The sequence below is a fragment of the Gammaproteobacteria bacterium genome, from assembly GCA_029881255.1.
GTDB lineage: Bacteria > Pseudomonadota > Gammaproteobacteria > S012-40 > S012-40 > JAOUMY01.
In genome coordinates this window covers 57,672-115,342 of sequence record JAOUMY010000013.1, presented here as the reverse complement: position 1 = coordinate 115,342, position 57,671 = coordinate 57,672, and the positions used below count along the sequence as shown (strand labels likewise).

54 protein-coding genes, 1 tRNA gene and 1 other RNA gene (2 of these 56 cut by a window edge) are annotated in these 57,671 nt (G+C 48.1%); 27 read left to right on the top strand and 29 right to left on the bottom strand.

Annotated elements, in window-relative coordinates; translation table 11 throughout:
* Together glgB and OEZ43_19005 are read left to right on the top strand one after the other, a co-directional pair.
* Positions 1 to 86, top strand: the final stretch of a protein-coding gene (gene glgB / locus OEZ43_19010; protein MDH5547673.1) for a 1,4-alpha-glucan branching protein GlgB. It extends 2,074 nt beyond the left edge of the window; only the last 86 of its 2,160 coding nucleotides appear in the window; the start codon falls outside the window, past its left edge; its stop codon occupies positions 84 to 86.
* A 67-nt stretch (positions 87 to 153) separates the two neighbouring features.
* A complete protein-coding gene (locus OEZ43_19005) occupies positions 154 to 1,476 on the top strand; it encodes a glucose-6-phosphate isomerase (protein MDH5547672.1) in 1,323 nt (440 codons plus the stop codon).
* Between the two features lie 34 nt (positions 1,477 to 1,510).
* Here OEZ43_19005 and OEZ43_19000 read toward each other — a convergent pair whose 3' ends face one another.
* Positions 1,511 to 1,732, bottom strand: a complete 222-nt coding sequence (locus OEZ43_19000) for an RND transporter (GenBank protein MDH5547671.1) — start codon at positions 1,730 to 1,732, stop codon at positions 1,511 to 1,513.
* 174 nt (positions 1,733 to 1,906) lie between these two features.
* On the opposite strand from OEZ43_19000, the gene OEZ43_18995 reads away from it, so the two are divergent.
* On the top strand, positions 1,907 to 2,068 hold the full coding sequence (locus OEZ43_18995; protein MDH5547670.1) for a DUF3330 domain-containing protein: 162 nt from the start codon (positions 1,907 to 1,909) through the stop codon (positions 2,066 to 2,068).
* 170 nt (positions 2,069 to 2,238) lie between these two features.
* Here the strand turns inward: OEZ43_18995 and lnt are convergent, their stop codons facing one another.
* The 5 genes from lnt to miaB are packed head-to-tail and all read right to left on the bottom strand — an operon-like array spanning position 2,239 to position 7,480.
* Entirely contained in the window at positions 2,239 to 3,765 is a 1,527-nt protein-coding gene (gene lnt / locus OEZ43_18990) for an apolipoprotein N-acyltransferase (GenBank protein ID MDH5547669.1), read from the bottom strand.
* Positions 3,766 to 3,769: 4 nt separating this feature from the next.
* A complete protein-coding gene (locus OEZ43_18985; protein ID MDH5547668.1) occupies positions 3,770 to 4,639 on the bottom strand; it encodes a CBS domain-containing protein in 870 nt (289 codons plus the stop codon).
* Complete coding sequence (ybeY, locus tag OEZ43_18980; protein ID MDH5547667.1) at positions 4,636 to 5,055, bottom strand: rRNA maturation RNase YbeY; 420 nt, start codon at positions 5,053 to 5,055, stop codon at positions 4,636 to 4,638. The genes OEZ43_18985 and ybeY overlap by 4 nt, the downstream gene beginning before the upstream one ends.
* 44 nt (positions 5,056 to 5,099) lie before the next feature.
* Positions 5,100 to 6,110 carry a PhoH family protein gene (locus tag OEZ43_18975; GenBank protein MDH5547666.1) on the bottom strand — a complete coding sequence of 337 codons (1,011 nt, stop codon included), beginning with the start codon at positions 6,108 to 6,110 and terminating at the stop codon, positions 5,100 to 5,102.
* Entirely contained in the window at positions 6,107 to 7,480 is a 1,374-nt protein-coding gene (gene miaB, locus OEZ43_18970; protein ID MDH5547665.1) for a tRNA (N6-isopentenyl adenosine(37)-C2)-methylthiotransferase MiaB, read from the bottom strand. The genes OEZ43_18975 and miaB overlap by 4 nt, the downstream gene beginning before the upstream one ends.
* Positions 7,481 to 7,922: 442 nt before the next feature.
* Here miaB and OEZ43_18965 point away from each other — a divergent pair, with 442 nt between their 5' ends.
* On the top strand, positions 7,923 to 8,144 hold the full coding sequence (locus tag OEZ43_18965; GenBank protein ID MDH5547664.1) for a hypothetical protein: 222 nt from the start codon (positions 7,923 to 7,925) through the stop codon (positions 8,142 to 8,144).
* A 270-nt stretch (positions 8,145 to 8,414) separates the two neighbouring features.
* Complete coding sequence (locus tag OEZ43_18960; protein ID MDH5547663.1) at positions 8,415 to 10,226, top strand: caspase family protein; 1,812 nt, start codon at positions 8,415 to 8,417, stop codon at positions 10,224 to 10,226.
* Positions 10,227 to 10,335: 109 nt separating this feature from the next.
* On the opposite strand, the gene OEZ43_18955 is transcribed toward OEZ43_18960, so the two are convergent.
* Entirely contained in the window at positions 10,336 to 10,659 is a 324-nt protein-coding gene (locus OEZ43_18955) for a hypothetical protein (protein ID MDH5547662.1), read from the bottom strand.
* Positions 10,660 to 10,949: 290 nt separating this feature from the next.
* On the opposite strand from OEZ43_18955, the gene OEZ43_18950 reads away from it, so the two are divergent.
* A complete protein-coding gene (locus OEZ43_18950; GenBank protein MDH5547661.1) occupies positions 10,950 to 11,789 on the top strand; it encodes a hypothetical protein in 840 nt (279 codons plus the stop codon).
* Here the strand turns inward: OEZ43_18950 and OEZ43_18945 are convergent, their stop codons facing one another.
* The 7 genes from OEZ43_18945 to OEZ43_18915 form a co-directional block, all read right to left on the bottom strand.
* Positions 11,790 to 12,665: a fructosamine kinase family protein gene (locus OEZ43_18945; protein MDH5547660.1), complete on the bottom strand. Its 876-nt coding sequence runs from the start codon at positions 12,663 to 12,665 to the stop codon at positions 11,790 to 11,792.
* Positions 12,666 to 12,668: 3 nt separating this feature from the next.
* Positions 12,669 to 12,995 (bottom strand): hypothetical protein, encoded by a 327-nt coding sequence (locus OEZ43_18940; GenBank protein ID MDH5547659.1) that lies wholly within the window; start codon positions 12,993 to 12,995, stop codon positions 12,669 to 12,671.
* Positions 12,996 to 13,017: 22 nt separating this feature from the next.
* The gene (locus OEZ43_18935) at positions 13,018 to 13,476 is read right to left on the bottom strand and encodes an EVE domain-containing protein (protein MDH5547658.1); all 459 of its coding nucleotides are present in this window, start codon (positions 13,474 to 13,476) and stop codon (positions 13,018 to 13,020) included.
* 17 nt (positions 13,477 to 13,493) lie between these two features.
* Positions 13,494 to 14,087 (bottom strand): 5-formyltetrahydrofolate cyclo-ligase, encoded by a 594-nt coding sequence (locus tag OEZ43_18930; GenBank protein MDH5547657.1) that lies wholly within the window; start codon positions 14,085 to 14,087, stop codon positions 13,494 to 13,496.
* Positions 14,088 to 14,133: 46 nt separating this feature from the next.
* Positions 14,134 to 14,316, bottom strand: a non-coding RNA gene (gene ssrS / locus OEZ43_18925) — 6S RNA.
* A gap of 23 nt (positions 14,317 to 14,339) precedes the next feature.
* A complete protein-coding gene (locus OEZ43_18920) occupies positions 14,340 to 14,648 on the bottom strand; it encodes a cell division protein ZapA (GenBank protein ID MDH5547656.1) in 309 nt (102 codons plus the stop codon).
* A gap of 5 nt (positions 14,649 to 14,653) precedes the next feature.
* Positions 14,654 to 14,896 (bottom strand): TIGR02449 family protein, encoded by a 243-nt coding sequence (locus tag OEZ43_18915; GenBank protein ID MDH5547655.1) that lies wholly within the window; start codon positions 14,894 to 14,896, stop codon positions 14,654 to 14,656.
* A gap of 122 nt (positions 14,897 to 15,018) precedes the next feature.
* On the opposite strand from OEZ43_18915, the gene OEZ43_18910 reads away from it, so the two are divergent.
* From OEZ43_18910 to OEZ43_18885, 6 genes are all read left to right on the top strand, one after another.
* A complete protein-coding gene (locus OEZ43_18910) occupies positions 15,019 to 15,309 on the top strand; it encodes a hypothetical protein (protein MDH5547654.1) in 291 nt (96 codons plus the stop codon).
* Positions 15,306 to 15,878 (top strand): UPF0149 family protein, encoded by a 573-nt coding sequence (locus tag OEZ43_18905; protein ID MDH5547653.1) that lies wholly within the window; start codon positions 15,306 to 15,308, stop codon positions 15,876 to 15,878. Before OEZ43_18910 ends, OEZ43_18905 begins: the two co-directional genes overlap by 4 nt.
* Positions 15,879 to 15,886: 8 nt before the next feature.
* Complete coding sequence (gene pepP, locus OEZ43_18900; GenBank protein ID MDH5547652.1) at positions 15,887 to 17,197, top strand: Xaa-Pro aminopeptidase; 1,311 nt, start codon at positions 15,887 to 15,889, stop codon at positions 17,195 to 17,197.
* Complete coding sequence (gene ubiH / locus OEZ43_18895) at positions 17,194 to 18,420, top strand: 2-octaprenyl-6-methoxyphenyl hydroxylase (GenBank protein ID MDH5547651.1); 1,227 nt, start codon at positions 17,194 to 17,196, stop codon at positions 18,418 to 18,420. The genes pepP and ubiH overlap by 4 nt, the downstream gene beginning before the upstream one ends.
* Positions 18,417 to 19,634: a UbiH/UbiF/VisC/COQ6 family ubiquinone biosynthesis hydroxylase gene (locus OEZ43_18890; protein ID MDH5547650.1), complete on the top strand. Its 1,218-nt coding sequence runs from the start codon at positions 18,417 to 18,419 to the stop codon at positions 19,632 to 19,634. The genes ubiH and OEZ43_18890 overlap by 4 nt, the downstream gene beginning before the upstream one ends.
* A gap of 113 nt (positions 19,635 to 19,747) precedes the next feature.
* Positions 19,748 to 19,960, top strand: coding sequence for a hypothetical protein (locus tag OEZ43_18885; protein ID MDH5547649.1), 213 nt, complete (start codon positions 19,748 to 19,750; stop codon positions 19,958 to 19,960).
* Here the strand turns inward: OEZ43_18885 and malQ are convergent.
* From malQ to glgC, 3 genes are read right to left on the bottom strand one after another with little or no spacing between them, the layout of a single operon-like run.
* The gene (malQ, locus tag OEZ43_18880; GenBank protein MDH5547648.1) at positions 19,955 to 21,439 is read right to left on the bottom strand and encodes a 4-alpha-glucanotransferase; all 1,485 of its coding nucleotides are present in this window, start codon (positions 21,437 to 21,439) and stop codon (positions 19,955 to 19,957) included. The two genes, OEZ43_18885 and malQ, sit on opposite strands and share 6 nt — an antisense overlap.
* Complete coding sequence (locus tag OEZ43_18875; GenBank protein ID MDH5547647.1) at positions 21,435 to 23,150, bottom strand: glycoside hydrolase family 57 protein; 1,716 nt, start codon at positions 23,148 to 23,150, stop codon at positions 21,435 to 21,437. The genes malQ and OEZ43_18875 overlap by 5 nt, the downstream gene beginning before the upstream one ends.
* A complete protein-coding gene (gene glgC, locus OEZ43_18870; GenBank protein ID MDH5547646.1) occupies positions 23,140 to 24,405 on the bottom strand; it encodes a glucose-1-phosphate adenylyltransferase in 1,266 nt (421 codons plus the stop codon). Before glgC ends, OEZ43_18875 begins: the two co-directional genes overlap by 11 nt.
* A 269-nt stretch (positions 24,406 to 24,674) precedes the next feature.
* On the opposite strand from glgC, the gene OEZ43_18865 reads away from it, so the two are divergent.
* Positions 24,675 to 27,458: a hypothetical protein gene (locus OEZ43_18865; protein ID MDH5547645.1), complete on the top strand. Its 2,784-nt coding sequence runs from the start codon at positions 24,675 to 24,677 to the stop codon at positions 27,456 to 27,458.
* A 10-nt stretch (positions 27,459 to 27,468) separates the two neighbouring features.
* Here OEZ43_18865 and OEZ43_18860 read toward each other — a convergent pair whose 3' ends face one another.
* From OEZ43_18860 to OEZ43_18850, 3 genes are all read right to left on the bottom strand, one after another.
* A complete protein-coding gene (locus OEZ43_18860) occupies positions 27,469 to 29,400 on the bottom strand; it encodes a response regulator (protein MDH5547644.1) in 1,932 nt (643 codons plus the stop codon).
* A gap of 198 nt (positions 29,401 to 29,598) precedes the next feature.
* Positions 29,599 to 30,009 carry a C40 family peptidase gene (locus OEZ43_18855; GenBank protein ID MDH5547643.1) on the bottom strand — a complete coding sequence of 137 codons (411 nt, stop codon included), beginning with the start codon at positions 30,007 to 30,009 and terminating at the stop codon, positions 29,599 to 29,601.
* A gap of 105 nt (positions 30,010 to 30,114) precedes the next feature.
* A complete protein-coding gene (locus OEZ43_18850; protein MDH5547642.1) occupies positions 30,115 to 30,993 on the bottom strand; it encodes an alpha/beta hydrolase in 879 nt (292 codons plus the stop codon).
* A 145-nt stretch (positions 30,994 to 31,138) separates the two neighbouring features.
* On the opposite strand from OEZ43_18850, the gene OEZ43_18845 reads away from it, so the two are divergent.
* On the top strand, positions 31,139 to 32,743 hold the full coding sequence (locus OEZ43_18845; GenBank protein ID MDH5547641.1) for a chemotaxis protein CheW: 1,605 nt from the start codon (positions 31,139 to 31,141) through the stop codon (positions 32,741 to 32,743).
* A gap of 25 nt (positions 32,744 to 32,768) precedes the next feature.
* On the opposite strand, the gene glgP is transcribed toward OEZ43_18845, so the two are convergent.
* The 5 genes from glgP to mutS form a co-directional block, all read right to left on the bottom strand.
* A complete protein-coding gene (glgP, locus tag OEZ43_18840) occupies positions 32,769 to 35,363 on the bottom strand; it encodes an alpha-glucan family phosphorylase (GenBank protein ID MDH5547640.1) in 2,595 nt (864 codons plus the stop codon).
* Between the two features lie 158 nt (positions 35,364 to 35,521).
* A tRNA-Leu gene (locus OEZ43_18835) sits at positions 35,522 to 35,608 on the bottom strand.
* A gap of 321 nt (positions 35,609 to 35,929) precedes the next feature.
* Positions 35,930 to 38,797 (bottom strand): PD-(D/E)XK nuclease family protein, encoded by a 2,868-nt coding sequence (locus OEZ43_18830; GenBank protein ID MDH5547639.1) that lies wholly within the window; start codon positions 38,795 to 38,797, stop codon positions 35,930 to 35,932.
* Positions 38,798 to 38,867: 70 nt separating this feature from the next.
* On the bottom strand, positions 38,868 to 39,191 hold the full coding sequence (locus OEZ43_18825) for a ferredoxin family protein (GenBank protein ID MDH5547638.1): 324 nt from the start codon (positions 39,189 to 39,191) through the stop codon (positions 38,868 to 38,870).
* A gap of 81 nt (positions 39,192 to 39,272) precedes the next feature.
* Positions 39,273 to 41,852 (bottom strand): DNA mismatch repair protein MutS, encoded by a 2,580-nt coding sequence (mutS, locus tag OEZ43_18820; protein ID MDH5547637.1) that lies wholly within the window; start codon positions 41,850 to 41,852, stop codon positions 39,273 to 39,275.
* Positions 41,853 to 42,214: 362 nt separating this feature from the next.
* Here mutS and OEZ43_18815 point away from each other — a divergent pair, with 362 nt between their 5' ends.
* Positions 42,215 to 42,859, top strand: coding sequence for a hypothetical protein (locus tag OEZ43_18815; GenBank protein ID MDH5547636.1), 645 nt, complete (start codon positions 42,215 to 42,217; stop codon positions 42,857 to 42,859).
* Positions 42,860 to 42,894: 35 nt separating this feature from the next.
* Here OEZ43_18815 and OEZ43_18810 read toward each other — a convergent pair whose 3' ends face one another.
* The 3 genes from OEZ43_18810 to OEZ43_18800 all read right to left on the bottom strand — a co-directional run bounded on the left by OEZ43_18810 (position 42,895) and on the right by OEZ43_18800 (position 45,762).
* Positions 42,895 to 43,710 (bottom strand): sulfurtransferase, encoded by an 816-nt coding sequence (locus OEZ43_18810; protein ID MDH5547635.1) that lies wholly within the window; start codon positions 43,708 to 43,710, stop codon positions 42,895 to 42,897.
* A gap of 112 nt (positions 43,711 to 43,822) precedes the next feature.
* The gene (locus OEZ43_18805; GenBank protein MDH5547634.1) at positions 43,823 to 44,911 is read right to left on the bottom strand and encodes a PilT/PilU family type 4a pilus ATPase; all 1,089 of its coding nucleotides are present in this window, start codon (positions 44,909 to 44,911) and stop codon (positions 43,823 to 43,825) included.
* Between the two features lie 71 nt (positions 44,912 to 44,982).
* Positions 44,983 to 45,762, bottom strand: coding sequence for an inositol monophosphatase (locus OEZ43_18800; GenBank protein MDH5547633.1), 780 nt, complete (start codon positions 45,760 to 45,762; stop codon positions 44,983 to 44,985).
* A gap of 104 nt (positions 45,763 to 45,866) precedes the next feature.
* Between OEZ43_18800 and OEZ43_18795 the strand changes: the two genes are divergently transcribed.
* From OEZ43_18795 to iscX, 10 genes are all read left to right on the top strand, one after another.
* A complete protein-coding gene (locus tag OEZ43_18795) occupies positions 45,867 to 46,646 on the top strand; it encodes an RNA methyltransferase (protein MDH5547632.1) in 780 nt (259 codons plus the stop codon).
* 21 nt (positions 46,647 to 46,667) lie between these two features.
* Positions 46,668 to 47,456 carry a serine O-acetyltransferase gene (gene cysE, locus OEZ43_18790; GenBank protein ID MDH5547631.1) on the top strand — a complete coding sequence of 263 codons (789 nt, stop codon included), beginning with the start codon at positions 46,668 to 46,670 and terminating at the stop codon, positions 47,454 to 47,456.
* Positions 47,457 to 47,613: 157 nt separating this feature from the next.
* Positions 47,614 to 48,108 (top strand): Fe-S cluster assembly transcriptional regulator IscR, encoded by a 495-nt coding sequence (iscR, locus tag OEZ43_18785; GenBank protein MDH5547630.1) that lies wholly within the window; start codon positions 47,614 to 47,616, stop codon positions 48,106 to 48,108.
* A gap of 37 nt (positions 48,109 to 48,145) precedes the next feature.
* Positions 48,146 to 49,279 carry a cysteine desulfurase gene (locus tag OEZ43_18780; protein ID MDH5547629.1) on the top strand — a complete coding sequence of 378 codons (1,134 nt, stop codon included), beginning with the start codon at positions 48,146 to 48,148 and terminating at the stop codon, positions 49,277 to 49,279.
* 24 nt (positions 49,280 to 49,303) lie between these two features.
* Positions 49,304 to 50,518, top strand: coding sequence for an IscS subfamily cysteine desulfurase (locus tag OEZ43_18775; GenBank protein MDH5547628.1), 1,215 nt, complete (start codon positions 49,304 to 49,306; stop codon positions 50,516 to 50,518).
* 12 nt (positions 50,519 to 50,530) lie between these two features.
* A complete protein-coding gene (iscA, locus tag OEZ43_18770; protein ID MDH5547627.1) occupies positions 50,531 to 50,854 on the top strand; it encodes an iron-sulfur cluster assembly protein IscA in 324 nt (107 codons plus the stop codon).
* 104 nt (positions 50,855 to 50,958) lie between these two features.
* Positions 50,959 to 51,516 carry a Fe-S protein assembly co-chaperone HscB gene (gene hscB / locus OEZ43_18765; protein ID MDH5547626.1) on the top strand — a complete coding sequence of 186 codons (558 nt, stop codon included), beginning with the start codon at positions 50,959 to 50,961 and terminating at the stop codon, positions 51,514 to 51,516.
* 6 nt (positions 51,517 to 51,522) lie between these two features.
* Complete coding sequence (gene hscA, locus OEZ43_18760; protein ID MDH5547625.1) at positions 51,523 to 53,394, top strand: Fe-S protein assembly chaperone HscA; 1,872 nt, start codon at positions 51,523 to 51,525, stop codon at positions 53,392 to 53,394.
* An 11-nt stretch (positions 53,395 to 53,405) separates the two neighbouring features.
* Complete coding sequence (gene fdx, locus OEZ43_18755; protein ID MDH5547624.1) at positions 53,406 to 53,744, top strand: ISC system 2Fe-2S type ferredoxin; 339 nt, start codon at positions 53,406 to 53,408, stop codon at positions 53,742 to 53,744.
* 13 nt (positions 53,745 to 53,757) lie between these two features.
* A complete protein-coding gene (gene iscX, locus OEZ43_18750) occupies positions 53,758 to 53,958 on the top strand; it encodes a Fe-S cluster assembly protein IscX (protein ID MDH5547623.1) in 201 nt (66 codons plus the stop codon).
* Between the two features lie 57 nt (positions 53,959 to 54,015).
* Here the strand turns inward: iscX and OEZ43_18745 are convergent, their stop codons facing one another.
* Entirely contained in the window at positions 54,016 to 56,517 is a 2,502-nt protein-coding gene (locus tag OEZ43_18745; GenBank protein MDH5547622.1) for an Ig-like domain-containing protein, read from the bottom strand.
* A gap of 366 nt (positions 56,518 to 56,883) precedes the next feature.
* Between OEZ43_18745 and ndk the strand changes: the two genes are divergently transcribed.
* Positions 56,884 to 57,315: a nucleoside-diphosphate kinase gene (gene ndk / locus OEZ43_18740; GenBank protein ID MDH5547621.1), complete on the top strand. Its 432-nt coding sequence runs from the start codon at positions 56,884 to 56,886 to the stop codon at positions 57,313 to 57,315.
* Between the two features lie 20 nt (positions 57,316 to 57,335).
* Positions 57,336 to 57,671 carry the 5' portion of a 23S rRNA (adenine(2503)-C(2))-methyltransferase RlmN gene (gene rlmN, locus OEZ43_18735; GenBank protein ID MDH5547620.1) on the top strand. Its footprint extends 762 nt past the window's final position, so 336 of the gene's 1,098 nt are visible here — the first part of the coding sequence; it begins with the start codon at positions 57,336 to 57,338; its stop codon lies beyond the right edge, outside the window.

The following is a 57,671-nucleotide window of genomic DNA, read 5'->3' as shown; positions in this document are numbered from 1 at the left end:
AAAACGTGCCCTGGATGAATCTTCCCTATTCAATCGCGATGAATTTGCCACCATTGGCTGGTATTGTGCTTCAATTGAGTCCTTGATCAGGTTTGATCAAAACACCTGCTACACTTTAAAATGCAACGCAATACGTATTGTGAGGAGAGTTCTGTGATCGAAATCAGTCGCCTGTCGATGGACAATGCCAATCTAACACGGGATAGCATAGGCGAAGGGGGAATAACGGTTGAGGAGATCCAGGCCTTGTCGCCGCGCCTGGATAATTTGCGCGTGCGTATCAAAGATTGGATGAGTTCGCGCAAACCGACGTTTCTGAATCTTCCACAAACCATGGACTTGGAAGAGCTAAAGCGCAAAGGCCAGCGTATTGCGGGAAGCTTTAGTCGTACGGTGGTGTTTGGCATTGGTGGTTCATCGCTCGGCGGTGAAATGCTGGTACGAATACTTGGTGATAAGTCACCACGCAATTATGTGTCGTTTTATGACAATGTAGACCCTTCCACTCTTGTTGAACTGGAAACCGTTGACTGGTCCGACACCTTGTTATTGGTGATTTCCAAATCCGGCAACACAGCGGAAACGCTCAGCCAGTTTTTAACCGTGTTACCCACGATGGAACATCAGCTCGGTGATGAAGCGATTGCCAATCACGTACTGGTGATTACAGAGAATCGTGATGGTGCTTTGTACGATCTGGCAAAGCGCCTGAAAATAGAAATCATTGAACACCCGCCTGTTGGTGGAAGGTTTTGTGTATTGTCGGTAGTGGGTTTGCTGCCCGCTTACATCGGTGGCGTTGATATCGATGGTGTGATGGAGGGCGCGCGTGCTATGGCAGCCCGCTGTGCTAGCGAGGACATACTCAAGAATCCCGCCTTTTTTAATGGCGCTGCTCAATATCTACATGCCGAACGCGGTCGCACCATCAGTGTGGTCATGCCATATGCGGATAATCTGCGTTTTGTTGTGAACTGGTTTCGTCAGCTTTGGGCAGAAAGTCTGGGCAAAATCGACGCGAATGGTCGCCATCGTGGTCTTACCCCGACCGAGGCTCACGGTGTTACCGATCAACATTCACAGTTGCAGTTATTGCTGGAAGGCCCGGACGACAAGCTGGTGACTTTTCTTTCTAATCCCGGATTTCGCTTTATGGGGCGGCGTATTCCCATGCGTTTTCAGGATATACCGGCGATTAAGCCACTTGCGGGTCATACCATCGGCGAATTATTCGTTTCAGAACTAAAGGCGACGCGCACGACCTTGAGTCGTCGCGGTCGCCCTAATCGGACATTTGCCTTGTTAGAGCAAGATGCCTATGCCCTGGGCGAGCTCATCATATTGCTGGAAATGGAGACAGTTGTGGTGGCCGAGCTTATGGGTATCGATGCGTTTGATCAGCCCGCGGTTGAAGAGAGCAAGATGCTGACCCGTGAATACCTCAACCAGCTACGTGAAATTAACGAGTTGATCTAGATTATCGACCCTGAAACGGCCCTTTACGGGCCTTTCAGCCCTTTTTTTTCAAATTCCAACTCAGTTTGATAATCAGCAGTATTGCAGGTGTGGCATGCATGATCAGGTCGAGGATATCAATAGGCTTGGCTAATTCCCCACTGGCGAGCATTTTCAATTTTTCTAATAGATGAGGCTCAGGTACGAAAGGCGCAAGCCCCAGGAGGACTGCAATCACTGCCAGCGGTAGGGTCGGGATTTTATCGATAAATTTCATACGTCCTCAGCTTTTTATAAGATTCATTATGAGTAGCGAATAAAAAACTTCAATCCGCTTTCCTTGCAATATTCGCCTGTTTTGGCTTAGCTATTAATTAAGGGTGCCAACTAATCAATGATAAAAGACATGGCAGCCTTTTCATAATCTATCATGCACGTGAGGGAGCATATTATGGAAGAAAAAACGACTGATACCACGCTTGAATGTGAAGTGTGTCTTCGCGAAATTCCTAACACCGTCGCAAACAATGCAGAAGCGGACGAGTATGTTGCGTACTACTGCGGACTTGAGTGCTACAGCAAATGGGCGAAAAACAATCAGAATGATACCTGAGTGACGTTCAGAAAATAATCCAAGCATTTATCACATTGTTGTTACGCATAGACAATCAAACTCGCAAATAAATTATGCGGTGTTGTGGTGAATGTGTGTTGCACAAAAAAAATAAATATTAAGTAAAGTGAGTGGGGCGGGAAGTACAGATTGCGAGCTCCCGCCCCTTGTTAATTTTGTTCAGAATCGCGCTTTTGGTACCACTGATAGGTGAGCGTGCCGAAGAGTGCAATGAAAAGGAAACTCACGATCGGTATATTGCCGAAGATCGCGTAGATCGATGCACCTTGCATCGGTTGTATCGTATGGGTAAGTACATCACGTTTGAATTGTGGTGACTGCGCGACGACTTTTCCCTGTGGATCGATAACAGCAGATATTCCGGTATTGGTTGAACGCAGCAGAAAACGCGCGGTTTCAACAGCACGCATGCGTGCAATTTCCAGGTGTTGATGTGGAGCGACCGACCTGCCAAACCACGCATCATTACTGGCGTTGACTAGAAAAGTTGCTTCGGGCAATGCGTCAATAATTTCTTCACCAAAAGCGTCCTCGTAGCAAATTGAAATACCGGCTTTCTGTCCGGCTACATGTAATATGGGTTTCTCGCTACGCCCTGGACTAAAGTTGGACATCGGAATATCGAAGAAGTCGATAAACCCGCCAAGTAACCCAGCCATCGGTAGATACTCGCCGAAAGGTACCAGGTGTTTTTTCTCGTAAAACGCTTCTTCATTTCCGAGACTCAACATGGCATTGAAGTATTGATTGTCCTGGTCGTTGAAAACCGGTATGCCGACGAGTAATTCAGAATTATTCATGCGTGCTTCCTGACCAATGTAGTTGAGATAGGGCAACGCTTGCTCATATAAGGCTGGAACGGCGGTCTCAGGCCAGATAACTAAATCACTCGTCCAATTTTCACGACTGAGCTGTGCATACATGTCGAGTTGCGGGCGTTGATTGCTCGGTAACCACTTTTGATCTTGAGGAATATTACCCTGAATCATGCTTACGGTGATGGGATTACCCGTCGGTGTAGACCAGTCCACTAAATTGAAGCCAAGCGGTACCAACCATAAGGCGGCAAGCACAGCAATATTACGTTTTAACGTAGAGCGTTCCAGTATGCTGTGTAGTATTAAGCCAGTGGTGAAGGCGGTTACTAGCGAAATCCCGTACACGCCTAATACCGGTGCATATCCAAGCAAGGGCGAATCGATTTGACTATAGCCGAGATTGAGCCAGGGGAATCCGGTTAATACCCAACTGCGTATCCATTCAAAAAACACCCACAGTATCGGCAGGATCAAAATTAAAAACATCCCACGACGCTGGCCGAGTAATGTATATCCGCGCCGCGAGAACCAAGCCAATACACCGGGGAACAAGGCCAAAAACATGACAAAAATTGACGTGAGTATAGTCGCCAGCGGAATACCGATGCCGCCATAATAATGCATGCTGACCACGACCCAGGACGCGCCGAAACCAAACATGCCCAGCCCAAAAATCCAGGCGCGAACAAATGCGGTTTTTGGCGTAACGTCGACTAAGGCATAAAAGAATATGGCGAGCGATACAAATATCAGTGGCCAGATACCAAAAGGCGCGAAGGCCAGAGGTAACATTAAACCGCCAATAAGCGAGGTTAGCCAGGCGCGCTTGCCCTGGAAAAGCATCTTATTTATGTTCACAGGATTAGTTGGCTTTCTTTATAGATGATTGCGCAAGGTGCAATTGTAGCAGGTGAACGCGGCGGTTATCGGCACGTAACACCGTAAACTCGAACTCGCCGATTGTGGTCTTTTCGCCCCGCTTTGGCAAGTGTCCAAAACTGTTCAGCACCAGGCCTCCGATGGTATCGAATTCCTCGTCGCTGAGGGAGCATTCGAAATATTCGTTAAAGTCCTCGATGGGCGTCAGGGCCTTTACTGAATAGTTGTTGTTTTTGTGCGGCATGATGTAGGTGTCTTCGTCGAAATCGTATTCGTCTTCGATTTCACCTACGATTTGCTCAAGCACGTCTTCGATAGTCACCAATCCTGATACGCCACCGAATTCATCAACGACGATGGCCATATGATTGCGTGTGGAGCGAAAGTCTTTAAGCAACACGTTAAGGCGTTTACTTTCCGGTATAAATACCGCTGGACGCATGACGTCGCGGATATCGAAACGTCCCCGTTGCTGATCAGCAAAATAGGCGAGTAAATCCTTCGCCAACAGTATGCCGACAATTTCGTCGCGGTTTTCACCAATGACGGGGAAGCGGGAGTGGGCAGATTCGAGTACGGTGGGAAGAAAATCTTCCGGCGCCACGTCGCGTTCAACTACGACCATTTGTGATCGCGGTATCATGACGTCTCGTACCTGCATATCGGACACCTGCATAACACCCTCAATCATAGAGAGTGCATCGGTATCGATAATGTTTTTCTGTTCGGCGTCACGTATGACGTCGGTGAGTTCGTCGCGGTCCCTGGGCTCGCCGTTGGTGAATGCCTGACTCAGGCGTTCAAGCCACGTTCGAGACTCTGAGGAACCGTTGCTACTTCGTCCTTCCTTCATGAGTTTTCCAATGGTTGATAAGGATTCGGGTATTGCAGTCCGTGCATGATCTCAGTTTCAAGAGTCTCCATTTCTTGCGCATCAGCCTCATCTATGTGGTCATAACCCAATAAATGCAAGGTACCATGAATAATCATGTGTGCCCAATGAGATTCGTATGATTTTTCCTGTTCGCGGGCTTCATTTGCTACCACTGGGGCGCAAACCGCGATATCACCTAGTATAGTCAAGTCTATCCCCGGAGGCATATCCATTGGAAATGACAAGACATTGGTAGGAGAATTTTTACCGCGATAGGTGCTGTTCAGCTCGGTCATTTCATCCTCATCCATGATGCGAATACAAACAGTCGCGTTTTCCTCGCGGCCGTGCAAAGCCGTATTCGCCCAATGACAAATCTGTTCCGGTGTTGGCATGTCAGGAGTTCGCGTGACCGCGAACTCCACGTCGATGTTGTTCATTAACTTTTGGGGTTCTGCACCTGATCGTGCGCGTCGTATGCGGCGACCACGCGTTGTACCAGAGGGTGACGAACCACGTCTTTGTGTTCAAAAAAGGTAAAGCTAATGCCTTCCACGTCACTCAATATGCCGACGGAATGCTGTAAGCCTGATTGCCTACTCGAAGGCAGGTCGGTTTGAGTCATATCGCCAGTGACTACGACGGTAGAGCCGAAGCCGATGCGTGTGAGAAACATCTTCATTTGCTCGACGGTGGTGTTTTGCGCTTCGTCGAGAATGACAAAGGCGTCATTGAGGGTGCGACCACGCATAAATGCTAATGGAGCAACTTCGATGACGTGGCGTTCGATCAGTTTGCCAACTTGCTCGAAGCCTAATAACTCATATAGCGCGTCATAAAGTGGTCGTAGATACGGGTCGATTTTTTGCGCCATATCGCCTGGCAAAAAACCCAGACGCTCGCCAGCCTCAACGGCTGGACGGGCAAGGATAAGCCGACGCACGCGGTCATTCTCCAGCGCATCGACCGCAGCAGCTACCGCCAAATAGGTCTTGCCTGTGCCGGCAGGGCCTATGCCAAAACTAATATCGTTTTTCTGAATGCGTTTGATATATTCGCACTGATTTTTTCCACGCGTCTGTATGGTCTTACTGCGTAGAGCTAATTGCCCGTTGCGATTTTCCTCAGTAGGGTTCTTCTCTAGCATATTCTCGATTCCGGATTCCTGTAGCATTACCTGCACATGCTTGGGATTGAGTTCAGTTTCTACGGTCTCATCGTACATGCTTTTCAGAATCGCCGCCGCCTTATGCGTAGAACCATTGTTCCCGATAATACGAAACGCATTACCGCGGTGGTTGATCTCCACATTCAGGCGCTTTTCCACCTGTTGTAGATGTTGATCAAATTGTCCGCAGAGATTTGCGAGTCGGTTGTTGTCGACGGGTTCGAGCAGGATGTCGAGAGATGCCAATTGTTGACCTTTTAATAGCTTCGGAATTGCGCTCAAGCAGTCACACCTATGGTTGTGGAAGAAGTCGTGGCCTTTTCACCGGAGCTGATAAACTCGCCGCGCAGTGAATTGGGTAAAGCTTCAGTAATTCTGACGTTAACAAATGTCCCTATACAAGAGGGATCGGCGTCGAAATTGACGACGCGATTGTTTTCTGTGCGCCCGGCGACCTGGTTCGGATCTTTGCGCGAAGGACGGTCGACCAAGACTTTTTGTACAGTGCCAACCATCGAGGCGCTGATTTCCGCTGCCATTTGATTGATGCGTGTCTGCAGGATAGCTAGGCGCTGTTTTTTTACGTCTAGGGGAACATCGTCGGGCAGACTGGCCGCTGGGGTACCGGGGCGGGCACTATATATAAAGCTGAATGAGTGATCGAAGCCGATATCGGCAATGAGGTTCATGGTGGCTTCAAAATCGGCGTCGGTTTCGCCGGGGAAACCAATGATAAAGTCCGAAGAAAGGCTGAGTTCGGGTCTCGCTTCTCTTAGGCGACGTATCTTTGATTTGTACTCTATGGCGGTATGACCGCGTTTCATCAAAGCGAGTATCCTGTCTGCACCACTCTGAACAGGTAAATGCAAATGCCCGACCAGTTCAGGGATATCGGCAAAGGCCTGGATCAGGGAGTCGCTCATTTCAACCGGATGTGAGGTCGTAAAACGAATGCGATCGATGCCGTCGATAGATGCTATGTAGTGGATCAATAAGGCTAAATCTGCCAGCTCACCATCATGGGTGCGACCACGGTAAGCATTTACATTCTGTCCCAATAAATTGACTTCTCTTACCCCTTGGGTCGCCAGTTGCGCCACTTCAGCAATTACATCGTCAAAAGGGCGGCTTATTTCGGTGCCACGGGTATAGGGTACAACACAAAATGTGCAGTATTTACTACAGCCTTCCATCACGGATACAAATGCTGTGGGGCCTTCGGCACGTGGCTCTGGTAGGTGATCAAATTTTTCAATTTCCGGAAAGGATATATCAACTACCGCATGTCTTTCCTGACGGACTTCATCGACCATTTGCGGCAGACGATGCAAAGTCTGTGGGCCAAATACCAGGTCAACATAGGGGGCCCGTTCGCGGATGGCCGCACCTTCCTGGCTGGCGACACAGCCGCCAACACCAATGATGAGTTCCGGGCGCGCTTCTTTCATCTCACGCCACATGCCTAGCTGGGAAAATACCTTTTCTTGGGCTTTTTCTCTTATAGAACAGGTGTTTAACAGGAGGATATCGGCTTGTTCGGGATCAGCGGTCAGGTCCATTCCGTAGGCCTGGTCGAGCACATCCACCATTTTGGAGGAGTCATACTCGTTCATCTGACAGCCAAAGGTTTTGATATATAGCTTTTGTTTCATGTGCTCCGCTAATCTCACAGGGAACCGCGCATTCTACCTATAAATTGATGGAAACGCACTAGGCCCTGCTATGTTTTCGGCGCCTCCCGTAAGCCACCTTAGCTTATTTAGTGCGTTTTGTGTTTATCCGGTACAGAAATACGTCACATTTAAAAGGTTTGACCCTGGGTGCTAGAAACAATTCAGCACGAATAGGGCCTTACGCATAAATTGGGTCTGATTCCAGATGGTCTATAGTTACAAAAGGCATTCTCCACTAGTTTAACGTTGTGGTCCGAAAAGCCTGTCTTCGCAGGTTTGATGCTGTTCGTTTGTAGATATGTACTAGGCACTTATAAAGATATTTTTTGGTGAGTTCTGCTCTGTCGGCCAGTGAATCCAGCGTTTTGTCTTTCGCTGTGATTCAAGGGCTACCAATCGACACGCACGGAAAGGAGTAAATATGTCCCAAGACTTTAATCAACTTGCCGAAACCATTACGCAAAGATTTCGAGACGGATTGCGTACGGACGCGCGTGACTATTTGCATCGCAGTGATTTTGAACGATTGCAGTCAATAATCGCAGAGTCGTTAAGACAAGAGTTTTCAGAACTGGCGAGCGAATTGGAATTGTTTGCGCGCCGCCTGCGCAAAAGTCGCGAACCAGTTGAACTGGGAATGTAGCCGGTTTGCATTATTGACAGTCTGTATAACCTGCTCAATACTGCCAGGTGTTGGTGAGGGTTTGATTTTTACGCGCGGCAGCAAATAAATCTATTGTGTTCTCGAATATTTCTTTTTCCTTGATGTGCTCAGCTACGAATGCGGGAAAAGAATCGTTAGCTCCCAAATAAGCCGCCATCCTTCGGGTGTGTTTCGGTTTCGTTACGTTTAGCATCAAATATTTTCCTTTCTAATCGGCGGCAACATAAACGGCATTCGAAGGAGTCGATTATGAGCAGGCCTAAAGTTAAAGTCTTGTGTGTTCATGGTGTAGGAAAACATTCCCCGGGAGGAGCCTGGGAAAAGGAATGGGAAACTGCAATCAGTCAGGCAGTCAGCGCAACGGCAAACGAAGTGGAATTGGACGTGCGTTTCGTTTATTACGACGATATCTTTGCGGCTCACCCGGTCAGCGCATTTGATGCCGTTCAGGCAATGAGCAAGCTGCTTAAAAACGGCGTCACGAGTTTGTTTAATCGGCGACGGGGAATGGACGGAGGTCTGCGCTGGACAGCCGGCATGGTGGTGCAGTGGGTGGAAAACGAGGTATTGAGAGAGCAAACGCGCAAACGTTTGATTGGGCGTGTGGAAGAGTTCAATCCCGACGTTGTCTGTGCACATAGTCTTGGTTCATTGGTGTCATACGACACGTTCACGCATCCATCGACGCGTGAATGCATTAATGATCGGATTTTTGTCTCACTTGGGTCGCAAATAGGAAATGCCTTTGTCGCTGGAAGCTTTCGGGCCGGACGTATCATGCCCTTGACACAGGCAAAGCACTGGTATCACCTGTTCAATAAGGAAGACGATGTGTTTACTGCGCCATTGCGTTTACACGATGATGGCTTTACCCAAGTGGAAACCTATTTTGATATTCCTGGAATAGCCGATCATTCCGCAAGTCACTATCTGTCACACAAGAATGCGATAGGAACGGTATGGCAACAAGTTGCTCTGGAAAAGATACAGCCGTCACTTTATGCGCAACCTGAAGTCGCTATGTCTGAGTTACCTGAACGCGTGCGTGGAATAATCGGTCGATCGCGCAAGCCCATGCATCGCGCCTTAATCGTAGGACTTAATCAATATCCGGATAGCGACATGTGTCTGGAAGGATGTGTCAATGATAGTTACTTGATGAGCGCGACCTTGCAAGGTATCGGATTTGACGCAGAAAATATTCGTATGGTCCTGGATAGTCGTGCAACGCGCAAAGGAATAGCCGATCGTCTGGAGTGGTTGCTTGACGATGCGCGGCCTGGAGATAAACGTGTCTTCTATTACAGTGGTCATGGGGCGCAACTGGCAAGCTACGGCGAAGGTGATAAGGTTGATCGTATGGACGAATCCTTAGTGCCTTATGACTTTGACTGGAGCGACGAAAAAGCATTTACCGATGATCAATTTTACGAAATGTATTCACAACTACCTTATGAAACACAATTCATGTCGGTGTTCGATTGTTGTCATTCGGGTGGTTTAACTCGCGGCGGTTCGGCGCGCGTGCGTGGCGTGAGTCCGCCTGATGATGTGCGTCACCGTTCTCTGGTGTGGCATGAGAAGGAACAGCTTTGGCTGGAACGCGCCATGAAAGAAAAGACAGCAGACAGTGCTTTTACACAACGTATCGAAGGCTTGGATAAACAATTGCGCAGAAGTCTTGGTACTGCAACACGGTTACGCACATTGGATCAAGAACGGTTCCGCGCCGTTCGAAAAGAACAGGAACATAATGGGCCATATATGCCGATATTGTTTTACGCGTGCAAAGAAAACGAATATGCCTATGAATACACTCATGGCAGTGTTCCGCACGGCGCATTCACGTTTTCACTGGCAAAAAATCTCCGTCGTTTTCGCGACAAAGGTTTGGTACCAAATTTTATAGAGTTAAGAAAGGCAGTTACGCATGATCTCAAGGTGATCGGCAATGAGCAGCACTGTTCGTTGATAGGGCCTCGTGATTGGCTGGAATCACCGGTACCTATTCTGCATGCAACAAAAAAGTCCCGGCGGAAAATCGAATCTGAGCCGGCATGAGGCTGAGATTTAAGGTGTCCTTTGTTTCTGGATGTTGAGTGGCGTTGTGCACAGTATCGTGTCGCATTCAATGACTGCAAACAAAGGACGCCGGTTTTTACAAAAGTCACTACCAGGTTGCTGGATGGGCCTTGGTAGGTTTTTTTACTTCCTGTATGGGGTCTAACCAGTCGTCGTCTGCGGTATCGGTAATCTCGGTTCCGTAGTCATCTGGTTCGGCGATGTCCAGGGCCCCCGCCCAGTTTGTGGGTTCTTCGCTGAGTTCGATTTCCAGCTCTGCCCAGTCATCAAAAGTGATTTCTTCGATATCACCATCAAAGTGTTGAATCTCTATTACACCTATAACATCGTCGACGGCAATGACCCGGAAATTTTGTCCTTTATCCAGGTGCAGATACCAGTTGTCGACTACGGGCTCAAGGTCAATATCCATGTTGTTTCCCTCAGCAGAATTTGTACGGTATGGTGAATTAATACTAGGTCTCAATTTGTCGCTAAGCATATGAAAAGTTTTTCTAGGAAAGATTAATTGTTGTTATCACAACAGGTGTTTGCCTGATCGGTTTTGAATGGCTCTGCAAACAGGGATAGGCGTTTGCGACCTAGTGGTAGCTGGAGAACATTAACATTTTGTAATAAATAGCGGAATATTTGTTTGTTTTTCTAAATACTACTACCAGCAGGCCGATACCGAGTCTTATTAGCTGAATGTTTTACAGGGCTATGAGAACAGCAAATCGCAATACAAAGCTATTTCCTCTCGTAAAGTATTTTTCAAGAACGTCTCTGGTGTTGATATCAATTGTCGCGATGTTGCTGTTCTTTACCTATCGTCAACAGACGATTCAAACCCTGATTTCTCACGGTGAACAAGCCAATGTTGTGTTAACCCAGGCTGTGTCAAATACCATATGGCCCGAGTTTCGTAAATTTGCCCCGGTAGCGTCCAAGCTAAACAAAGACGAATTGTCTGTACATCCCAAACTCCTGGCAACCAATCAACTGGTGTTGAGCTACATCGATAAAACACCGATCCTGAAAGTAAAGATTTTCGACCTGAACGGGAAAACCATTTACTCTACTGACTTCAGCCAGCTTGCGGTACAGAAACCCGCAGACTATGGCGGCAGCGTCGCGGCAAAAACTGCGCTTGTGATCAGTGAGCTTTCGCATCGCGAAAAATTCAGCGCGGTGAGTGGTGAGCTGTTTAATCGCGATGTGGTGTCTAGCTATTTGCCAATACGTGATTTCGACGTGGGTGGAATGGGTGTGGCAGGGGTCATTGAAGTTTATTTCGATGTTACCGATCAATTCGCCGAGGTTAAGAACAGACAAACCTTTGCATTCTTTTTTATCGTTATACTTCTATTGTTGCTCTACACAAGTCTTTATCTGATTGTTAAACGCGCAGATCGGATTATCCAGACCCAGGCTATTAGCTTGAGACAGTCTTTGAAAAAGATTGAGGAAAAAAATATTCAACTGGATCAGCAGAAGGCATATTTCGAATCTGCTGGTGATTCATCTGGTCTGGATTCTTCTGGTTTCAATTCCGGTTTGTAGTCAGCGTACTTCTGCCAGCAAACTGGAAATCATTCTCTCGGCCTGCCCCTGGTAACCACTGCCAAATAGATTCAGGTGATTCAGGATGTGGTAGAGGTTGTATAAGGTTTTACGGATGTTATAACCAACGTGCAGCGGGTAAGCCTCATCATAAGCGGCGTAAAATTCAGCGCCAAATCCGCCAAATAATTCCGTCATGGCGATGTCGGCTTCCCGATCACCGTAATAGACGGCCGGATCAAAAATAACCGGATTGCCTTCGCGATCGAAACGATAGTTTCCCGACCAAAGATCGCCGTGCAACAGATTTTTTTCCGGCTGATAGCCATCGAAGAAATGCGATAGTTTGTCCAATAAAATATCGCCGTCTTTTGTCATGCGGCCCGTGTAACCATTTCTTGCAGCAAGCTCTAGTTGAAAGCCCAGTCTTTGATCACGCAGGAATGTCAGCCAGTCATTTGCAGGCGTATTAACTTGTGGTGTTGAGCCGATGGTGTTATCTCTATGCCAGCCAAATTGTTTTCCTGTATGGTGGTGCAATGCGGCGAGTTGTTGCCCGAGTAAAACCTGTGATCCGCGAGTGCCTTCGTCAATAAATTCCATTACGATATAGCTCGCTCCCCTGGTCTTCCCCCAGCATATCGGTTGCGGAACGCGTATAGCGTCTGCGGATCGGAGTTCGAGTAAACCTTCTGCTTCGGCGTGGAACATTTCACATCGCTGTTCAGCATTTATTTTCGCGAAAAACTGACGATCGCCACTGTCAAGACACCAGGCGTCATTTATGCTTCCACCACCGACGCTGTGCTTGGATGTTATCGCGAACGTTCGCCCAGTGGTTTTGCTGATGTCTTCGCATATGGCGTTCCAGTACATGGCTTATCCCTTTAGTCGTAGTGCTTCCTGATTGAAAGCGTCGTCAATGGCGCATATGCTTTTCTCAATTAAACGAAAGCCCTCCGCAGGGGCGTCGTCGGCCATGTACTTTAAGCGAATTGGCCCGAGTGCAAGCACGACTTGCTCGCGCGCTAGCAGGCAGTTTTCATCTCCGCAGGCGCAGTGTTGTGCAATGCTTTTCAGTAGTTCACCGATTAGCGCGTGGGGGTGGCTCCCGTCTAGTGCGTGCCGCAGCGCATTGCCATCGCCGGTGGCATAGGGATAATCGGTGTTCTGATTGAGAAATTGAATTAGCTTACCCAGCGTCATATCGATTCCTATTGTTTATGTGTTATTCCAAATCAAGTATATGCTCCCATTCAGCCGCTGATACCTGATTGATGGATAGACGATTGCCCTTGCGCACTAACGGCATTTCCTGCAGCGCCGGATCATCTTTTAGTTCGCTAAGACTAATAGTGCGCTTGAATTTTTTTACAAACTGAACATCGACCATAAACCAGCGTGGGTTTTCTTCTGAACTTTTGGGGTCGTAATACTTGCTTTCCGGATTCCAGGAGGTGAAGTCTGGATAGGCCTCTTTCGCCACCTTGGCGATGCCTACTATGCCGGGAATATCGCAATTGGAATGATAAAAGAAAATCTTGTCACCAACTTTCATGTCATCACGCATCATATTTCGCGCCTGGTAATTGCGAACGCCGTCCCAGTGTTCGGTGCTGTCAGGTCTGTTTTTAAGATCATCAATGCTGAATACATCAGGCTCGGACTTCATTAGCCAATACTTCATTTTTAAAACACTACCTCTCATTTTTTAAATGCGTAAAACGTGGTCGGTGTTACTACACCGTCGAGTGGAACATCCCAGGGTTCGTGAGGAATGTCGTCGATTAGTTGAAAGTCATAGGCAACACCAATCAATCGCGGTTTGTGCCAATGTTTGCGGGTGCCAAGAAAGGCAAAGGTTCTGTCATAAAATCCACCGCCCATGCCGAGTCTGTTGCCCGTTTTATCGAAGGCGACCAGCGGCATCAGTACCAGATCCAGGCTGCGTGGCGTAATGGTAGTTCTGTTTTGATAGCGAGGTTCGGCGATACCGAAGCGATTATTTCGCATGGGGCTTTTTTTTGTGTATCGAATGAAGACCATGCGGTCGTAACCTGGCTTGTGTAATGCGGGCAGAAAAACACGTTTCTTTAATCCAAACGCGCGTAGTATCAGCGGAGTTAAATCCAACTCGCCGTCATTGCTGAGATACATGGCAATACGTTGGCTATTGCGAAAAAACTGATGACGATGAAAGTGCTGATAAAGCGATGCCGCGTGTTGATGGCGATCATCTACTGACAGGGATCGGCGCAACAGACGTACCTGTTTGCGGATGTCATTTTTTGAAGTCACAACAAGAAGGTTTATCCAGGAAGATAATGAAGATTCATAATAGATGGCACTCTCCGGAAATTCCGTAGTCCTCGCTCTCCTTGAACCCTGGAGTTCAGCTTGGGGACAGCGACTGACATATTAGGCTTTCCGTCGAGCGGACATGCACACAATGCCAGAATTTAGTCCCCGGAGAGTGATTTATCGGCTCAAGAAATATTCGAGGTACTTACCTGAATACCAGAGAGCGCCAAACCTTTTAAACCGGTGCGGTTACGCTGATAATTTCTGTCTTTCATCGAGCGCTACCTCAATTTTCTGCTGCAGACCTTGCATTCGGGACCTTAGCGCCCGACTTCGTTCCTTGTCTGCCAGTTTGTATTGCAATAACTCATGTGACAAATTTAGTGCCGCCATTATTGCAATACGTTCTGTTCCGACCACCTTCCCTGATGAGCGAACTTCACGCATTTTTTCATCGAGTAATTTTGCCGATGAAATCAGTTCATCTCGTTCACTGTCCTGACAGGCAACTCTGTACTCCTTGCCCAGGATCTGCACATTCACCGCGATCGCTGCCATTCTCTCTAATCCTCAAGTTCCATGTCTTTCAGACGAGTTATTATTGACTCTACCCGTTCTTTCGCCATGACATTGCGCTCCAGCAAGATATCACGTTCTTTTGTAAGTTCTTCCTCGCGTGTTCGCAGCGCAATATTTTCTTCTTGCAAACGACGACAGAGTGAAAGCAACTGCTGTACAGTTTCCTCCAGGTCGTTCACCCCCACATCATCAAAGTCCATTGACAACTGACTGGTGATTAATTCCATGACACCTACCTTTCGACAAATTTCGATTCCTGTTTTATCAGGAACACGTTAAATGCTAGCATGTTATCCCCGCTACAGAAAGCCTGGTTTGTATGACTGAAAATGATAGGGATTCCAGAATCTTGCCAGTTTTTCCTAAAAGTGAGTATTCACCTGAAGCTATAATCGTCGAAGACAAGGCGCAGAATGGTAAAACCTGCCGGATTGTGGATAATACCGGGTCGATTCCTGTACAGGAACTGGCTCAATTACTTGGTCAGATGATTGAGGATAAGCAGTTTGGTATCAAGGGGTTATCGGATTCACAGGGGAATTTGCGTTTGCGCGAACCACGTGGCGGCCACATACAGATCAATGGGCGGCTCTACCGCATGATCATCAATACATACGAAGCAATATTGGACGAATTTTGACGCACAAAGATAATTTGACGCACACTGAGATAGAGCAGTGTTTATTGCGCGCAAATGCCGACGTTGAGGCGGCTGAGGCCCACGGACAACTTTGTGGCATGCTGTGCGTGGCGCGCGAACTGGATGCCACGCTGTGGATTGAACACGTTTTGGGCGACCAGGATCCTGGAAACATACTCGCGGCCGAGGCGCGTGATCTTCTGCAAAGTCTTTATGAAACCACTCGCCAACAGTTTGCTGATGGTAATTATGAATTTGAAATACTGTTGCCAGATGACGAATTGGACTTAGGCGATCGTATCGCCGACTTATCGTCCTGGTGTCAGGGGTTCCTTTACGGCATGAGTGCTGCTGGTGTTAGTAATGTGGAAAACCTGCCCGGAGAAGTTGGTGAAGTCGTTCAGGACTTTCTTGAAATCTCCCGTGCCGGATATGACCCGGACCAGGACGAGGAACAAAATGAACGAGCCTATTCAGAAGTTGTGGAGTATTTGCGTGTGGGTTCAATGTTGGTCTATACCGAATTCAATCAGGCTGAGCCGGACGAACAGCCGCCAACCTTACACTGATTAAGCCTATGCATTTCAAACCTGCTGAGTTTAAACGTCGTCGTAAAGAGTTAATGCGCCGCATCGGTAAACAGTCAATTGCGATAGTCGCGGCGGCACCGGAAAAAATTCGTAATCGCGACGCTGATTATGCCTATCGCCCCGATAGTGATTTCTATTATTTAACTGGATTTGCAGAACCAGAAGCCATCGCGGTGTTCGTCCCTGGTCGCAAGGAAGGACAATTCATCATTTTCTGCCGCGAAAAAAACCCGGAAATGGAAACCTGGACGGGACGTCGAGTGGGAGTGAAGGCTGCACCCAAGACGCTGGAAGCCGATGAAGCCTGGCCCATCGACAAGGCAGATGAATTAATTCCGCAATTATTGCAGGATCGTCATCAAGTTTTCGTCAGTTTCGGCAATGATCAGGATTTTGATACGCGCATGATTAAATGGATAAACGGCGTGCGTCGGTTATCGCGTTCTGGCGTTCATGCGCCACAGCACTTGATCAGTCTCGAAAGTGTATTGCATGAAATGCGTTTGATTAAAAGTCCAGCCGAATCCAAAGTCATGCACAAGGCGGCAAGAATTTCTGCCGAAGCACACTGTCGTGCGATGCAGACATGCAAGCCCAATTTGTTCGAATACGAAGTCGAGGCTGAATTACTGCATGTCTTTCGAAAACACGGTTGTGAAACAGCGTATAACTCCATCGTTGGCGGAGGAGATAATGCGTGCATTCTGCACTATGTGGAAAACAGCGATGCGCTGCATGATGGAGACTTGCTACTCATCGATGCCGGCGCAGAGTTGAATTTTTATGCCTCGGATATCACCCGTACCTTTCCTGTAAACGGTCGTTTTTCCCCAGAACAACGTCAACTGTATCAATTAGTGCTAGATGCCAATTATGCAGCCATAAAAGAGGTGCGCCCGGGAAATCATTGGAATAAACCCCATGAAACTGCTGTCCGTGTGTTGACCAAAGGGCTGGTCAAATTGAAGTTGCTCAAAGGCAAAATAGAAACCTTGATCGAGAAACAGGCCTATCGAAAGTTTTATATGCATCGCACCGGGCACTGGTTAGGAATGGATGTGCACGACGTCGGCGAATATCGCATCAATGGCAAGTGGCGCAAACTGGAGCCGGGCATGGTGCTGACAGTTGAGCCGGGTTTATACATCGCCCACGGCACGAAAGGCGTGCACAAAAAGTGGTGGGGCATAGGCATACGCATTGAAGACGATGTACTGGTGACGAAGAAGGGTAACCAGGTGTTGACCGAAGATGTCCCCAAGGAGGTCGATGAGATTGAGGCATTGATGGCGCGATGAATTCCCAAGAACAATTCGATGTTTGCATAATCGGTGGTGGCATGGTGGGCGCGACCATGGCGATTGCGCTTTCCGGGCAGGGTTTGCGTATTGCCGTGGTTGAAGCGTTTCCCTTTCGTTCTGACCAACAGCCTAGCTACGATGCACGCAGTATTGCTTTGGCCTATGGCAGTCACAAAATTTTCGACAGCATCGGTCTATGGCGAGAAATGCGGGATGAGTCGACGGCGATTAAGGAGATTCATATCTCCGATCAGGGACAATTCGGCGTGACGCGTATTGATGCACACAAAGAAGACGTTGATGCGCTAGGCTACGTCATCGAGAACCGTGTAATTGGTGGCGCGCTCATGCAGCGTTTGAATAGCTGCGAGGATGTGAGTTTGCTTTGTCCCGCCAAGCTGGAATCTATTCAATATCACAGCGATGGCTTGGAGCTGGGGATTGCGCTCAATGATGGCGTACACAAGATCCGCACTCGTTTAATGGTCGGCGCTGACGGCGGCAATTCGCAGGTGCGCAAGTTATTAGATATCGGCGTCAATCGTTGGGAATATGGCCAGACCGCGATTATCAGCACGGTGACTCCCGCCTACAAACACAATAATGTCGCCTACGAACGTTTTACACCTGGCGGCCCTATGGCCTTATTGCCTATGTCTGAGAATCGTTGTTCACTGGTGTTAACCACTCGTGATGCCGATGTGGATGGAGTGATGGCCCTGGAAGACGACGCGTTTTTGTCCTTGCTGACAGATCGTTTTGGTTATCGCCTGGGTGCGTTTACCCGTGTGGCGAAGCGTCACGCCTATCCGCTGGTAATGTTAAAAACTAAAGAACATATCCGCCCCGGCGTGGCGATTATTGGCAACGCCGCGCACACTCTGCACCCGGTTGCTGGTCAGGGATTCAATCTGGGTATTCGTGACGTTTCGACCCTGGCAGAGGTAGTAGTGAATGCGGCACGGCAGGGCGAAGACATTGGTAGCGACGCCGTCCTCAAGCGCTATGAAGTTGCGCGTAAGCGGGACCACATGGGCGTTATTGGTTTTACGGATACGGTGGCGCGTGTGTTTTCCAATCAATGGGGGCCATTGGCACATTTGCGCAGCAAAGGCTTGTTGGTTACCGATCTTGTACCACCGCTCAAACATTTTCTGACAAGACGAACCATGGGCATGGCGGGGCGTCTGCCGCGTTTATCACGAGGATTGCCGCTATGAAAAACGAATATGACGTCATCATCGTTGGCGCGGGTATGGTCGGTGGTGCCCTGGCAGCGGCGATAGGCAACAGCCGGTTGAGGATCTGTCTCCTGGACGCGGGCAAACCTGATGTAACGTGGCCTTATGATGAATACGAGTTGCGTGTCAGTGCGATTACCAAGGCGTCGCAAACGCTATTAAACAAGATTGGTGCATGGGATCGCATTGTGGAACGGCGTTGCTTCCCGTATCAGAAGATGCATGTGTGGGACGCCACGGGAAGCGGAGAAATTCATTTCGATTGCGCCGATGTGGGCGAAGCCTGTCTTGGCCACATCATCGAAAATCGCGTGATACAGGGAGCGATCATTGATCAGCTACACACGCTGCCGCAAGTGGATCTGCGTTTTGGTGTACGTCCCCAATCGCTGAACATAAATATCGATGGCGTGACGCTTGAGTTGAATGACGATACGCAACTAAGCGCGAAACTCATCGTCGGTGCCGACGGTGCGCGTTCGTGGATACGCGATTGCTCCGATATCGACACCATCGGTTGGTCGTATCAACAAAATGGATTAGTCACTACGGTGACGCTTGAAGAGACTCACCAGGAAACTGCGTGGCAACGCTTTTTGCCCACCGGTCCCTTGGCCTTTCTTCCACTGGACGAAAAACACTGTTCCATCGTTTGGTCAACGACACAGGACGAAAGCGTTCGCCTTTGTGGATTGGATGAACAGACATTTATTGATGAATTAAATACAGCGATAGGCGAACAAGGGCCGGGCAAGGTGGTTGCCATAGGCAAACGCGCCGCTTTCCCTTTGAGTCTTCAGCATGCGCGGGACTACGTTCGAGATCGCGTGGTTCTGGTTGGGGATGCGGCCCATACCATCCACCCGCTGGCCGGCCAGGGGGTAAACCTGGGTTTTCTTGATGCCGCCCTGTTGGCCGAGGTCTTAATGGACGCGGCGAACGCGCACAAAGATATTGGACAACTGAGCGTGTTGCGTCGCTACGAACGTGGGCGCAAGGCGGACAATGTCATGATGATGTCGGCTATGGATGGGTTTAAACGGCTGTTTTCCAATGAGATCAAGCCCTTGTCTGTGCTGCGTAATATGGGTTTGAACCTGGCCAATAGCGTGCCGCCGCTGAAGCAGTTGTTTATACAACAGGCCATGGGTATGCGCCGGGATTTACCCAAATTGGTGCGTAGTGGGCATTGACTTACCTGTATCCAGGCCTTCTCAGGAATTTACTTTTAACCCTCAGTTGCACTTCAGAATTCCCGTGTTAAGCTTTCTGCACATAACTAAATCAACAGTCTGAGAGGTTGCACGTGAGTCAGGTCATTCCTTTCCCCAAAGCATCGCGCATCAGCGAAGCGGATATCAATAATATAAAAATGGCGGTGGAAAAGGCAGTCGTCGCCCATCAGGTACTGGCTATGTATCTCGATGACATCTGCAGCGATCCACGTCTCGAGCATCTTACTAAAGAAGAATTGGCTGAAGTGTTAACTGCCATGTTGCAGCAACGCGAAAAATCATAACGGGAACATTCTCAAGCGCCCGTATACCTGGGTCAGTGTCTTTAGTTTCGTTTTTTCTTTCGCGCCGAGCTGCGACCAATCAAAACGCCAACGCCAGTTACCTTCAGTGGTACCTGGCGTATTCATTCGATGAAGTCCATCTAAACCCATCACGTCTTGCAACGGTAGAATGCAGGTGTTTGCCACCGAGGCCGCCGCTGCTTTTATCAAAAGCCAGTTGATAGGTTCTTCGCTTTGAAACAGGTATTCATGAACGTGACGCTTTTCATTTTCTGGCAAACTTTTATACCAGCCGAGCGTCGTATTATTGTCATGAGTGCCGGTATACACCACGGCGTTTTTCTCATGGTTGTGTGGTAAATAGGGATTGTCCGGCTGACCACCAAAGGCGAATTGCAATATCTTCATGCCGGGCAATTTGAATCGTTTACGCAAGGCATCCACTTCCGGCGTAATAATACCGAGATCTTCCGCTATCAACGGTAACGGCATCGAAAAGTGTTGTTGAAGTGCAGTAAATAATTCCTCGCCTGGTGCCTTGCGCCACTGTCCATTGATGGCTGTTTCCTCTGTTGCCGGAATGGCCCAAAACGCTTCGAATCCCCGAAAGTGATCAATACGCACCTTATCAAAAAGCTGTAGCTGCGTTTCTATGCGTTCTATCCACCATTGAAAAGATTGTTTTTGAATTTCCTGCCAATTGTATAAAGGGTTGCCCCAACGTTGACCGGTTTCAGAAAAATAATCGGGCGGTACACCGGCGACTTCGGTGGGCTTGCCCTGTTCGTCGAGGAGAAACAGCTCTGGTCGGCACCAAACCTCGGCGCTGTCATGGGCGACGAAGATAGGTAAATCGCCTAGCAGTTGAACATTCTTTTTGCTGGCATAGTCTCTGAGTTTTTGCCACTGGGTGAAAAATAAATATTGTTCAAATTTGATCGCATCAACGATCTGTTGGTGTTGCTGGTAAAACGATTTGAGTGCCTGTTGGTCGCGACTTCTAAATGGCTCTGGCCAATCCGTCCAGGACTGATGACCATGTTGGTTTCGCAGTGCAATAAAAAGCGCATAGTCGTGTAGCCATGTCTGGCCGTCACAAAAGGTATCAAACGCATCCATCCATTCATTGTTAAGCTGTTGTGTTACCGCCGTCCAAGCCGAGGCAATACAGCGTCTCTTGAATTGCAATACATCTTCATACGCGCCGGGATGTCCAATAGTGTGTAGAAAGCCAGCTTCCTGTAATGGCGTCAAAGAAACAAATACCGGATTGCCCGCATGCGATGACAAGGCCTGATAGGGCGAAAGGTCACCGTGAGTCGGACCAACAGGCAACATTTGCCAGAGACTCTGACCGGTTTCGTGTAGGAAATCGACAAAAGAAAAGGCTTCGTCTCCAAGTTCTCCGCCCAAAGGATTGCCTGGCAGCGAACTCAGATGTAATAGAATGCCGCTACAACGTTGTGTGCTGGAACTAATGTGGATGTCCTTCTTGTCCAGGTCTCATCACCCCACCAGCTGCTGGCGCGCCGCTGCCGCTGCTGATGACTTGATTGAGCTCTTGTGGTACTTCTTCCCCAAGTAAGTGATAAAGTGTTGTCAGTTGTACGCGAAAAAGTTGCTCGAAGCTTTTTACCGAATCTGCCGGATTGTAGTCTCCAAACCACCAAAACCAGTCTGAACCTTCGCATATTGCGAGTTGTTTTTCGGCGGCCTCTTGTTGCTCTGCGCTCAGTTTCCGGTTGCTGACAACCTTATCGAAAGTTTGTTTTGCCGATACCAGTAAGTCCCACCCGTTGTTTTTGTCCTTTTCACCTATCCAGGTGGAAAAAGTACCGTATACCCAACTTCCCGCGGCAATCTTGTCCAGTTGCATGCGCCCGGTAGCGGCGTCTATACAATCCGAAAAAGTACACAGGTTTAATCTTGGATGTTGAACAAGCTTGGCGTAAAGTGCGCTGAGAAAATGAAAACCGTTTTCCGGGTAATACTCCCACGCATTTTCACCATCAAGAATAATTGGCACGATAGTGTCGGCATCGTATTCACAGGCCTCGGCAATATTTTCCAGATGGTGAATGAGATTGTTTACTGCATCGTTGGCGTGCCAGCTTGAATAGGTAAAACCTATCAGGTCTGACAATCCATCATCGCGAAAGAAAAGACTGACATTATTGTCTTTCAGGTGAAATTGGCGATGCAGGCAATGGCCCTCGAGCAAATGCATAATCGCAGGGCTCTGGCCAATACTGTTGCGCATAACGCTTTCGCCACTGGCAACCCATTCGATCTCGAATTTCTCACAAAGACGCAAAGTCTCGGCGCTGATGCTTCCTTCAGACGGCCAGCAACCACGAGGACGATGATTGAAGTGTTGCTCGAAAGATTTCAGCCCTTGCTTGAAATGCCAGGCACAACGTTCCTCTCCACCGGGGTAACAGTCATGTTTAGGCAGTTTTACATTCGGCATTGCGTCGCGTGCGCTGCCGAAATCCAGCATGAGAGGAATAATCGGATGGGCGTAGGGCGAAAAGGCTAACTCGACTTGACCTTGTGCGGCGAGGGCGCGGTATTTTGGAATTATGCTGTTTATAATATCGCGTATGAGCAGTAATAGTTGATGACGTTCTTCAACGCCAAACTGGCTGGCACGTTCGATTAGCGCGCGCGCGACCTTGTTTTCGCGTTTGACGGTTTCACCCAGCCAGGCAATGTGATACCAGGTCAGCAAATCAAAATAAAATTGCGCCTGCAGATAGGGTAGTAGCTTCGGGTCTTTTAGTGCGCTGCGACCCATTTCAGCCAGTCCCTTAAATACCGGGTAGCGATTGATCAGGTGGGTGTCATTGGCGCGTAGACAGGCCGCGATTAATGTTTTTTGTTCTTCAGATCTAGTAGGGATGTCATTAGCAACCAACTGCATCAACAATGGATCGTTGATTTGTTTGCCGCTGTCTACGTAAGCGTTGATCTGTTTAGTGTAATCGTCGAGTTGTTCCAGCAAAATCGGCGCAAAATTGATAACGGCCTTGGCGCCAGGCTGATTAGCGATGATATTTGCCATGTCGATATAATCTTTGGTCGCGTGCAGATATGTCCATGGCAAAATGTAGTTACCAGACTCGCCGTTGTAATAGTAAGGCTGATGCATGTGCCAGCACAGAACAACGCGAATCGACTTATCTGACATGATGCGTCCTTTGTCCAAGCATATCAGGCGTCACGAGCACGACGCCGCCGGGGCTGACTTCGAAGCGTTTGCGGTCTTCTTCCAGATCTTCACCGATAACGGTCTCATCTGGAATAATACAACCTTTGTCCAACACGACCTTGGTCAAACGGCAGTGATTGCCAATGACGACATCGGGCAGAATGACGGAATCTTTTACCGTCGTAAAGGAATTGACGATAACGCGTGAAAACAATAGCGAATGCCTGACTAGTCCGCCCGAGATGATGCAGCCTGCTGATACCATGGAGTCAACTGCCATGCCACGTCTGTCGTCATCGTCGAAAACGAATTTGGCGGGTGGAAGCTGGTTTTGATATGTCCAGATCGGCCAGTCCTTGTCATACAGATTCAGTTCTGGCGTCACGCCAATTAATTCCTGATTGGCTTCCCAATAAGAATCTAAAGTGCCGACATCGCGCCAATAGGCTTGCTTACCCGATTCGGTATGGCGAAATGGATAGGCGAAGACGCGTTGCTTTTCGATCAAACGTGGAATGATATTTTTTCCAAAATCATGGCTGGAGTCCGGGCTATCCGCATCGGCAATTAAATGCTCATACAAAAAATCTGCATTGAAAACGTAAATTCCCATAGAGGCCAACGCGCATTCAGGCTTACCAGGCATCGGTGTTGGTTCATCCGGTTTCTCGTTAAATGCAACGATGCGACCATCGTTTTCTGTGCTCATGACGCCAAAGGATTTGGCCATTTCCAGATCGGCTTCTATGCAGCCAATCGTCATGTCAGCCTTTTTTTCCACGTGATAGGCCAGCATCGGACCGTAGTCCATTTTGTAGATATGATCGCCAGCCAGGACGAGTACTAGCTCCGGTTTGTGTCTACGCAAAATATCCAGGTTCTGGTAAATCGCATCTGCTGTTCCGGCATACCAGGATTCTTCGATACGCTGTTGCGCAGGTAATAACTCTACATATTCGCCCAGTTGTCCTTGCAGAAATCCCCAGCCCATTTGTATGTGACGAATGAGTGAATGAGATTTGTATTGGGTAACGACACTAATACGACGAATGCCGGAATTAACGCAATTAGATAAGGGAAAATCGATAATGCGAAATTTTCCACCAAACGGTACGGCGGGTTTTGACCGCCAATCCGTTAGTTGCTTTAGCCGGGAGCCGCGCCCCCCGGCAAGAATTATAGCCACAGTGTTGCGTGTAAGGCGGCTGACAAAGCGGGACGTTTGTGCTTCCAAGCAGCACCTCCTTGTCTTGTCCTGAAACCGAAACCTCTTACGACTTTTTCTTGCTATTAATTATAAAGCTAGCACGAAAGTCGGATAATTGCCTGTTACGAGATATGTGGACCACGCCGGTTTTGACTAATTCCCTGGATTCGACTTTAATAAGGAGGTCAATTGGATACAATTACTTCTGTCCCCGGTCAAACCCTACTTATATAAGACTAAATTAAGGTTTTGTCGGGATTTTGGCGGTATAGTCACAAAAACAAGTGGGAATAGCTATGTTTCGTGGGTGGGGATATATTCTGGCCATATTTCTTATGGCTTTTTCATTAGTTGGTTGTGAGTTGACACTAAACGCCGATGTCGATGCCAATGTGGATGCTGGCAATACCGATACCAGCCTTCCAACGGCAGAATCTGAATCAACAAAAACACCCGAGTCGCTCAATATTCAGGCCGTCGATGCGCTCACTTCTGGTGACTCTGTTCAACTTCACGTTACCGCCCAGTTTAGTGATGGTTCTACCAAGGATGTTACGGCCTATGCAACGTGGAGTGCTGATTTAACCGGTGTTGTGGTCACGAATAGCGGTGAAATGATTATCAGTGACGATGTAACCGGCTCAGTGGAAATCACTGCCAGCTATGAAAGCGTCACAGGTAAGTTGAATGTTGTTATAAATGCGCCTGTCACAATCTCAAATTCATCATCCACATCCACTCAAAATCAGAACACAACGGAGCAAAGCAATTCCGCGGCGAATAAACTCCAGCTAACCGTACAAAATAAAGTGACTGTTCGCGTGGGTGATGTCTTTCAAATACCGGCATCGATTGTTAATGACGAAGGCAAAATTTCTGTAGTTACGTCGGCAATGGTCTGGAGCATACCTTCGGATGACGGGACGCTTCTCATTGATCCGCTGGATGCGTCTGTACTGAAAGCAATCACACTGAACAGCCCAAGCAAGAACGTGACTGTAGTCGGATCATATACAGATGGTAGAATTACTGCCGCTGTAGAAGTAACCGTTGAAGTCAAATTTGTTGATAGCTTTACCGTTGCTGGACCGTCAATTACTGATCCAGTAGCTATCCCTGTACTTCGTGAAATAAACAATAGCGGCTTACTTATATCAGCTTTTATGGACAACTCAGGAATTGTTGCCAAGAGCTATGGCTCTCCAGCTTTGATACCAGGTTTGGTTGTGCGCTATAGAGGGGCAGATCCGAACAAGGATGAGGAGGTGGTGCTCGTTCTCGCGCCTAAAGCTGATGGCGTTTCTGCTGTTGCGCTGTTTGTTTATTATAGTTTTTGGACTCTTGAAACATTTAAAGGTAGTCCTGTTCAAGTACAAAAGGAATATCTTTGGTTAGCGAGTTCCGAGCATTTGATGCTTGACAGCTTTAGTCAAAATAATGGTCTTGTGACGGGGGTTTTTGCCGCAAATGTATGCCCTAAAGTTGAGCTACTACTCGGAATTTGTGGAGATGCGGAGAAGTTTCAACTAACAGGCAGCTTTGCCACCGTCGTTGAGCCAGAACTACTCATGAGTGACGCGATTGCAACGGCTGTTCCAGCGAGTTCTCGTTTGGTGTTAGGTGATGGGTATCCAATTGGCACGGAAACGGTTCGTTTGGAACTCGGTGTTGCCCCTGGGCTAGATTACGAATTTCAGATTATCGGGGCTGATGTCGAGATGAGTATTGAGAATTCCTCGTGCACACGACGAATCAATTGTTCGATAACACCGATAGTTGGTAAATTGGTGTTTCTCATTGATCGCGCCAGCGCCAGTCCCGTTGGGACTTCTAATTTTTCAATTGTCTCAACTAATGCTGAGGCGTACGTCGTGCGAGGCAGTATAAATGCCCCTATCGACTTAGGTATGGCGCCATTCCGTAAGAAATTCCAAATTGGCGGTGGTTCAAACTATTATAAAATCGGTATTGATCCGGCGCGAAAATATTGGATAAAACTCGATAATCGTAACAATAGCAATGTGAAGATAAAGGTGTACTCAGATGCGGCATTTACACAAGCCATCACCTATACACCATATTCTTTTGATAGCAACGATAATAAAATCAATGGTACTCCAGTTGACTGTTCAGCGGAGACTACCGACGAATGTACGACGAATTTTGTTGATCGGGTGGATGGGAGAGTCGCATTTTCGGATCTATATGTAGAAGTAATCAATCCATCGGTCAGTGAGCAGGATCTTTCTGCTATGACGCTACAGGCGTTCTTTGAGTACGAAATAGTCTGGGATGCAGGTGTTTTAACTGGCGATGTATCAGAGGTTAGCCTCAGTGGGCAGGTCGGTCCTCAACACTTTGACGGGATTGCAACTGGTCCTTCAGTTGCCAGTTATTATGGTTTTGAAGTGAAATATACGTCGTTTTACAATGTTGAGATATCAGGAGTGAGCGGGCGTACCGAGGTGTATGTAAATACCAATTCAGGTACCGGCAGCACCCCCTGTAGTACCTTGGTTATGCCGGGTGAAACCATGAACTGTATTTTCAACAACATAAGTTGGGCAACAGTCAGTGTTAACGGTGCTTATAAAGAAGGTGGAACCACCTACAATCTGAAAGTGACAGAGATACCTGCGTCCGAGGTATACCAAGTCAATATGCGAGGCTGGAATTCGGCCTTGGGTTATCCATTTGTTTCTGTATTTTCCAGCGCTGGTAATATTCTTTATCGGCGCAACATTCGAGCACCGGCTCTGGGGAACGGTAATGATATCGGCATTGATATCGTTAAATTCAGAGTTCCACCAGGAGACAAGATGGTGTATTTGAATATGACTGATGTGTATATTAACGGCGGAGATTATTTACTGAATGTGACTTCTCCTGGTGGGCAAATAGGTAATATTATTGGAGAACTAGATGACAAGAATATCGGTGAACCAATGGACAATAGTATTACCGGTGCGACGAAATTGTTGTTGAATGTTTCAGAAGGACAATCGCGCAACAAAATATCAGCCACAATTGGTGACACTGACTGGTTCAAATTCTGCCCTGTGGCAACAGACTGTCCCTAGACTTAGTTGATTAGACCGATTTGTCGGATTTAGACCAGCGAGACAAGGTCTCTGAAAGCAGCGATACATTGATGGGTTTATTCAAATAGGCGTCACATCCCGCTGCCTTGAATTTCGATTCGTCTTTGTTGAGGGTGGCGGCGGTCATCGCAATGATGGGATTCTTGAATCCAGCTTGTCTTAATTTTCGCGTCGTTTCTATGCCGTCCATGCCGGGCATTTGTTTGTCGACGATGATCACGTCATATTGCTTGTTTTCTATCATGCGTAAACCTTCATAGCCGGTATCCGCGGCATCTACAGTGCATCCCATCTTGGCGAGATAAGAACCAAGCAAAATGTGTATGTCTGGTGAATCATCAATTACAAGCACATGTAATTTCAGATTGAGATTCATGCGATCTATTTTTGAGCTCTTGGCGCTGATTTTCGCCACGATGTTGTCTTGCTGGTGTTCTGACTGTACAAGTTCTTCGTCCGCTATTACGCCTGGATAAATAGAGCAGCTAAACTGGCTACCCTTGCCCGGTGAGCTGATTACGTTGATGTCTCCTCCGAGCAGTGTGGCAAGCATGCGTGATATCACCAGTCCCAGGCCCGCACCGGATGGGCTGGAATGTGGTGTAATTTCCGCCTGGGTAAAATTGCTGAATAGCTGATTGATTTGGCCGATTTCAAGTCCGATCCCAGTGTCCTGGATGTCAAATACAACATTGCCTTTGCCGCCGGCTTGATAATAAATATTTACTCGGACATGACCCTTTTCAGTAAATTTGAGAGCGTTATTAAATAAATTGAAAAGGATCTGTTTCAGGCGCATGTAGTCAGTGGTAATAAAGGCTGGTAGCGGATAGGAGTAATGGCATTTCAGCTCTAGTCCTTTTTCTTGTGCACTTTGGGTATAGGCGGAAAACAATTCGTCTACGAAGGTAAATAGGTTGAAGCGCGTTTTGTGAATGTCGATTTCACCGGATTCAATTTTTGAAAATTCCAGGGTGTTGCTGATGAGAGTTTGCAGATGTTTGCTATTGTGCAATAGCGCACGCTTAAATGAGTCTTGTTGATTTTTGGGTAGGTCTTCCATGGTTATGTGGTCTATGTAGCCAATAATAGAAGTCAGCGGCGACATGATTTCATGGCTCATATTAGCGAGAAATTGATTTTTTGCCTTTGTGGCGCGCTTCAAGTCTTCATTGCCCTCGAGCAGTTTTGACTGCATATATTCTTTTTCGGTCTCATTCGTTTTTAACGAAAGCGACAATTCGTTTATTGCGACTCCGAGTTGCTCAATTTCATCATTTCGTGCGTAATTTAGTGTTGCGCCAAGTTGTCCGTGTTGAATTTCCGTTATGTGGATTTTCAGTTTTTTAAGAGGAAGAATTACTCGGCGATTAAAAAACCAAACCAGAATAGCGGCAAGAATTGCACCTGTGCCTAGTCTTTCTAGTAAGTGTGCCGCGAAGTGCTTTTTCGATAGGTAGTTAAAAAGCCGGTTATCTATTACAACCAGCACATAGCCAACAGGCTGGTTATGACTAAATATTGGGTGCTTGGAAAATTCTGCAAAAGACAAACTTTTTATTCTTTGGATGTCGTCCGCTTCCTTAACGTCTCCGGAACGAAACTCCGGGCGAATAATTGATGCAAGCAGATGTTCTTCAGTGTCCATGATAGCGCTTGCGATGACTTCGTTCTCGTGAGAAAGCGTTACCAATGCATTGTGCAGAGATGATCGATTACCGGATAAAAACGCGGACGAAGATGCTTGAGCCGAAAGAAAGGCCAGGCTCTTTATTTTTTTGTGAAAATTTTGATGTATTTGAATCTTGTGTTCGTCATACTCGATCCACGTCGTGATCAAACTGGAAATAAGCACCATACCGATTACCAATAGGAGGTAACCGGTTTTGATTGACCGGAATCTTGGTGCAGTTTTTTCCATTACGGGTTCTTATTCCAACCTAAGCAAATTGCGCTTCAACGGTACTGTTTTCGGTAATTTAACAATAGTCGACAGTAATCCTATTCCCTCTTTTCGCAGAGTTCGGGCTTACAGATGTATCGACAGATAGATAGGGAAAACTTAGTAATTAAGAAGGAAGAATGCGGGGTAAATGATTATGCGCTATAAAGTGGATGACTAAAAGCGACCGGCGCCAGTAAGTCGTTCTTTCCAAAAGCTATTATCCAGCGAGGCGTATTCGACAAATTTTCCTGTTCTTGGTGCGTGAATAAAGCGGTCGTCACCGATATAGATGCCAACATGAGATACCGGGCTGCGGTCTAGCTTGAAAAAAACCAGATCGCCGGGTTGAAGCTGCGACATGTGCACGCGGTCTGAGTGACGGAACTGTTGCAGGCTGGTTCTCGGGACTTGAATGCCAGCATTTTGATAGGCGAGGTATACCAATCCGCTACAATCGACGCCGTTGTTATTGGTGCCGCCGAAACGATACGGTGTGCCAATCAATTGCATTGCAGAGTAGACTATCGTCTGCTTTTCCTCGGCAAGTATTGGGCGTTGTTGGAAGGTATAATTCGTTTCTCTCACGGGATAGTTTCCGCACCCAGTCAAGAAGAGGACTAGCATTAAACTGCCGATAATAGTCGGTGTATATAGCTTCATATAGGTATTATCGGCCCCTGCCAAAATTCTTCAACTCTCGGTTTTCTTGGGTGAAATTTCGTTAAAGTAGTCACAAATTCGCGACAGTACCGGCGCAGCGTGCAATGTTCTGAAATGCCCGAAACCATTGCTCTCATAGTACACGGATAGACTAAGTCTATTATGTAATTCAACGGCTTGGCCAGGGTTTACTATTCGGTCCTGTTTATCGTGAATGATTAGCCATGGTCTAGCATATTGTCTGGCCAATACGATAGGGGAGCTTCGTTCAAAGGCATCGATACCGTGTTGCGCCAGAAATCGTTCAGTCAAGAATTGTCGTGTGGCAGGTCGGAGATTGAGTTGCTGACAATATGTCTCCAACATTTGTCTGGTATCGACTGGCATTCCAATGAATACGGCTTTTTCGATATTTTTTCCCGCATTGAGCAGGCCGATAAATCCTCCAATGGCACCGGCAGAGTGACCAATAAAGCCGGTAATTTCCGATTGGGTTTCCACAAGCTGCGTCACCAAGCGAGCAATTTGCAAAATACTAGTCGCGCTGCCGTCTGATTCACCGTGCCCAGGCGGTTCACATGCGAGCAGACCATAGCCGCTATGTTCCAGGTTTTCGACGATGTTACGAAATTGTCCTGCACGGCCGTTCCATCCCGGTACAAGCAAAATGTAAGGCGGCTTCCCCCAGCGATAAAGCTGTATTCTTGTGTTTTCAAAGATGATTGAAGTTCTTTCGGATCGAGCCTTTAGGGCAGACTCTTTTTCAGAAGAGGGGACACGCCGCGTCCGGCGCCACCACCAGTAGGCGATTCGTGCCGACATCGTCGGCGACACTACCTGAATCGCTGCTATACAGTGGCCAAGGGCTTTTGCGAACAGCCTCGAATAGGTCTTTTGTATCTTTGACATAAGTCGGTATCACGGTTGAATGAGCCTGGTTCACACGCAATTGTGATACCAAGCCACAAATTGTGGATATGGAGGTAAATTACGCGGCCAGATCGTCGATATGGTATTGAGATCTTCTTGGAAAATCCCTGATAAACATATTTATATGCTGCCATTACAAAAACAGGACTTGAATACCTGCCTGCTGTTCTCGCTCGAAAACATTCTGTTCAGCGTGGATATTGCTGAAGTGGAGTCTATCATAGAGCCCCAAGCGATTACCGAATTGCCGGTGATGCCTTTTTTTGTTGACGGCGGATTTTCATTTCGTGAGCACGCAGCGACGGCAATTAATCTTAAAAAAATTCTGCGACTAAAGGATTCTGAGACGAACACACGTAGTGCCCTGGTTGTCACGACAAATACTGGAAACGCGCTCGGATTCAAGGTGGATAGGGTCATCGACATCGTGGACAGGGAAAGTTTTACACCGCGGCATGCGATGTTTTCCGTGCCGGGAATTGAAGTGCAGCATCTCGAAAAACATGGTCTTGTCATACAGGTATCATTTTCGACGCTGATAAATCAGGTGGAAACATTTTCCAGTGAAGCCTGGCAACAAGCGCTGGGTAAAATCGGCGACACGACTGAGCAGCAGTCAGAAGATTGTGCGATAGCTGAGGGAGTCAAAACAGCCGACAGGAACGAAGAAAATCAATTCAAAGACGGTAATTTCGATACCCTTGAAGAAATGGCAGATGCTACACCGCCACTAGAAATAGAAGAATCTGCTATAACATCTGCGGGCGATGAAGCGACAGGCGAGATAGAAGAACTACAGAACGAAACTGATAATGCAGCTGCATTTGAAGAGGCGAAGGCTGTTGAAGAAATACTGGAGAACGAACAGCATCTTGAGCCACCTATCGCCGAAGAAAAAGTTGAGTCTCAGGTTCCCTTTACAAATATTGTTCATCATCATGTAGTCGCAGATGCCAAGAGAGGGGCGGAGGATCACAATCCTTTGTCTTCTGATGCAGACACCTCTCCATCAACGGATAGTGAGATTGACGAAGTACCGGTCTTTATTCAGGCTGAGATTCCTGAGGCAACAGAAAAAACGGCAGAGCTAATTGACAATTTTGAGGACGTAGATCGTCCGCGATTTTCCGTCGTAGGAATAGATGAGTTAGAAACCGAGCAGGCTATCACCTTCAAAGAGTTTCGCCTGAGACGCAGTCACCGAAATATATTCAAGCCGCGCTCCAGGATTCCTTTTCTTATTGGTGGTGTGAGTCTGGTCGTTGTTATTGGTGCGCTGTATTTTTACGCTGAGAAAATTCCGGCCTTGCCCTCGCTGTTAACGAAACAGGCACAAGAGCATTCGGCCGATATGGTTACGACTACTAGTGTGCAAACTCAAGCGCAATTGTCGTCGAATAAGGGCGTCGTTGGTGCGTCTGAAATTCAACGAGTGGTGGAAATCGATACGCCCACAATCAGTATTACCGTGGATAGACCCGCAAGCTCCAATGCGAAAAATACACAGAAGCCACCTATGAAGGTATTGTTAGGGGAAAAGGCCAATCACGCCGGGACAAATGCGGTTAGTACGCGTCATGTTGTCAAAAGCGGTGATACCTTGTGGCGAATCGCCGAGACAGTACTCGAAGATCCCTATCGATATCCCGAACTGGCGCGTGCCAGCGGTATTAATAATCCCGATCTGATTTTTCCCGGCGATATTGTTACCGTCACTGTCGCAAAATAACTTGCGGAAAACCTAACTTACAAAATCATAGCCACAACATACAGCCCATTTCAAATCGGTGACTCAAATTGGCGTGATAGGGATAGCATCGAATCTTGTAGTATTGTAGGCCAGGTAGCGATGGGCACAGTTCGAGCTCAAATATCGTTTCGCTCCCGATGCTGTCGATTTTTTTAAACCGTTGGCATTCATGGGTGTTGAACTTTCCTATATCGTCTTCGGTGCCGATTATGCTCTCCACAATAATGTCGTTTTCATTCAAGCCATCAAGTGTGACCGCGACTTGCAGCTTTAGCGTGGTTCCAGCAGAAATAGACTGGGGAACCTGTTCCTGATGATGGCGTATCTTGACGTTTTTCCAGTGGCCGACGATGCGTTGTTTCCAATCTGCCAATTCACGAGCCAATTGATAATTGTCTTTGTATAACTTCAGAGATTGTTTAGCAGCCTTGCTATAGAAACGTTGTACGTAGTCCATCATCATTCGTTCCGCATTGAAATGTGGAATGATGGTTTTCATCGATGCTTTCGACATTTTTACCCAGCCGCTGGAAAATGCCTGACGACTAGGAGATGAAAATTCGCGTGAAAAGTCGTTGGGCTCGCGTGAGTAATACAGTGGTATCACCTGGTTTTCAAGTATGTTCAGCAGATCCTGCGCCTCATGGTGATCGCGAAATTGCTTACTAAACTCGGGCCCGTGAGGTTTGATTGCCCAGCCATTGTTTTCTACATATCCTTCGCCCCACCAACCATCTAACACGCTAAGGTTGATTACGCCATTTATGCCAGCCTTCTGTCCAGATGTGCCGCTGGCCTCTAATGGATACTCTGGATTGTTTAGCCATACGTCAACACCGGCGACTAGCTTGCGGGCGAGAGCGATATCGTATCCTTCCTGAACAATGATTTTGCCCTCAAACTCAGGTCGTTTCGATATGTCGTAAATGAGTTTAATCAACTCCTGCCCAGGTTCGTCTTTAGGGTGGGCTTTGCCGGCGAATACTAATACCACCGGGCGATTTTTGTCATTGACAAGGCGTGCAAGTCGTTCCAGGTCTGCAAATAACAATGCTGCACGTTTATAGGTGGCAAATCTACGCGCAAAACCAACTACCAGCACATCCGTGTTTTCGGGATTGAGAAAATGCGTACGCTTTTCAATCTGAACATCGCTACAACCATTACGTCGATGCTGTATCTCTGCGCGCTTGTATAGAAACTCAAATAGATCGACTTTCAGGGATTGGTGTGTGGCCCAATAAACGTGATCAGGGATGTCATCAATCGCATTCCAGTATTCTTCATTCCGTAATTGTTTGCGCCACTCGGCACCGAGACGATTGTCAAATAGCGTTACCCAATGGCGTGCAAGAAAAGTCGGTACATGTACGCCATTCGTTACGTAATCTATGGGATTGTCTTCGTCTTCAATTTGCGGCCAGATGTAGTTTTCCATTTTGCTAGCGACGCCACCGTGTATGCGACTAACGCCATTGTGATAACGAGAACCACGTAAAGCCAAAGCCGTCTGATTAAACGCGTTAGCGTCTCCAGGATAGCTCCCGAGTTCAAGAAAACGCTTTTCGCTTATGCCGAATTCGCCGTAGTAACCTTCGAAATGTGACGTCATGAGTTCATGAGGAAAGATGTCGTGGCCTGCCGGAACGGGAGTATGAGTAGTAAACACCGTAGCAATAGCAGCAGTCTCCCAGGCCGTGTTGAAATCGAGGCCGGATTTTTGATATTCAAGCGTGCGTTCAAGCAGCATGAAAGCGGCGTGTCCTTCGTTGATGTGCCACACATTGGGATTGAGCTTTAACGCTCTTAAAGCCCTGACACCGCCTATACCCAAAACGATTTCCTGTTGAATACGCGTTTGCTTATCGCCACCATAGAGTTGGTAGGTGATACGGCGATCTTTCTCGTTATTTGTTTCCAGGTCGGTATCAAGCAACACCAGGTTGATATGCCCAGCATGGGCTTTCCACACTTTTATGCCGACTGAGTGCGTACCCATGGGAACACTAACGTGTATTTCTCGGCCCTGTTCATCCGTCGCTGGGCTAATCGGTAAATCAGCGAAACTGGCGGGTGTGTAGATCGCGTGTTGTTTTCCGCTTTCGTCAATGGTTTGATTGAAATAGCCTTGTCGATAAAGCATCCCAACTGCGACGAAGGGTACGTCAAGATCGCTGGCGGCTTTACAGTGATCGCCTGCGAGTATGCCTAATCCACCAGAATAGATAGGAAAACTCTCATGTATGCCAAACTCCGCGCAAAAATACGCGACCAGATCTTCTTTTCGATGCAGAAAAGTGGTGACCTCAGATACGCCAGGTTGAGATAAATAGGTGTCATAGACCGACAAGGCGCGATTATAGTCTTCCATGAATACCCGATCCTGCGCGACTTCCTCAAGACGTCGTTGGGATATCCGTCGTAGAAATACCTTGGGATTATGTTCACATTGCGCCCACAATTCCGGGTCGAGCCGAACAAATAGCCGGATGATTTGATGCTCCCAGCTATAAAGCAGGTTATTGGCCAATTCGTTCAGGCGGTTCAACTGTTTGGGGATTCGGGGTTGGACTTCCAACGCGAAGCGTGTGCCGGCCATAATGTTCCCTCATTACAATGGTGTCGCGTATTGCTAATTGAAGACGCTTTAGTGCAAAAAGTCTAATTTTTCCCTGGACCGGGATAGATGTTTGAGTGAATTTCACTGAGGATGTTCAGATTAAACAAGAGAGGGAAGTGTTTCCCTCTCTCTATATATGGTACCGAGGGTCGGAGTCGAACCGACACGATGTCACCACCACCGGATTTTGAATCCGGCGCGTCTACCAGTTCCGCCACCCCGGCAATAAGAAGGGGGCAATTCTATAATCTATGAACACATGTCAGCAAGTGCAAATTTGCAGGCTGTAGTGCGATAGGGATGGATTGCTAATTTTATGATTAGAATTATCTAATAATATTAATTACTTATAAGTATAAAAAACTCGGATTTTAGTACTTATGTATTATGGCAATCCCAGAGCGCGCTGCTAATATGCGTAAGCACAAGGAAGTTTTTCAAAGCAAATCAGGATTTCACGGAAGACCTTAGGGAAAGCCAAGGGAAAACTCGGTTATACGGACATAATGCAGGCAGGTATGCCTGGTAGGGAGAGTACCCTTGCTTTAGGCGGCCTTCGGGCCGCCGTTTGATTTATCTTTCTGTCTACACAACCCGCTAAACTGACACCAGCCGCATGTATCTTCGTCTCCCCAGGCCGGTAATGCACTTCCATTTCTCGCCATGTTTGTGATTTCGTGCAGCCGCCGGCGGTTATTCGTCACGCATTCCTTGAGCTCGTCGTCTGCCAGTTTGATCTCGCTAAGCCCATCCTGATCTATTTTGAGGAACAGTGTCTCCGTAACGGCTTCGTTAATTGCCAGTGCATAGTGCGCTAACTGAACGGATTCACCCTTTAGCGCGTCATCACGCGAATGCGCAAAACCGGTTTTGTAATCGATAATCGAGATCTTGCCACTGCCATCTTTAGACACCTCGAATCTGTCGATGCGGCCGCTGATGGTGAAATTTTCCTCGGTTTCCTGTTGTCGACGCTGTTCGGCACCACGAAAACGCCAATGTTGTTCGCGTTCGATCTGCCAGTCGATGTAAGTGGGTATCGCCTTCTGCCAGCGTCTGAGCCAGCCGCGGTGTTGAAAGTTTTGCTCGAGATCGCTGGCAAACACCTGTTGCGAGATGGTATCGAGTAGCTCAATCGCGTTTTGCCTGTTATCAGGCGTGAATTCGTCCTTAAACGGCCCCGGTAGATTTTTAACGTTGGCGTGTAATGCCTCAAGGCACAGATGAACACGACTGCCGTATTCATTCTTTGCCATGACCTCGCTAACTTCCTCTGGTGCCTGTAAGCGTAATACATAGCCAGCGAACCACGCATACGGGCAGTCGATAAGTTTTTGGTGGGCGCTGGCGCTAAAATCCGACGGCATAAGGGCAGATAATATCGCGGGCGGCGAAATTTCACACAGCGTATGCATACCCAGATCGGGTGAGGCAATATCGCTGCTACTATTATCGAGCAACTCACGTAGCTCAGTGTGTTCAAGCGTGGTCTTCCACGCGATTCGATGATGGGCTTCCAATAATTCCAGCCAGGGACTAATCGCCTGAGATTCTCCACCGGTGTTGACGCTGAGTAGTACACTCGGAGCACTCTCAAGCAGGCGCCGAAAATCGTGTAGGCGCCGTTTCTTTATCTCCTGCCACGGCGTTAGGCCTAACTGCTGCCGCACCTGTTGATTGAAAAACGGTGCGACTTCGCCACTTCCGGGAAAATGTTCGCGTGTCAGTCCGCCGATAATAATGCCTTCGTAGCTACCAAGCGAGGTTTGTGGGAGATGTAGGAGATCGACGTATTCAATATAGTCATCAACAGGCTTAAAACTTTTACGTTCGAGATTGCGTGACAGCCAGGTACGGAAGTCTTCCCAACCTAGACGTAGCGGCGAGCGCTGAGCGACCTGCTGAAGTTGTTCGAGTAACTGAAGTAGCTCCTGACCGGCATCATCGTTTTGTAAATGAGAAGTAAGACCCAACTCATCCAGACTGAAACGCAAGGCACTTAACGCATGGGAGAGTTCGATTTTATTGTTCGAGACCAGAGATTGAAGCGGGCGAGCAGCATTTTCCAGTTTGTCGAACAACTGAAACATTGTTTGGTATGCATGTGACGAGGATTCGCTAAGGCGCTGCGCTCTGGCATGGCTGGCGTTGCGATATCTGTCCAGATTACGTGTAATATTTTCGCGACGAATGATGTCGTATTCGAGGCGGTAGACGGCATCAAGCGTTTCGTTGTCGACAATAAACGAGCTCGATTTGATTACCGAGAGTAGCGGGCGATGGGCAAAATCCTCTTCGATACACTCCAGCCAGCTCTCCAGTATGGCGGCCGCAGATGATGTGGAGAGAGACCAACCTCCGGCATCACGTAAGGCAATATTGGCGCGCTCGAGCATGGCGCGGATACGTCGTGCCAGTTGACGATCTTCGATGACGAGGCCAACACGCTTAATATTTTTTAATCGCCACAGGCGCACTTGAAGACTGATGGCGCGAGCCTCATCTTCGAAACTGTCGCCGCGAAAAACGTGTATGTGTTCGGCAACAGGTGAAGTCGGATATTGTTGTTGGGCGTTTAAGGCCCTATTGCGCAAGTCATCAGACTGATCGAGAAATACAGAGTCGAGATATGCACTACATTCACTTGTGCCGGGTTTATCATCGAGAAAAATGTCCTGCGTGGCCAGAAATTCGTTCATCTCACCGCGATAGCAAAACAAATGACTGCGCCGGGATTGATACTGCCGCATCATCCAGTTCAGTTCTCCCGGTAGCATCTCCTGATGAAGAAACGCATAGAAAAAAGTGTTTTCCGAAAGCGTTTGATTTAGATGCAGACCGAGTTTTATCAGATAAGCGGCATTACCATCGAGCAAATTATAGGTGGCAAGTTGTTGATGCCAGGCCTGCCACAACGTATGGACAAGTTGCGCCTCCTGACCCAGGTGTGGAATCTGACTGGCGTTACAGCCATAGCCTTGTTCCAGTAATTGTATAAAGCTGTCGAGATCTTCAGGCAGCGAGGTTTGGTGCAAGGTCAGTTGGTCGAACAAGCTGAATAGCGCGTCGCTTGCGGTCCACAAATTGGCATCGTTAAACAGGTGTCGATAGGCTTGCAAAGATTCCATCAATACCAGTACACGCTGTTCCGAGGGAATGGTGCCGGTTTCCAGATAGGTGTGTCTTTCGATGTATTCGCGTAGGGTGAGACATTGTGGTGGCAATAAGGCCTGAAAGCCGTGTTGTGCCGCTACGCTACAGATTAGGCGAGTGAGTCGTAATGCCGGTTGAAAATCGGGAATGATGATGAAAATATCGCTGAGGTCAGGCAGGCGATGCAACTGCTCCTCTACAATACGTGTGGCAATAATTTTCAGGGCATCCTGATCATAGCTTATCGATGTAAGAAACATGTCGTATGCCTGAATTGAAAAAGGCAGTAGCTCGTTGCCAAACTACTGCCTTTATAAAAGTGGTAAATGTCTATCTTTCCAGAAACTGGAGTTTGTCTGCCTTGCCGTTCCAGTCGTCAGCGTCGCCGGGCGCGGCCTTTTGTTCGGTGATGATGGGCCAGTTTCGCGATAGTTCGGCGTTCAGCGCAATAAACTGTTCCTGACCCTCCGGTACATCGTCTTCAGCAAAAATCGCTTCCGCTGGGCATTCGGGTTCACACAGGGTGCAATCGATGCATTCATCTGGGTCAATGACCAGGAAGTTCGGGCCTTCATGGAAACAATCGACGGGGCAAACTTCCACACAGTCGGTGTATTTGCACTTGATACAATTCTCCGTCACTACATAGGTCATTCTCTACTCCTGTGTTTCTTCGCTGTCGTTCCGCGCACATTTTAATGTGAAAAAATGATTTCTGCGAGCGCCTATTGTCATTTAATCCAGACAATCCTTGAGTGTATAAATCAGGTTTAACGCCTCTCGTGGCGTTAAGTTGTCGACATTAATCTCCTTCAGACGTTTTTCTACCTGGCTTTCGGAACGGGTATCAAAGAGGGAGAGTTGCAGTTGCGCTGCAGGGTTTCGCTCTTTAACCGCCGACTGCTCCAGATCCCGCAAGTGACGACGGGCGTTCTTCAGCACCGATTGCGGTACGCCCGCCAGCCCGGCTACCTGGAGGCCATAACTCTGGCTCGCCGGTCCCGGTTTCACGCTGTGTAGAAACACGATACGGTTTTCGAATTCTGCCGCAGTGAGATGCACATTGGCGACGCTACTATGATTTTCTTCCATTGCTGTCAGCTCGAAGTAGTGTGTCGCGAACAAGGTGTAAGCGCGTGTTTGTTCGGCGAGATGCTCGGCACACGCCCATGCCAAAGCTAGTCCATCAAAAGTGCTGGTGCCGCGTCCTACCTCGTCCATCAATACCAGGCTTTGCGCGGTGGCGTTGTGCAGAATGTTGGCGGTTTCAGTCATCTCGACCATAAATGTCGAACGCCCACCGGCCAGATCATCCGACGCGCCGATGCGCGTGAATATGCGGTCTATTGGGCCGATGGTGGCGCGGCTTGCCGGGACAAAACTTCCGACATGGGCGAGCAAGACAATGAGCGCAGTCTGACGCATATAGGTCGATTTACCACCCATGTTTGGGCCGGTAATCATTAACATGCGACGCTTGTCGTCCAGGTCAACGTCATTGGGTACAAAGGGTTCGCTGGAAACGCTTTCTACAACCGGGTGACGACCGGCTTCGATGAATATGCCCGGTCTTGATTCGAGATCGGGTTTGCTGAGGTTCAGGCTGACACTGCGTTCCGCCAGATTGCTCAAGGCATCGACATTGGCAATCGCCTGCGCGGTTATCTGCATCGTCGTTAGGTCGAGATTGAGCGTATCCAGCAGTTCGTCGTACAACTGTTTTTCCCGCGCCAGTGATTTTTCCTTGGCGCTGAGAAACTTGTCTTCGAAGGCCTTGAGTTCCGGGGTGATAAACCGCTCTGCGGATTTTAGCGTCTGGCGTCGAATGTAATCGCCAGGCGCCTGGTCCGATTGTCCGCGACTGATTTCGATATAAAAACCGTGTACGCGGTTATAACCGACTTTCAGCGTACTAATGCCGCTACGTTCTTTTTCCCGAGCTTCCAGCTCGACCAGAAATTGGTCACTGTTTTCACGCAGCATACGCAACTCGTCCAGCTCCGGATCGTATCCAGGCGCGATAACGCCCCCATCGCGTATTAATACCGGTGGATTGTCGATAATGGCGCGCGCGAGTAGCTCGGTTGTTTGCAGGTGTTCGCGGATGAGGTGATTGATTTCCTCGATTTGCGGATTGTCTGTGGCAGTAAGCGCCTGTTTCAATCCTCCGATTGCTTCTAGTGAGGTGCGCAAGACGGCAAGATCGCGAGGGCGCGCAGACTTCAAGGCTACACGCGCCAAAATGCGTTCTATGTCGCCGATATTGCGTAGCACTTCAGCGATGTTTTCGTAATGATAATTGTTCGCCAAAGACTCGATGGCGTCATAGCGCTGCCGTAGTTTGTGTTGATCGCGAATAGGGCGGTTAAACCAGCGCCGTAACAAACGACTGCCCATAGCAGTGGTGGTGTTGTCCATAACGGATACCAGGGTATGATCCTGGCCGCCGCTCATATTGTGTTCGATTTCCAGATTGCGGCGAGTGGCCGCGTCGAGTAATACCGCGTCTTCACTGCGTTGCGCGGTAAGGGCCTGGATGTGTGGCAACGTAGATTTCTGGGTGTCTTTTACATACTCCAGCAGTGCCCCGGCGGCGCCGATGGCAACTGTAAGATCCGTACAACCGAATCCGCTCAAATCATTGGTGTGGAACTGGGTCTTTAGTTGGCGCTCACCTACTTCGACATCGAATAGCCACGGTGCCTGTCGGCGTAGCCCTTTTCGCTGTTGCAGGCGTTCAATCAGATGACTGTCTTCACTGACCAACAGCTCTGCGGGACGCAGTCTTTCCAGTTCTGCGTATAGATTGCTTTCGCCTTTGACTTCGCACACCTGGAAGCGTCCGCTGGTCAGATCCAACCAGGCCAGGCCGAAGATCTCCTTCTGTTGATGCAGTGCACACAAGAGGTTGTCGCGACGTTCCTCAAGTAAGATTTCGTCGGTTACCGTGCCCGGTGTGACGACACGAACCACTTTGCGTTCCACCGGCCCTTTGGCCGTGGCCACATCGCCGACCTGTTCGCAAATCGCGATCGATTCACCCTGGCGCACCAGTCGTGACAAATAGGGTTCCACCGAATGATAGGGGACGCCCGCCATCGGGATAGGTTCGCCGCCCGATGTGCCGCGCTTGGTCAGTGTGATATCGAGCAGACTGGCGACCTTGCGTGCGTCGTCGAAAAAGAGCTCGTAAAAATCACCCATGCGGTAAAAAACCAGGGTATGTGGGTAGTCTGCCTTGATGCGCAGATACTGCTGCATCATCGGGGTGTGTTTGGCTAGGGATGGCTCGGCTATTTCGGTTGCTGCGTTCATATCATTTTTTGCTTAAGTTTTAGTCAGTGGGCGAATCAATCATTCCTATTGAGTAGAGAGTTTTCTCATGTTTTCCGCGTAACGTGTAGAACTAAAAGCGGAATCCAGGGTTGATTCGGTTGAGTGTGTTGTTATTGTCGGCTGCGTATCGCAGCAAAGGTGGTCGATTATATCCTGTAAACACGATGACGTTTAACAAAAGCCACGCACAAAAGAACTGGCGTATCGAGTTGCCCGCAACAAATGTGTTGAATAGTGTTTACAGGTTTGTATTTTCAGGGAATGCTTTAATCAGTAAGCGTAAGAGAACCCCGATAGTGGGGTTGCTGGTTAAATCTTGATCGCTATACAGGACGGATAAAGTGTCTCTCAGGAAATGGATAGTCAGTCTCTTTCTCTGCGTGGTTTCCTCTTTTTGCTCGGCAGGGGCATTGGAAGTAGCTGCAGGTGGGGCATTGAATCTGCCTGCTGAAATCCTTGTTGCACAGCAAAGCCAGGCAAATCTATCAGTCGATGCGCAGTTCGACACCGAATCGCTGATACCGCCGATCTATTACCAGATTCGATTAATTGTCGTGCAGCACAGGCGCCGATACTGGGAAATGGAGTTTATCCACAACAAAATCTATCTACGTAATCCTCCTCCAGAGATTCAATCCTTTAGCGTATCCCATGGTTTCAATATGTTTGGTGTGAATCATGTTCGTATGTTTAATAAGTGCTGCGGATGGCGGTTGGGTGGAGGTGTGATACTCGCCCATCCTGAAAATACGGTTCGTGGAGCCGAGTTGACACACAATGGGGGAGTGTTTGGCTGGGGATACTATTTGTCGGGTGCCTATCTGGCGTCAGGATTTTTGGCTAAACACGATATCGGACAGACTTTTTACCTCGTTGCGGATCTACGATTGTCTAGCAGTTACGCAAGTATCCCGATTAGGAATGGACAGGCCAGTTTGTTTCTGAACACCTTGCATCTGGCAGGTGGAATAGGTGCAAGGTGGTAAACAGTGGCTACTGTCTACGCCTTAAAACAGCCTCTCTATACTTCAACAGGTGTATCTTCACGATTGCCCCAGTCTGACCACGAACCGGGATAACCTCGCACACGTTCGTAACCTAGCGATAACAACATGAAGAAAGACAAGGCCGAGCGGTGATGGGAATGACAGTAGACAACGATTTCTTTTTCTTTAGTAAATCCCATGGATTCAAGTACGGGCAGTAAGTCCTGAGCCGGGTGCAAGCGCAAGCCATTTTCCCTATCCAAGCCATTCACCCAGTCGTAATTGATTGCGCCTGGAATGTGTCCCGCGCGACTGGCGCGGACATCAGTGCCCATATACTCTCCTGGGCTGCGGGCATCAAGTGGGACAAAATCATCTGCGCCCAAGCGCTTGAGGATATAGCCAGCATCTGCACTCCACTGCATTTGAGTGAACTTTACGGGATAGTTGGAAACCGAAAAAACTGGTGCTTCTGCACTTAGCGGCAACTGATCAATACTCCACGCATGTAGCCCGCCATCAAGAAGGGAGAGGTGCTGATGTCCGGCTAACATTAGCGTCCAGAGAAATCTGGCCGCTTTTCCTCCACCCTCATCGTCATAAGCGACGACATGGGTGTCGGGAGTAATCCCTGTCCGAGTTAAAATCTGTGAAAACTGATCCTCTGTTGGTATGAGGCCCATGACAGGTTTCTCATGGCGAACAATTGTTGCGTAGTCGATGAATCGCGCGCCGGGAATATGGGCCTGCGTATAAATTTCGGGTTTGCATAAATCGACGATAACTTGGTTTTGCCGGTCCAGGCGTTCGGCAAGTTCTGTGGTTTGCATCAAAATATTTTTAACGTCCATGGACAGGAGTTCCTCTTGTAGTCAGCTAAATCCAGGTGAGTTATCTTTCGGGCATTAGCAGCGAAAAACCAAATCGAAAATTGCTGATTTAAGAGGATGCCCAGGGCGCTGATTACAGGCTGAGCGTGGCTTCCGAGGCGTTGGAGATTCGCATACGCAGACGCATGTTGCGATACGAAGAAGCATATTCCAGTGCCGTTTCCGCACTAATGACGTTCTGTTCGTAGAGATTGTACAGGGATTGATCCAGCGATTGCATCCCGTTTGTGTCGCCCTGGGCGATAACGGCACTGAGTTCTTCGAATTCCTTGCGTATGATCAGGTCGGCAATTCTTGGTGTGACCACCATTAACTCGTAGATGGCGATACGTCCACCTTCCAGAGTGGGGACCAGTTGCTGGGCAATCACTGCCTTGGTGTGGTTGGCGAGAGTCAGTAACAAATTTTCCTGTTGGTTCTCAGGATAAAGCCCGATCAGACGCTCGATCGCGTGACGTGCATTATTGGCATTGATCGCGGAGAGAAATAGTCGTCCGGCATCAGCCAGGCGTATGCCATATTCCAGCGTTTGCCAATGAGTAATGTCGCTGGTCGCGACGATATCGGCAGACTGACGTAATGCACAAGTCATCGCCGATTCAAAATTGGCGGTGTCACGGCCGATCTCCCGTTGATTAATGATGGAAAGTCGCTGCGGTAAAACATATTCGATTGGATCTTCGATGGTCAGGATATGCGAGGCGACGTTTTCGTTGTGGTAGTTGAGTAGCGACGCTAACGTTGTGGATTTGCCCATGCCCGCAGGACCGGCGATGAACATCATGCCCCGTTTGAGCTTGATCATTTTTTTTAGCGCTTCAGGCGCACCCAGTTCTTCCAGAGTCGGAATATGCTCAGCCAAAGCATGCACAACTAGCGCGTACTGGTCTTGTTGACGGAACAGATTGACATGGTAGCGGCCGAGCGTCGGAGAACGATATGAAAAACTCAATTCCTGGGCGGTGTCAAAATCGTTGATATGGGATTGTGGAATAAGAGACTGGGTGAGTAGCGCCAGTCGTGTATGGGTTAGTGGTGAACCGTTGGAATTGGTAACGACACCGTGTATACGGAATGTGGGTGGCTTACCTCTCGTCAGAAATAATTCGCTCGCGCCTAATGCACGCATCTGGCGCAACAAGTCTGACAGATAATCCTGCATGCCCTTCCCCACAGCTTGGAATTGTTTGGTGCACAGGCTATACGGAACAGCTTAATTGCTACTTACTTGCGCTACAGGCTTGATTTGATGCGCTTTGTCATCTCTGCCTGCACTTTCATGCCGCCAGCAATGATGTTGCCGGTTTCAAAATAATCGGAGCCGCCTTTTAGGTCTGTCACGATCCCGCCGGCCTCCTGGATGAGCAGTATGCCTGCGGCCATATCCCAGATCTGTAGACCCATTTCCCAGAAACCGTCTATTCGACCTGCGGCGACATAGGCCAGGTCGAGTGCTGCTGAGCCTGGTCGGCGTACACCGGCGGAGTCAGGCAACAGGGCGCGCAGGGTTTTCAGATACAGTTCGAGGTCTTGATCTTCACGAAACGGGATGCCGGTTCCAAGAAGCGCGCCTTTCATATTAGGGCGACTGGTCACCCGTATGCGACGGTCATTCAAGCGCGCACCTTCACCAACAGAAGCAGAGAAAATCTCCTGTCGTAGGGGGTCGTAAACGACAGCGTGCTCCAGACGCCCACGGTATCTGACCGCGATAGAGACGGCAAACTGGGGGAAATTGTGCAGAAAATTAGTCGTGCCATCCAGTGGGTCGATTATCCACTCGAATTCACTGCCCTGATTGGTGCCACTTTCCTCGGCAAGGATGGAATGGTGAGGGTAGGCCTTTTTGATGACCTTGATGATTTCTTGCTCGGCACGTAGATCGATGTCGGTGACGAAGTCATTTGTGGCTTTTTCTCTGATATTCAATGTGTCGATTTGGTCCAGAGCACGTACAATAACGTTCCCTGCCTGACGGGCTGCGCGGACAGCGATATTGACCATTGGTTGCATTGGCGTACTCCGACTACAAGGATGTGGTGGCAAGGGGCCGCGTATTTTAGGGGTTTGAGCGGCCAAAGGCAAACCAGAACAGTCGTATAAATTGTTGGAGTCAAATGCAGTCCAGTAATATTCGGATAGTGCTCGTCGAGACCTCTCACCCGGGTAATATCGGCGGTGTGGCCCGCGCGATGAAAAATATGGGCTTGAGTGAACTGTCCTTGGTAAAGCCAAAGGTTTTCCCTTCAGGTGAGGCCACTGCGAGGGCCTCAGGGGCAGACGATGTTTTGCATAATGCCCTGGTGGTCGACACACTCGAGCAGGCCCTGGCTGACTGCACGATGGTGGTCGGTACCACCGCACGGTTCAGGCGTCTGCAATTCGACGTGATGAATCCACGCGAATGCGCCGCAAAACTAGCCGAGGCAAGCGCCACTGAGAAGGTGGCTCTGGTATTTGGGCGCGAGGATTCCGGCCTGAGTAACGATGAACTCAATTGCTGTCATGCCTTGGTACATATTCCGACTAATCCTGATTTTCAGTCCTTGAATCTGGCCGCTGCGGTGCAGATATTGGCCTACGAACTGGCTATTGCCGGTGGACAGACTGAAATGCCAACTGCCTCTGAACGCGTCACCACTGATGATATTCCCGCGACTATTGAAGAAATGGAGGGTTTTTATCAACATATGCACGACGTGTTACTGGATATCGGGTTTTTAAAAGGGCAATATCAGCAATTACTACGACGTTTACGCCGTCTTTTCAATCGGGCGGCGATGACTCGTACCGAAGTGAATATATTACGCGGCATATTCCAGGCAGCAAGTGGACGGAAGTACCAGTGGATGAAGGACCAGGGTTTGACAAATGATCGAGATGAGCCCACTAAATAGTTATAGGGTCGACTGAAAGATATGCTCTCACGCCTAAAAGAAGATATTTCCTGTGTGTTTGACCGCGATCCCGCGGCACGTAACTGGCTAGAGGTGTTAACCACCTATCCGGGAATTCATGCCTTGCTGTTTCATCGTCTGGCGCACTGGTTGTGGCGGCATGGGGCTAAATGGCTGGCAAGAGGTATTTCGACTTTCTCACGCTGGTTTACCGGTATTGAAATCCATCCTGGCGCCGTCATTGGGCGGCGTTTCTTTATCGATCACGGCATGGGGGTGGTGATCGGTGAAACCGCAGAAATAGGTGATGACTGCACGCTCTATCACGGCGTAACACTCGGCGGGACGACCTGGAATGCCGGCAAACGACACCCTACTTTGGCCGATAATGTGGTAGTTGGCGCAGGTGCCAAGGTGTTGGGGCCGATACTAATAGGAAATGGTGCGCGAATTGGTTCGAATTCAGTCGTAGTCAAAGATGTGCCGGATGGGGCAACCGTCGTCGGTGTTCCCGGACGCATAGTAGAAAAGAAAAAGGCGGATCAGATTGCTGATGAACGACGTCAGGCTATCGCCCGAAAAATGGGGTTCGACGCCTACGGCAATACCAAGGATATGCCGGATCCGGTAGCGAATGCGGTCAACGGGATACTAGATCATGTGCATGCCATGGATGAGCGTCTTGAGAGCATGTGCAAGGCCATGAAGGCAATGGGCGCCGAAATAAGTGATAAAAAACTACCTGATTTGGGGTCTTGCGAATTAAATTCTGCAACCCAGCAGGACGTAGATAACGAAAAAATAAAGTAAAGACAAAGTGATACATGCTCTGAATAACCTAGCACGGATAAGGATATTTACTTGACACAAAAGCTAGGGAATCGTTAAACTAAGACAGTGTCTGGAAGTCGCGGGCATTGTCATGGTTAGGTATTAAATTTCGACAGAAATAACCAGGTGGAAAAATATGAGACTTACTACAAAAGGTCGTTATGCGGTTACGGCAATGCTTGATCTAGCCATCAACTATAAAGATGGTCCCATTACATTGTCAGATATTTCCAAGCGTCAGGGTATCTCCCTGTCTTATCTCGAACAGTTGTTTTCTAAGTTACGCAAAAACGGCTTGGTCGATAGTGCTCGCGGTCCCGGAGGCGGTTACCGCTTGAGTAGAGAGGCACACAATATTGCGGTTGCAGATGTGATTACCGCTGTTGATGAAAAAATTGATGTGACGCGTTGCGATGGAAAAGGTAACTGCCAGGACGGACACCCCTGTCTTACTCACGAATTGTGGCAGGATTTGAGCTGCCGAATTTATGATTTTCTGAATGGTATTAGCCTGGGCCAGTTGGTTGATAACCGCAATGTTCAGACTGTTGCCATGCGCCAGCGTGATGGATTGGCAAGTGAAGCCAGCATTGCTGTTGAAGATATTACATCAGCGGATGCGTCCGCGTAACTGAACGAAACGCCTAAGCGCGGGGACGGAATGCACGATGATCTACTTCGATCACAATGCTACCACCCCTATTGATGAGCAAGTGTTTAGTGCGATGGAACCCTATTTGAAATCAGGGTTTGGAAATGCTTCGGGAAGTCACTATTTGGCTAGAGAGGCTCACCGGGCACTTGACATCGCACGCGAGCAAATAGCGGAACTGGTTAACGCGCACCCGTCGCAGGTGATTTTCACCAGCGGTGGTACAGAAGCCAATAATCTGGCCATCAAAGGAAGCGTTTTAGGGATGGGGCTGAAGCATGTTTATTACGGTGCCTCGGAGCATCCTTCGGTAAGAGATGTTGCGCGTTACGTACATGAAAAACATTGGGCTGAATCGCAACCGTTGCCGGTAGAGCCTGAGGGAAATGTCTCTGTTGATACGTTTTCTTCTCTTGTTTCCCCGGATAGCCTGGTTTCATTGATGTGGGCAAATAATGAAACTGGCGTGTTGAACGATGTTGTCGCGCTAGCGGCGCGTAACAAGGTGGTTTTTCATAGTGATGCAGTACAAGCGGCCGGCAAGTTAACAATCGATTTTCCGGCAAGCGGCGTGGATATGATTAGTCTTTCGTCACACAAGCTGTATGGCCCAAAGGGCGCAGGAGCTTTAGTAGCGAAGAAGTCTCTGTTGTTGGATCCATTGATTCATGGTGGAGGCCAGGAAAAGGGGCTACGTTCCGGCACTGAAAATATTGCAGCTATTGTTGGCTTTGGTGAGGCTGCGAGATTAGCCAGAAGCCGCATCGGTGAACAGGAAAGCGTCAAAGCGATCAGAGATGCACTGGAAAGTCGTTTGTCAGAAATATCCGGGGTAACGGTATTTTGCCAGGCGGTGGAGCGGTTACCTAACACAACATTTTTCGCTGTCGCAGGTATTGATGGCGAAACATTGATCATGCAACTTGATCAATTGGGTTTTGCAGTTGCAAGTGGCTCCGCGTGTTCGTCGCGTTCAGGTAAGCCCAGTCATGTTTTGCTGGCAATGGGTGTAAATGAAGATGTAGCACGTGGCGCGATAAGAGTGAGCTTAGGAAGAAAAAATACACTTTCAGAAATAAATGCGTTCGTGGATTCCTTGTCAAAGGTAATTACAGATTTAAAGAGAATGTCAGTTGTAGCGCCTTGTTAGGCCTGCGACACAATGGAGAGGAAAATGAAACTACCTATTTATCTGGACTATTCGGCAACCACGCCAGTGGATCCACGTGTTGCTGAAAAAATGTGCTCATGCCTGACCCTCGAACAGAATTTCGGAAACCCGGCTTCCCGTTCGCATCCCTTTGGCTGGGCGGCAGATGAGGCTGTCAATAATGCCAGAGAGCAAGTGGCAGCATTAATAAGCGCAGATCCAAAAGAAATCGTATGGACCTCGGGTGCAACAGAGTCCAACAATTTAGCGATTAAAGGTGTCGCGCACTTTTACCAGAAAAAGGGTATGCACATCATTACGTGCAAAACCGAGCACAAAGCGGTGCTTGATACCTGCAGACAATTAGAGCGTGAAGGTTTTGAGGTGACGTATCTTGATCCGGAAAGCAATGGCCTAGTTGACTTGAACAAGCTTGACCAGGCTATTCGTGACGACACCATCCTTGTATCTATCATGCACGTTAACAATGAGATTGGTGTCATACAGGATATAGCCGCTATCGGCGAATTGACCCGCAGCAAGGGCGTGTTGTTTCATGTCGATGCCGCTCAAAGCGCTGGTAAAGTACCCATTGATATGCAGTCACTCAAAGTGGATTTGATGTCTTTTTCCGCGCACAAAATTTATGGTCCCAAGGGGATTGGTGCACTGTATGTGCGACGCAAACCTCGCGTACGTTTAGAAGCGCAGATGCACGGTGGTGGACATGAGCGCGGCATGCGTTCGGGAACCCTGGCTACGCATCAGATTGTCGGCATGGGTGAGGCCTTTCGAATTGCCAAAGAAGAAATGGCAATGGAAAACGCGCGTCTGATCAAGCTGCGCCAACGTTTGCTTGATGGCTTGAAAGACATGGAAGAAGTTTACATCAATGGAGATCTGGAGCGACGCATCCCTGGTAATCTCAATCTGAGTTTCAATTATGTTGAAGGTGAGTCCTTGATGATGTCTCTTAAGGACATCGCGGTTTCCTCTGGCTCGGCGTGTACGTCAGCGAGTCTAGAGCCTTCGTATGTCTTGCGCGCAATAGGTCGCAGTGATGAACTGGCACACAGTTCATTGCGATTTACAATCGGGAGATTTACCACCGAAGCGGAAATCGATTACACATTGGGCATAGTTCGTCATGCTGTTGAAAAGTTACGTGAGCTATCGCCATTGTGGGAAATGTATAAAGACGGCATTGATCTGTCCACAATCAAGTGGGCTGCACACTAAGGGGGCTGTACCATGGGAATAACAATGACACAAGCGGCGGCGGACAGAGTGCTTGGATTTCTGGAAAAGCGGGGTAAGGGTGAAGGCCTGCGTCTTGGTGTCAAACCCAGTGGCTGCTCTGGTATGGCGTACATAATTGAGTTTGTTGATGCCATTGAGGACAACGATGAAGTTTTTGAAGACCACGGCGTAAAGATCATCGTCGATAAAAAAAGCTTGTTGTATCTCGAAGGAACCGAGTTGGATTTTGCGAAGGAAGGCCTGAACGAAGGGTTCAAGTTTAATAATCCTAATGCAAAAGGCGAATGCGGTTGTGGCGAGAGCTTCACTGTATAAATGCCTCACGACAGTTGATTGAGGAAATCAGTCTCCTGAAGTAAGTATTCTCGGGGCGCAATTCGTGCCCCATTATTAGAATATCCTGTTTTGCCAATATAAATATGACTGAACTATCGGATATGGATATATCGCAGAATTATTTTGAGTTGTTCGATATTCCTGTGGGATTTGAGCTGGATTTATCGATGCTGCGCAGAAAGTATCAGGAATTGCAGAAGGTCACGCACCCTGATCGATATGCTAGCGCCAGTGAACAGGAGCGTTTGTTATCCGTTCAAAAAGCGGCCTTGATAAATGATGCGTTTACTACGCTCAAGCATCCGCTATCACGAGCAAAGTATCTTCTGCAATTGCACGGTGTTAACTATGATGATGAAAAAAACACCATCGCAGACGGCGCGTTTTTGATGCAGCAAATGGAATTAAGAGAGGCGATTGCATCCATACCTGGTACGAAAGATCCTTATGGCGCGGCGGCGCAGGTTATTGAAGAAATCGAAAAGCACATGCGAGGTTTGTACGGTTTTTTGCAGCGTGAATTTGAAGTGTTGATTCCCGGTGCGCCTGTGGAAGAGATGCTGGATGCGATAAGAAAACTGCAATTTTTTGAGAAGCTGCGGCACGAAGCAGAACTGGTGGAATCAAAACTGGACGATTGATTACTAATGGCATTATTACAAATTTCTGAACCTGGCCAATCGGCTGCTCCACATCAACACAAATTAGCTGCGGGGATTGATCTCGGTACAACCAATTCGTTGGTTGCAAGTGTGCGCAGCGGAGTAGCGGAGACTTTGGCGGATAGCGAGGGCAAGCACATTCTGCCATCGGTTGTGCACTATGCTTCTGAAGGCGTCATTGTTGGAGAAATTGGCCTTAAGCACGCCGTCAAAGATCCGCTTAATACACTTAGCTCCATTAAGCGCCTGATGGGACGCAGCGCCAACGATTTAAATAGTCTGGGAAGCCAACTGCCTTATGAGTTTGTGGATGAGAGTGCAGGCGTACCTCGTATTAAGACGCGCCGAGGTGATGTCAGTCCGATCGAAGTGTCTGCGGAAATTCTCAAAGTATTAAAATTACGTGCAGAGGAAACCTTAGGTGGCGAACTGAGTGGAGTCGTTATAACCGTCCCCGCCTATTTCGACGATGCGCAACGTCAGGCGACGAAAGATGCTGCACGAATTGCTGGCTTGAATCTTTTTCGATTGCTAAATGAGCCAACCGCCGCTGCGGTTGCATATGGCCTCGATAAACGCAATGACGGCACTATTGCGATCTATGATTTCGGTGGCGGTACATTTGATATTTCGATTTTACGCCTGAACAAAGGCGTGTTCGAAGTTTTAGCCACAGGTGGTGATAGCGCACTTGGGGGCGACGATTTTGATCGTGTTATTGCTCAGTGGATTATGGGTGAAGCTGGAATTAAAGAAGATGCCAGCCGTTCCATGATGCGTCGTTTGATGGAAGAATCGCGACGCGTAAAAGAGGCCTTGACCGAAAACGCTCAGTCAGAAATTTCTATCGAGCAAGATGAGATTAAATGGGCAGGCGTGTTGACGCGGGATTTGTTGAACGAGCTGCTTGCGCCGTTGGTACGGAAAACAATTGCTGCATGCCGCCGAACTATTCGAGATGCAGGAATAGAAAAGCGTGAAGTCGATGAAGTCGTTATGGTTGGTGGCTCGACCCGTGTTCCGCTTGTCCGAACTCTGGTAGGCGAGTTTTTCGAATGTGATCCATTAGTGGATATAGATCCTGATAAGGTGGTCGCAATCGGAGCGTCCATCCAGGCGGATGTGTTGGCGGGTAATAAACCCGACAATGAAATGCTCTTGCTTGATGTAATTCCACTTTCTCTTGGGATCGAAACGATGGGTGGTCTGGTCGAGCATATTATTCCCCGCAATACGACGATTCCAGTTGCCCGCGCACAGGAATTCACGACCTTTAAAGATGGACAGACAGCGCTGGCTGTTCATGTTTTGCAGGGCGAGCGTGACCTGACGGAAGACTGTCGTTCGCTTGCTCGATTTGAGTTGCGCGGCATACCCCCAATGGTAGCAGGATCTGCGAGAATTCGGGTTACCTACCAGGTAGATGCTGATGGGCTTCTGAGTGTGTCTGCCCGTGAGCAGACTAGTGGTGTTGAGAGTCATATTGAAGTAAAACCATCTTATGGTTTGAGCGAGAATGAAATAGAAACCATGCTGCGCTCCTCTTTTGATCATGCGGCGCAGGATATGGAAATGAGGAAACTGCGAGAGCAGCAAGTTGAGGCTGATCGTGAAATCGAAGCGTTAAAAGCAGCACTCAATGATGATGGAGATGAGTTGTTATCTGCGGAAGAGCGTACGCAGATAGATAAGGCGCTTGATAGGCTGGTGCAAACCCGAAGCGGTGTCGATGCAGATGCGATTAAGGACGCTATCGAAAATTTGGAAGCGGTTTGTGTTGGCTATGTTTCACGTCGCATGAATAGCAATATCAAGCGCGCGCTTTCCGGACAAAAAGTAGATGATGTTGATATCTGAGGGGTGAATTAATGCCACAAATTATCGTATTACCGCATGTAGAATTATGCCCTGAAGGTGCAGTTCTGGAAGCTGAAAAAGGCGTGACAATTTGTGACGCATTGCTAAAAAATCATATTCATATTGAACATGCGTGCGAGAAGTCCTGCGCCTGTACCACTTGTCATGTCTATATTCGTGAAGGTGGTGAGTCTTTGATCGAGGCAGAGGAAACAGAGGAAGATATGTTGGACAAAGCCTGGGGGCTGGAACCAGATTCCCGGCTGAGTTGTCAGACGGTTGTTGACGAAAGCGATCTGGTAATTGAAATTCCGAAATACACGATTAACATGGTTTCGGAAAGTCACTGACGGGAGATAATAAATGAGCCTCAAATGGACGGATAGTCTGGAAATTGCGATAGCATTGGACGATAAGCACCCGGAAGTTGATCCGCAATATATTCGATTTACCGATTTGCATCAGTGGGTCTGTGAGCTTGACGAGTTTGATGATATTCCAGATCGTTCCGGAGAGAAAATTCTGGAAGCCATTCAAATGGCGTGGATAGACGAACGAAGTTAAGTGAATACAAAAAAAAGCCCGATAAATTTATCGGGCTTTTTTATAAGACTTGTTGTGCTAAATTCCGTTTTGGCTCCATTGCTTGAGTATCACACCTTCAGGTGTAGTTGGCTGTGGTTCCGCATCGATTAGCTCGCCATGTCCCTGATACGCGCCAATATTCGGTGCTCGAATACAGGTTTCACCTGCTTCGCACAAATTATTGTCATTTCCAATCCCGTCATTAATGATCTCGACGCTATTGACGAGATAAGTAATGGGGCGAAGGCAGTTTTCTCCGATTTCGCAATTCGCGTCCTGATCATTATTGCCGTTATTGTCACCGAGTAATTCTTTGCTGCCTACGGGTAAAGCGTTGCCTGTTTTATAATTGAACAGCGTGTGATGTTGTGTGGAGGTCGAACTTTCCTTCGCGCCAAGAATTTCAGTTTGCGCTGTGGATTTGAGCGACCAATCAATGATTCGGCAGCCACCAGCAGCGCATGCGCCATTGGCTGTTTGTCCGCTATCAAGGTCTTTACCATCTAAATTCCAGCTACTGTAGTGGTTGCCAGTTGAAGTGGAAAAGTCGACGTTTGAAATATCCTCTGCGATGGTGCCTTCGCCCACAAAATTATCGCTAAAATTGCTGACGCTAAAAACGTCGACATTTTCACATGCGCCACTGGTGCTGCAGTCAGAGACAGAATTGAAGGCATCAAGTATGTTGCTAGCATGATTATTGTTGTTGGCTGCGCCATTTACATAGCTAAAGCCCTGTCCGGCATTGTCGGTCAAAGTGGCATTTACGATATGGTTGTACTCGCTTAACTTTACATTGCCTTCGGTATTGGCGATCTGAAGACCGTTACCGGTATTGGCGCTGCTGGTAATATCAGCAAAAAAGGAATTGCGCGAGCCTTCGAGTAACAAACCATCACCGTTATTGGAGTGAGTGATAACCTTGTTGAGTACGTTGCCTGACCCCTCAACTCGAATGCCATGTAGTCCATTTTTCGCAGCCATACTGTTGACTAATGTCACGCGATCTGCGGAGTCGATTTCAATTCCAGTTCCGGCGTTGTTTGATGAGGTGATATTTTCCAGCGTAATGAGACCGTAGGTCTCTCCGTCACCAATCAAAGTGAGGCCATTTCCCCCGCTTTTTTCGAACACAACATTGCTTAGGCGACACTGCAAAAGTTTGGAGAGATTGCTGCCTTTTTTAGATCCGAAGAAACGGGCATTGTGAATGCGCAAATTTCTACTGTTAAACACTTCTAATATGTTTTCAGAGCTGCTCGTGTATTCGCCTTCTATCCAGCTATAGTGACTGTTATTCAATGCAATCATATTGCTGCCAGTTCCGGTGGGGTGCGTCGAAAGGACAAATCCTGGAGCCGTAAGTAAAATGATATGGCTTTCCTTGAATTCGAGATTTGCACCATAGGTGTTACCAAACGTTTCGGCTCGCGCAAGGTAAATAGCGCCTCGTTCAGACAGCTGATTCAGGCCGATTTGTATGTCATAGATTGCGTTGTTCCACCAGCGTGCATCTTTTGAATCGATATTGGTTAACTCAGTACCGTTAAGCTTGACGATTAACTTGTTACGTTTCCATTGCTTCTTACTGAAATCGATTAGAGAGGTAAGGCCTTTACCCGGATTGAACTCACCGCTGCCATTGTGAACAATAATCTTTCCGTCTTTTTCTGCACATTGCCAGCTAAATACACCGAGTTTGTCTGTGGCGGTAATGCCGGCGCAGCTTTCAGTTGAAGCGGGCAGGGGTAGATAGCGCATAATGCCCCAATGTTGCTTGAGATTGCTTTCCGTCGGGCTGCCGTGAGCGGTCCACTTTGAATACTCAGGGTAAACCGGGCTGACGCCATCACATTCTACAGCGATGCTGACATTTTGATTATTTATGCTGCCACGGGTATTAATTGCTGAACAGAAACCTTCTTCACCATCCAGGTGCAAAATTTCAAATCTATATTTGTGACCGTCGATGATTCGGTAGTTAAACTGATAAGGGGTTGATTCACCCGCGCTGTTGACAGTAAGTATTTCGTCGCCTTCTTGGCCGTCAGCAGTCAGTGACAGTTGAATAGAGCCTTTTAGCCCCGTGATTGCTCCGTTCACAAAGAACGAACGCGGCGTGCTGAAGTCATAGAGCGTAACCACTTCCTGTAGGTTGCCAGCTTTGTCTCTAATGCCGCTATTGATTTTCAGATGATAAGTGGTGTCGACCATCAGTGGTTCATCCAGCGTGAGAACCACAACATCATTTTCAACTCCTGAATTGGAGCTCGCCGTAGTTGCTGTGAAGCTTATTTCCGGTGTGATAGTGATGGTGCTGGCAGAAATGCTATTGGAATCCAGCGTTTCACTAAAATAGAGTTTGATCTGCTTGGTATTGGGATCAATTGTCTTGCTTGTGAGGCTAGCAGGCTCAACCTTGACGATACTCGGTGGCGTGTTGTCTTCATCTATTTCTTCGCCTGGCTGGACAATCCCGCAGGCGTTAAGAACCGCGATCAGGCCAAGGGTAGCAAATAGTCGAGAATTTATTTTCATGTTGTACCGCGCTTTTGCTTCAGAAAACCGAGCGATTGTATCAAATATACCTAATGACAACAAGGAAATAGCCATTATCAGCCTCAGAGGTTTGTTTTTATGAACACCTTAATATTTCCGCATTTACAATATCTTAACGTGGATATCGTGTATAGTGCTGGAGGTTTTGGTAAGGCGAAAAAAGTCGCCCTGCTAACACCCAAATAAACCCGCTGACCTTACCCTTAAAACGATATAAATTTCAAGCACAAACCAGATGTAGAGGGCCAAAGGCCTGATTTCTATGTTTGCCAGTGCGGGATGTATTTCGTTAGAATCGCGCGTTTATCTATAGTATTAATCCCAACTATCAACATCGGAGAGAACATGGCGGTCGAACGTACAATTTCCATTATCAAGCCCGACGCAGTGGCAAAAAACGTTATTGGTGAAATATATAACCGTTTCGAGAAAGCAGGCCTGCGCATTGTGGCAGCACGTATGATCCAGCTCAGCAAAGAAATGGCAGGCGAGTTCTACGCGGTACATAAGGAACGCCCTTTTTACAATGACCTGGTCAGCTTTATGACTTCTGGTCCGGTTATGGTGCAAGTCCTGGAAGGTGAGGACGCTATCGCCAAGAACCGTGAAGTCATGGGGGCAACCAACCCTAAAGACGCAGCTCCTGGAACTATCCGTGCGGACTTCGCGTCTAGCATAGACGAAAACGCTGTACATGGATCCGATGCCCCTAAGACAGCGGCTGCGGAAATTGCCTTCTTCTTCAAAGAAAGCGAGCTTTGTCCGCGAATTCGCTAATTTTACTGGAGTACTAAGTTGTGTCTGCGCTAAAGATTAATCTGTTCAATCTGGGAATCGAAGGTTTAGGCGACTATTTCGAAGGAATAGGCGAAAAACGTTTTCGTGCTACCCAAATTATGAAATGGATTTATCAGCGTGGCGTGACTGATTTTGAACAAATGACAGATCTTTCAAAGGCCTTGCGCGCCCGGTTGGGTGCCGAGGCCGAGGTTTGTCCTCCTGAACTGGCTTTAACTCAGCAGTCGAACGATGGCACCCAGAAATGGCTGCTAAGGCTAGATGATGGTAACTGTATCGAGACGGTATATATTCCTGAGCAAAACCGGGGAACGCTGTGTGTTTCCTCGCAAGTC

Bases quoted from the DNA above. Each gene is read 5' to 3' on its own strand.
- OEZ43_18825 (MDH5547638.1), bottom strand. From the start codon at position 39,191: ATGACCTATGTAGTGACGGAGAATTGTATCAAGTGCAAATACACCGAC.
- pepP (MDH5547652.1), top strand. From the start codon at position 15,887: ATGCATTTCAAACCTGCTGAGTTTAAACGTCGTCGTAAAGAGTTAATG.
- hscB (MDH5547626.1), top strand. From the start codon at position 50,959: ATGACTGAACTATCGGATATGGATATATCGCAGAATTATTTTGAGTTG.
- OEZ43_18805 (MDH5547634.1), bottom strand. From the start codon at position 44,911: ATGCAGGATTATCTGTCAGACTTGTTGCGCCAGATGCGTGCATTAGGC.
- mutS (MDH5547637.1), bottom strand. From the start codon at position 41,852: ATGAACGCAGCAACCGAAATAGCCGAGCCATCCCTAGCCAAACACACC.
- OEZ43_18845 (MDH5547641.1), top strand. From the start codon at position 31,139: ATGCTGCCATTACAAAAACAGGACTTGAATACCTGCCTGCTGTTCTCG.
- iscX (MDH5547623.1), top strand. From the start codon at position 53,758: ATGAGCCTCAAATGGACGGATAGTCTGGAAATTGCGATAGCATTGGAC.
- fdx (MDH5547624.1), top strand. From the start codon at position 53,406: ATGCCACAAATTATCGTATTACCGCATGTAGAATTATGCCCTGAAGGT.
- glgP (MDH5547640.1), bottom strand. From the start codon at position 35,363: ATGGCCGGCACACGCTTCGCGTTGGAAGTCCAACCCCGAATCCCCAAA.
- OEZ43_18830 (MDH5547639.1), bottom strand. From the start codon at position 38,797: ATGTTTCTTACATCGATAAGCTATGATCAGGATGCCCTGAAAATTATT.
- OEZ43_18955 (MDH5547662.1), bottom strand. From the start codon at position 10,659: ATGGATATTGACCTTGAGCCCGTAGTCGACAACTGGTATCTGCACCTG.
- OEZ43_18745 (MDH5547622.1), bottom strand. From the start codon at position 56,517: ATGAAAATAAATTCTCGACTATTTGCTACCCTTGGCCTGATCGCGGTT.
- OEZ43_18920 (MDH5547656.1), bottom strand. From the start codon at position 14,648: ATGGCAGCGATCGCGGTGAATGTGCAGATCCTGGGCAAGGAGTACAGA.
- OEZ43_18995 (MDH5547670.1), top strand. From the start codon at position 1,907: ATGGAAGAAAAAACGACTGATACCACGCTTGAATGTGAAGTGTGTCTT.
- OEZ43_18935 (MDH5547658.1), bottom strand. From the start codon at position 13,476: ATGAAGTATTGGCTAATGAAGTCCGAGCCTGATGTATTCAGCATTGAT.
- OEZ43_18950 (MDH5547661.1), top strand. From the start codon at position 10,950: ATGAGAACAGCAAATCGCAATACAAAGCTATTTCCTCTCGTAAAGTAT.
- OEZ43_18810 (MDH5547635.1), bottom strand. From the start codon at position 43,710: ATGGACGTTAAAAATATTTTGATGCAAACCACAGAACTTGCCGAACGC.
- OEZ43_18850 (MDH5547642.1), bottom strand. From the start codon at position 30,993: ATGTCAAAGATACAAAAGACCTATTCGAGGCTGTTCGCAAAAGCCCTT.
- OEZ43_18890 (MDH5547650.1), top strand. From the start codon at position 18,417: ATGAAAAACGAATATGACGTCATCATCGTTGGCGCGGGTATGGTCGGT.
- cysE (MDH5547631.1), top strand. From the start codon at position 46,668: ATGCTCTCACGCCTAAAAGAAGATATTTCCTGTGTGTTTGACCGCGAT.
- ndk (MDH5547621.1), top strand. From the start codon at position 56,884: ATGGCGGTCGAACGTACAATTTCCATTATCAAGCCCGACGCAGTGGCA.
- OEZ43_18875 (MDH5547647.1), bottom strand. From the start codon at position 23,150: ATGTCAGATAAGTCGATTCGCGTTGTTCTGTGCTGGCACATGCATCAG.
- OEZ43_18960 (MDH5547663.1), top strand. From the start codon at position 8,415: ATGAGCAGGCCTAAAGTTAAAGTCTTGTGTGTTCATGGTGTAGGAAAA.
- iscR (MDH5547630.1), top strand. From the start codon at position 47,614: ATGAGACTTACTACAAAAGGTCGTTATGCGGTTACGGCAATGCTTGAT.
- ubiH (MDH5547651.1), top strand. From the start codon at position 17,194: ATGAATTCCCAAGAACAATTCGATGTTTGCATAATCGGTGGTGGCATG.
- hscA (MDH5547625.1), top strand. From the start codon at position 51,523: ATGGCATTATTACAAATTTCTGAACCTGGCCAATCGGCTGCTCCACAT.
- OEZ43_19000 (MDH5547671.1), bottom strand. From the start codon at position 1,732: ATGAAATTTATCGATAAAATCCCGACCCTACCGCTGGCAGTGATTGCA.
- iscA (MDH5547627.1), top strand. From the start codon at position 50,531: ATGGGAATAACAATGACACAAGCGGCGGCGGACAGAGTGCTTGGATTT.
- OEZ43_18965 (MDH5547664.1), top strand. From the start codon at position 7,923: ATGTCCCAAGACTTTAATCAACTTGCCGAAACCATTACGCAAAGATTT.
- OEZ43_18945 (MDH5547660.1), bottom strand. From the start codon at position 12,665: ATGTACTGGAACGCCATATGCGAAGACATCAGCAAAACCACTGGGCGA.
- OEZ43_18795 (MDH5547632.1), top strand. From the start codon at position 45,867: ATGCAGTCCAGTAATATTCGGATAGTGCTCGTCGAGACCTCTCACCCG.
- ybeY (MDH5547667.1), bottom strand. From the start codon at position 5,055: ATGCCAACACCGGAACAGATTTGTCATTGGGCGAATACGGCTTTGCAC.
- OEZ43_18940 (MDH5547659.1), bottom strand. From the start codon at position 12,995: ATGACGCTGGGTAAGCTAATTCAATTTCTCAATCAGAACACCGATTAT.
- OEZ43_18985 (MDH5547668.1), bottom strand. From the start codon at position 4,639: ATGAAGGAAGGACGAAGTAGCAACGGTTCCTCAGAGTCTCGAACGTGG.
- OEZ43_18915 (MDH5547655.1), bottom strand. From the start codon at position 14,896: ATGGAATTAATCACCAGTCAGTTGTCAATGGACTTTGATGATGTGGGG.
- OEZ43_18775 (MDH5547628.1), top strand. From the start codon at position 49,304: ATGAAACTACCTATTTATCTGGACTATTCGGCAACCACGCCAGTGGAT.
- OEZ43_18865 (MDH5547645.1), top strand. From the start codon at position 24,675: ATGTTTCGTGGGTGGGGATATATTCTGGCCATATTTCTTATGGCTTTT.
- miaB (MDH5547665.1), bottom strand. From the start codon at position 7,480: ATGAAACAAAAGCTATATATCAAAACCTTTGGCTGTCAGATGAACGAG.
- OEZ43_18800 (MDH5547633.1), bottom strand. From the start codon at position 45,762: ATGCAACCAATGGTCAATATCGCTGTCCGCGCAGCCCGTCAGGCAGGG.
- OEZ43_18860 (MDH5547644.1), bottom strand. From the start codon at position 29,400: ATGGAAAAAACTGCACCAAGATTCCGGTCAATCAAAACCGGTTACCTC.
- OEZ43_18780 (MDH5547629.1), top strand. From the start codon at position 48,146: ATGATCTACTTCGATCACAATGCTACCACCCCTATTGATGAGCAAGTG.